This is a genomic window from Micromonospora sp. NPDC047074 (assembly GCF_040643815.1).
In the GTDB taxonomy this organism is placed as follows: Bacteria; Actinomycetota; Actinomycetes; order Mycobacteriales; family Micromonosporaceae; genus Micromonospora.
Genome location: NZ_JBEYVB010000030.1, coordinates 1 through 57671, shown reverse-complemented (window position 1 = coordinate 57671; position 57671 = coordinate 1). Strand labels below are relative to the sequence as shown.

Sequence of the window (57671 nt, the reverse complement as noted above, 5' to 3'; positions counted from 1 at the left end):
GCGGGGCACAGGGCCTGCGGCTGGAGCCGATCCGCCACACCGGGCTGCGGGAGCTGCAGTTCGAGTCCGGCGGGCTGCCGGCCGGGGTGGTCCGGGCCGTCGGCGCGTGCGACCTGCCGGCCCTGCAACGGCTGGATTTGTGGCTCGGCCGGCAGGACTACGGCGGCGACGCGGGCATCGACGACCTGGCCGGGGTGCTCGCCGGTGCCGGCCTGCCGGCGCTGCGGCACCTCGCGGTCTGCAACGCCGAGATCGCCGACGCGGTGGCGGCGGCCGTCGCCACCGCCCCGGTCGTGCCCCGGCTGAAGGCGCTCGACCTGTCGAAGGGCGTGCTGACCGACGAGGGCGCGAAGGCCCTGCTGGCCGGCCAACCGCTGACCCACCTGGCCCGGCTCGACCTGCACCACCACTTCCTCTCCGAGGAGACGGCCGCCTCGGTGGTGGCCGCGCTGCCCGGGGTCGAGGTCGACCTGACCGACCGGCAGGTTCCCGACGAGTACAACGGTCGTGTCTACCGCTTCACCGCGGTCGGGGAGTGAGCGGCCATGGCCTTCGGTTCCCACGCGCGCGAATTCGCCGGCCGTCCGGTGGTGGAGGTCCCCGTCGACGGGCCGCTGCCCACGGTGGACGGCCCGGTCTCGTGGCGGATCGACCACTGGCACTTCGACGGCGACACCAACCAGAACGAGCTCTCGGAGGAGTTCCGGGACACGTTCGACCGGTTCGTCGCGCAGGCCGGGCCGTCCGTGGAGTCCCTGGTCGTCGGCTCCTGGGGCTACGCGGCGTTCCACAGCGCCCCGATCGCGCAACTCTGCGCGGCGGCGTCGCGCCTGCCCGCCCTACGCGCCCTGTTCCTCGGTGACATCCTCTCCGAGGAGTGCGAGGTCTCCTGGATGAAGGTGGGCGACGTGAGCCCCCTGCTGACGGCGTACCCGGCGCTGGAGGTGCTGCGGGTGCGCGGCGGCGAGGACCTCGCCTTCTCCCCGGTGCGGCACGCGCGGCTGCGGGAGCTGGCGGTGGAGAGCGGCGGGTTGTCCCGGGCGTTCGTCGGCGCGGTGCTCGACTCCGACCTGCCCGCGCTGACCGACCTGGAACTGTGGCTCGGCACCCCCGACTACGGCGGCGACGCGCAGGTCACCGACCTGGCCCCGCTGCTGGCCGGGGAACGGTTCCCGCAGCTGCGCCGGCTCGGCCTGTGCAACTCGGAGATCGCCGACGACCTCGCCCGGGCGCTGGCCTCGGCGCCGGTGGTGCCCCGGCTGCGACGGTTGGACCTGTCGATGGGCACGCTGGGCGACGAGGGCGCGGCGGCCCTCCTGGCCGGTCAGCCGCTGACCCACCTCGCCGAGCTGGACCTGTCCCACCACTACCTGGCGGAGGAGACGGCCGCGTCGCTGGTCGCCGCGCTGCCGGGCGTCCGGGTGGACGTCTCCGACCCGCAGGAGCCCGAGGAGTACGACGGCGAGAGCTACCGCTACACGGCGGTGTCGGAGTGACATGCGCCTGACCGTCGTCGGCAACCCCGCCAACCGCCGGGTCGACCTGTTCACCCGGGCCGTCCTCGACGCCGGCCTGCCCCGGCCGGCGGTGCTGTCCTGGGCCGATGTGCTGGCCGGAGCGGTCCCGCCGGCCGCCGGGGCGGTGGTGCGGATCGACTCGCCGGGCGAGGACGCCGAGGTGGACCGGCTGCTGCGCCGGGCCGCCGCACCGGCCCGGCACGGCGAGCTGGTCGGGCTGGCCGACACGTACGCCGGGCTGCTCGCGGGGATCGACCGGGTCGCCGCCGGCGGTGCGGAACTGCTCAACGACCCGGCGGACGTGGCGGCGCTGTGCGACAAGCGGCGCTGCCACGCGCGGCTGACCGCCGCCGGGGTGCCGGTGCCGGCCGCGCTGCCCCCGGTGCACGGGTGGGAGCAGTTGCGGTCGGCGATGGCGGTGGCCGGCTGGAGCCGGGTGTTCGTCAAGCCCGCGCACGGCTCGTCCGCCGCCGGGGTCATCGCGCTGGCGGTGGCCGGGCGGCGGGTGCAGGCGGTCACCACGATCGAGGCGACCCCGGACGGGCTGTACAACTCGCTGCGCCCGCGCCGGCACACCGACGAGGCCGAGGTCGCCGCGCTCGTCGACCGGATCGCCGGAGAGGGCCTGCACGTGGAGCGGTGGCTGCCCAAGGCGGGCCTCGGCGACCGGGTGGTCGACGTCCGGGTGGTGGCCGTCGCGGGGCGCCCCACCCACGCCGTGGTGCGGGCCGCCCGGGGGCCGCTGACCAACCTGCACCTGGGCAACGCGCGTGGCGACCTCGCCGAGCTGCGCGCCACGGCCGGGCCGGCGGCGTGGGCGGCGGCGATGGCGACCTGCGAACGGGTGGCCGCGTGCTTCCCCCGCACCCTCCAGGTCGGCATCGACCTGATGTTCCTCGTCGGCTGGCGCCGCCACGCGGTGGCCGAGGTCAACGCCTTCGGCGACCTGCTGCCGGGGGTCCTCGCCGACGGCCGGGACACCTACGCCGAGCAGGTGCGCGCCCTGACCGACGGCCGGTGGGAGCGCTGGCGGGCGGCAGCCGACCGGATGCCGTCGGTCGACGGCGCGGCGCGGCCCGACGCGGCCGGGCGGGAGGTGTCCGCGTGCGAAGCCTGATCGGCGACCACGACCTGCTCCTGCTCACCCTCGACACGCTGCGCTACGACGTCGCCGCCGAGCTGGCCGAGCAGGGGCGCACGCCGCACCTGGCCCGGGTGCTGCCCGGCGGCCGGTGGGAGCGCCGGCACTCCCCCGCCAGCTTCACCTACGCCGCACACCACGCGTTCTTCGCCGGTTTCCTGCCGACCCCGGTCACGCCCGGCCGGCACGAGCGGCTGTACGCGGCGGCGTTCCCCGGCAGCGAGACCGCGGGCAGCGACACGTGGGTGTTCGACGCCCCCGACCTGCCGACCGCCCTCGCCGGCGTCGGCTACCACACGCTCTGCCTGGGCGGGGTCGGGTTCTTCAACCGGCGCAGCCCGCTCGGGGCGGTGCTGCCGGGCCTGTTCGCCGAGGCGCACTGGGAGCCGGAGTTCGGGGTCACCTCCCCCACCTGCCTGGACGCCCAGCTCGACCGGCTGGCCGAGGTGCTGCCGACGGTGCCGGCACGGCAGCCGCTGTTCACGTTCCTCAACGTCGCGGCCCTGCACCAGCCCAACCGGCACCACCTGCCCGGCGCGCAGGTCGACGACCTGGCCAGCCACGCCGCCGCCCTGGAATACGTCGACGGCCGGCTCGACCGGCTGTTCGCCCTGCTGACCGGGCGGGGCCGCCCGGTGTTCGCGATCGTCTGCGCCGACCACGGCACGGCCTACGGGGAGGACGGCCACACCGGCCACCGGATCGGCCACGACGTGGTGTGGACCGTCCCGTACGCCCACTTCGTCCTGCGACCGGGGGAATGGTGACCGGCACCGACACGGGCCTCGACGGCTCGCCGTACCAGCAGTACCTGTACGCGTACCCGCACAAGACCTCGTACCGGCCGCTGCGGCCCCGGCCGCTGCTCGCCGACGTGTGGCGGGCCGAGGCACGCGAGGCGCTCTTCCTCTACGTGCACGTGCCGTTCTGCGAGATGCGCTGCGGCTTCTGCAACCTGTTCACCCGCGCCAACGCGCCCGCCGAGCAGGTGACCGACTACCTGCGGCAGCTACGCCGGCAGGCCGGGCGGGTCGCCGACGCGCTGGGCCACGGCACCGGGTACGCCCGCGCGGCGTTCGGCGGTGGCACCCCCACCTACCTGACGGCCGACGAGCTGACCGAGCTGTTCGACATCGCCACCACGACGACGGGGGCCCGGCTGCCCGGCGTACCGCTGTCGGTGGAGACCTCGCCGGCGACCGCGACGCCGGACCGGCTCGCGGTGCTCGCCGCGCACGGCACCACCCGGGTGAGCATCGGCGTGCAGAGCTTCCTCGACGCGGAGGCCCGCGCCGCCGGCCGGCCGCAGCGCCGCACCGAGGTGGAGGCGGCCCTGGCCGCGATCCGCGACGCCCGGATCCCCGTGCTCAACATCGACCTGATCTACGGCATCGACGGGCAGACCGCCGACACCTGGCGGGAGAGCCTCGACGCCGCCCTGGCGTGGCGGCCGGAGGAGCTGTATCTCTACCCGCTGTACGTGCGGCCACTGACCGGCCTCGGCCGGCGGGCCCACGGCCGGGCGGACTGGGACGCCCAGCGGCTCGCCCTCTACGAGCAGGCGGTGGCGACGCTCGGCGCGGCCGGCTACCGCCAGGAGTCGATGCGGCAGTTCCGCCGCGCCGACGTGCCCGCCCCCGACGGGCCGGACTACTGCTGCCAGGACGACGGCATGGTGGGCCTGGGCTGCGGCGCGCGCTCCTACACCACGTCCCTGCACTACTCGTTCGACTACGCGGTCGGGGTGTCGCAGGTGCGGGCGGTGCTCGACGACTACCTGGCCCGCCCCGCCGACGACTTCCGGTACGCCGAGTTCGGGTTCCCCCTCGACGGCACGGAGCAGCGCCGCCGGTGGCTGCTCAAGTCGTTGCTGCGCGTCGAGGGGGTCGACGCCGCGGCCTACCGGGCCCGCTTCGGCGCGCTTGCGGGCGACGACTTCCCCGAGCTGGGCACGCTGGCCGACCGGGGGTGGGCCGAGGAGGATGGGCTGCGGCTGACCCCGGCCGGGCTGGCCCGCTCCGACGCGATCGGCCCGTGGCTGACCTCCGCCCGGGTACGCGACGCGATGACCGGGTACGTGCCGAGATGAACCTGGCGATCCTCTACCGAGGGCCCCTGGCGAGCTGCAACTACGACTGCCCGTACTGCCCGTTCGCCAAGCGGCACGACCCGCCGGAGCTGCTGCGCGCCGACCGGGCGGCGCTGGACCGCTTCGCCGGCTGGGTCGCGGCCACCACCGACGTGCGGCTGTCGGTGCTGTTCACCCCGTGGGGCGAGGGGTTGACCCGCCGCTGGTACCGGGACGCCATGGTGTCGCTGTCCCACCTGCCGCACGTCGACCGGGTCGTCATCCAGACCAACCTCGCCGCCCGGGTGGACTGGCTGGCCGACGCCGACCCGCGCGCCGCCGCCCTGTGGACCACCTACCACCCCGGTCAGGTGGACCGGGACCGCTTCCTGCGCCGCTGCGCGCGGCTGTCCGAGCTGGGCGTCCGGTACTCGGTCGGGGTGGTCGGCCTGCCCGAGCACCTCGCCGAGGCGCGGGCGTTGCGCGCCGCCCTGCCCGCCGAGGTCTACCTGTGGGTGAACGCCGCCGAGGGCCGGCGTTACGACGCAACCGAGGAGGCGACCTGGACGGAGCTGGATCCGCTGTTCGGCTGGAGCGTCCGCCCGCACGTGTCGCTCGACCGCCCCTGCCACGCGGGCGAGACGGCCATCTCGGTGCGCGGCGACGGCACCGTTCGCCGCTGCCACTTCATCGACGAGCCGATCGGCAACCTCTACGACGGTTCGTGGCGCTCGGCGCTGCGGCCGCGCCCGTGCGGCAACGCGGTCTGCGACTGCCACATCGGCTACGTCCACCTCAAGCCGCTCGGCCTGCGGGACGTCTTCGCCGGCGGGGTGCTGGAACGCATCCCGGCGGCCTGGCCACCGCCCCACCGACCGGTGCCGATCCCGGCCAAACCTTCCCCGCCGGTCACGCCAGCGGTGCGCCGGCCGGTGCCGGTCGCGGCCCCGGCGCGCCGGCCGGTGCCGGTCGCGGCCCCGGTGCGCCGGCCGGTGGCGCTCCCGACGACAGGGCCACGACCCGCCTGACAGGCATAGAAGGCACGCGCCGTTCCTCCAAGATCGTGCTCGATCCTGGATCGAGTGGGTATGCCGCGACTGGATGCCACTCAATCCAGGATCGAGCACGATCTTGCATGTCGGGCTGGCCGCGCATCGGCAAGGAATCGCGGACGCACGGTCCGGCCGCCCGCCCGGCCCACCCGCCCGTGCGCCCGGCCCACCCGCCCGTGCGCCCGGCCCACGCGTGCGTGCGCCGGGAGTTCCGACGCGCAGAGGGCGGCCCGGCAGGATCGCCGGACCGCCCTCGACAGGTGTGGGCTCAGTGCGCGCCGGGCAGCGTGGCGGCCGCCTCCTCGCGGGCGAGCCGCTCGGTGCCGCTGAGGGTGTGCAGCGGCTTCTCCCGGATGAACAGCACCACGACCACGGCCAGCAGCGCGATCGGCGCGCCGATGAGGAACAGCTCCGCGGTGGCCGTGCCGTACACCTCCTGCACGATCCGGAGCACCGGCTCGGGCAGGGCGGACATGTCGGGCACCTCCCCGTGGCCCCCGCCGGGGGCGCCGCCGCCAGCCAGCGGGCCCAGCTTCTCGGCGCTCAGCGTCGCCACCCGGTTGGCCAGGACGGCGCCGAGGGCGCTGACCCCGATCGTGCCGCCCATGCTGCGGAAGAAGGTCAGCGTGGAGGTGGCGGCCCCCAGGTCCTGCGCGGGCACGTCGTTCTGCGCGGCGAGCACCAGGTTCTGCATCAGCATGCCGACGCCGATGCCCAGCACCGCCATGTAGACCCCGAGCAGCAGCATGCTGGTGTGGGCGTCGATGGTGGCCAGCAGCGCCATGCCGACCGTCATGATCACCGCGCCGGCGACCAGGTACGCCTTCCACCGGCCGTGCTTCGTGATCAACTGACCGGCGACGGTGGACGAGACCAGCAGGCCGAGGATCATCGGCAGGCTCATCAGCCCCGCCATCGTCGGCGACTTGCCGAGCGAGATCTGGAAGTACTGGGACAGGAACACGGTCCCGCCGAACATCGCCACGCCGACCAGCACGCTGGCGATGGTGGTCAACGAGACCGTCCGGTTGCGGAAGATGTGCAGCGGCACGATCGGCTCCTCCGCCCGCGACTCCACCCAGACGGCCAACCCCAGCAGGGCGAGCCCGCCGCCGACCATCAGTGCCGTCCAGCCCGAGGCCCAGGCGAACTTGTTGCCGGCCAGGGACGACCAGATCAACAGGGTCGAAACCCCGGAGGTGATGAACAGCGCGCCGAGCCAGTCGATCTTCACCTTCCGGCGGGTCACCGGCAGGTGCAGGGTGCGCTGGAGCAGGAAGATGGAGAGCAGGGAGAACGGGACGCCGATCAGGAAGCACCACCGCCAGCCCAGCCAGGAGGTGTCCACCAGCACGCCGCCGATCAGCGGGCCGGCGATGGTGCCGACGCCGAAGACGGCGCCGAAGATGCCGGCGTAGCGGCCCAGCTCGCGGGGCGGGATCATGGCCGCCATCACGATGGTGGCCAGCGCGGTCATGCCGCCGGCGCCGATGCCCTGCACGACCCGGCTGACCAGCAGCACCTCGACGTTCTGGCTCAGCCCGGCGATCAGCGAACCGATCACGAAGAGACCGAGGGAGAGCTGGATCAGCAGCTTCTTGCTGTAGAGGTCGGCCATCTTGCCCCACAGCGGCACGGTCGCCGTCATGGCCAGCAGCTCGGTGGTGACGATCCACGTGTAGACCGTCTGGGTGCCGTTCAGGTCGGCGATGATGCGCGGCAGCGCGTTCGCCACGACCGTGGAGGCGAGGATCGACACGAACATGCCGACCATCAGGCCGGAGAGTGCCTGGAGCACCTCGCGACGGGACATGCTGCCGGAGCCGACCTTCGCGGTCTCGGCGGGCACGGTGGCGGTCATTGACCTTCCTTACCGGGTACGGGGTTCACGGACCTTCCGGACAGCTCGCCGGAAGAGGGCTTGCGGATCAGGACCGGTCGGGCTGCGGCAGCCCCGCGGCGAGCGCGGCGAACGCCTCGTCGACGAGGTCGGCCAGGTCCGGACCGTCGGAGTGGGCGGCCCACCGGGCCATCGCGGTACGCAGCGCCGCCCCGGACACGGCGGTGACCAGCGCCGGGTAGCCGTGGTCGGGATCGACGCCGACCCGCGCCGCGACGACCTCGACGATGGCGCGCTCCGTCTCGGCGTTGCCGGCCAGCAGGCGGGGCAGCAGCGCGGGGTTGCGCGCCACCACGTCCATCCGCAGGCACCACAGCTCGCGCTCGGCGTGGATCTCCTCGATCACCTCGTCGAGCGCGGCGCGCAGCGCGGTCAGCACCGCCGCGCCGGGGGGCGCGGCGGCCAGGCGCGCCACCAGCCGCTCCACGTCGCCCGCGTGGTCGCCGACCAGCGCGTCGTCCTTGCAGGCGAAGTAGTTGAAGAAGGTGCGTGGGGAGACGTCGGCCGCCTCGCTGATCTCCTCCACCGTCACCTGGGCCAGGCCGCGCTCGGCCACCAGGCGCAGCGCCGCCTCGGCCAGCGCGGCCCGGGTCCGGCGCTTCTTGCGGTCGCGCAGCCCGGGGGCGGGTTCGGTTCCGGCCGTCGTCACGCCGGAGAAGCTACAAGCAATCTTGCAGGTTGTGCAAACTTATATTTGGTGAAGTGATGTGGGTTACCCGGCGACGCGCGGGCCCGGCCGGGGCACCCCCGGCCGGGCCCGTCTTCGGCACGGGATCACGGATAGTTCGTCAGGTACACCACCTGGTTTGCGGTGTTGGCGGTGCCGCCGACGCCGTTGACCACCCGGTTGATGGTGCCCACGCCACCGAGGGAGACGGTGACCATGTTGGTGAACCGGACGTTCGGATTGGTCGGCGCCTCGATGGCGCGGTCGGCGACCACCGACGGGTTGACGTTGAAGTAGCAGTAGCTGCCCATCCCCCACGCCTGGTGGCTGGTCACCCCGTCGGCCACCTTGTACGCCGCGTAGCCGCGGGTGGCCCCGTTCATCCAGCCCGCCTGGTTCGGCGGGTCGTACGGCATCTCGTTCTGGTAGAAGTACGTCCGCCCGCCGTTGCCGTTCCAGACGGTCTGGTACCGCTGGTAGTGCTCGACGAAGAGGCCGTACATCGTCACGTCGTCGCCGTTGACGGTCAGGCCGGTGTCGGCGGTGTTGACCGTCCAGCCGACGCCGTCGCCGTGGTCGGCCCGCCACAGCCACATGTGGTCGCCGATCACGTGGTCGCTGTTGATGGTCAACGTGTTGGTCGCCCGGCCGACGCCCGGCCCGCCGATGCGGAAGAAGACGTCGTGCAGCGAGACCGGGTTGGCCGCGTGGTTGGCCGCCGACCCGGGCGGCCCGACCTCCATCAGCACCGGCGAGTTCACCTGGCCGGCCTCGAACATGATGCCCGCCACCTTCACGCCGTCCACGTCGGCGACCCGCATCGCGACGGTGCCGTTGTCGGCCTGGATGGTCGCCAGGCCGAGGCCGAGGATCACCGTGTCGGCGCGGTCCACCCGGATCGGCTCGGTGACGTGGTGCACGCCGGGGGTGAACAGCAGGTGCCGGCCCTGGGCGAGCGCCGCGTTGATGGTGGCCGCGCTGGTGCCCGGCCGGACGACGAAGAACTGGCTCAGCGACAGCGACGAGCCGGCCGGGGTCTTGCCGTACCAGCTGGTGCCGGTGGAGTTGGTGCGCAGCGCCGGCACGAAGACCCGGTACTCGCCGGTGCCGTCGACGTAGAGGAACGGCTTCTCGCGCACCTGGGGGGTCTGCGGGATGACGGTGTGCGAGGGGTTCGGGAAGTGCGGCGCCGGGGCGCCGGTGACGCCCTGGAAGACCATGTTCCACACCGACCCGGTCCAGCCGTTGCCGAACTCGCTGTTGCGCGAGTACCACTGCTGCTGCGAGCCGGAGACGACCAGGCCGTCGATCCTGGTGTCGGCCATCAGGCCGCCGCTGGACCAGCCGTCGCCGCCGTTCCAGAGCTGGATCTGGTTCTGCGCGCCGCGCAGGTGCATCCGCCGGTACGGCGCGGCCTGCGAGACCGCCCACCGTTCCACGGTCACCCCCGCCGGCAGGGTCACCGACAGGTTCTCGGCGGCCCGCCAGAAGTTCTGCGTGGCGTTGCCGCCCATCCAGAACGCCTCGACCCGGACGTGCCCGTTGAGGTTCACGTCGTCGGGGCTCATGCCGAGGCCGGCGACCTGGGTGAAGAAGCCGAGGTTGACGTCGGCCGTGTAGCTGCCGGGCTTGAACAGCACCGCGTAGCGCTCGGGACCGAACTGGTTGGTCTCCTGCTGGGTGAAGAGCGTGTTCAGCCGGTTCTGGATGGTGGCGGTCGGGGTGGACGGGTCGAAGACGAAGGTGTTCGGCCCGAAGTTCGGGTTGCGCGGGTCGGTCGGCTCCACCGGCGGGGCGTCGCCGCCCGTGGTGTGCACCGCCAGTTCCCAGAGCGAGTAGCCGTAGCCGGTGGCGCGCGTCGTGCCGTACACCCGCAGGTAGCGACCGCTGCCGGCGACGGTGAGCGACTGGCTGCCGCCGGCGCCGGCGGTGGTGCTGTACACGGTGGTCCAGGCGTTGCCGTCGGCCGAGGTCTGGAGCTGGAACGCCCGCGCGTAGGCGGCCTCCCAGGTCAGCACCACGCGGCAGATCGACCGGACGGTGCCGAGGTCCACCCGCAGCCACTGGGGGTCGGCGGCGGCGCTGGCCCAGCGGGTGCCGGGGTTGCCGTCGACCGCGGCCGAGGCCGGCGTTCCGGCGTTCTCCACGGACGACGCGGTGGCCGGCTGGCCCTGGGCGACGTTGGCGCTGCCGCAGGCGGGCGGGTTGCCGCCGGTCTCGCCGTAGACCTGGAACTCCCAGAGCGAGTAGCCGTAGCCGGTGCCGCGCGCGGTGCCGTACATCCGGACGTACCGGCCGGTGCCCGTGACGTTCACCGTCTGGGTGCCGCCGGTGCCGGCGGTGGTGCGGTGGACGGTGGCCCAGGTCGCGCCGTCGTCGGAGGTCTGGATCTCGAAGGCCCGGCCGTAGGCGCCCTCCCAGACCAGGGTCACCTGGCTGAGGGTGGCCCGGGTGCCGAGGTCGACCTGGAGCCACTGGGGGTCGCTGAAGGCGCTGGCCCAGCGGGTGCCGGCGTCGCCGTCGACCGCGGCGGCCGCCGGGGTGCCGGCGTTCTCCGTCGACGAGGCGGTCGCGGGCCGCCCTTGGGACAGCAGGCTCGGTGCGGCCTGCGCCGGGGGCGTCCCGGTGGCGGGGGTGAGCGCCGCGACGAGGAGCAGCGCGAGCCCGACGAGCAGCCGCCGGGCGGGTCGCCCCCGCGGCGACAGCGGGCGTACGGATGTAGCGCGAGATGTCATGACTTCGCCTGTCGGTAGAGGGTCGCTGACCTCGGGCGTGACGGGGTGCGGGAGCGGCCCACGGCGCCGGGGTGGTGCCGCCGGGATCGGCGCCGTGGTGGGTGAGAGCGCTCTCGTCCGAGTGTTGCGGCGCCGTTGCGCAGCCGTCAAGACATCGATAAATAACGCTGTTATTTATCCGTGAAGTTCGATTTGTTCGGTGATCCGCCGGTTCGCGGGCCGAATTCCGCCCGCCGCGAGCAGCCGCTCGATCGGCAGCGTCGCCGCGCCGAGCGCCACCGCATCGACACCCAGCACGCCCAGCTCGATCGACGCCTGCTCGTACGGCTGGCGCAGCGCCTGGCGGCCGGCGGCCTCCCGGACCGCCGGCAGCAGCCCGCCCAGCGCCATCGCGGCCCAGCCTCCGAGCACGACCCGCTCCGGGTTGAACAGGTTGATCAGGTTGGCCACCCCGGCGCCGAGGTAGGCGGCCGTCTCGTCCAGCACCCGCCGGGCGGTGGCCGAGGTCCCGGCCGCGTCGACGAGCGCGGAGAGCTGGGACTCCTCGTCCTCGCCCGGGACCGGCTCGCCCCGCGCCTCCCGGTAGCGGTCGATGACCGCCTCCGCCCCGACGTACGCCTCCAGGCAGCCACGGACCCCGCACCGGCAGGGCCGCCCGCCGTAGACCAGGGTGGTGTGCCCCCACTCCCCCGCACTGCTGGAGGCGCCCCGGTAGGTCGCCCCGTTGGTCACCACGGCGGCGCCGATCCCCGAGCCGACAAGCGCGAAGACGGCGTGCCGGGCGCCCCGGCCGGCGCCGAACCACATCTCCGCCTGGCCGAGCGTCTTGGCGCCGTTGTCGATGTGCAGCGGCAGGTCCGTGCCCGCGGCGATCAACCGCTCCAGCGGCACCCGGTCCCAGCCGAGCGACTGGGCGTGCACCACCGCCTCCCGGCCCTGCTCGACGACCCCGGACACGCCGATGCCGACGCCGAGCACCTGGGTGGGGGCCACCCCGGCCCGGGCCGTGACCACGTCGATCCCGCTCAGTACGTGCCCGGCGACCACGGCCGGCTCCGTGCGCCGCGGATCGAGCGGGTACGCGACGGTGGCCAGCTGGGTCATCGCGAAGTCGAACAGCTCCACCCGGACCCGGGTCTCCCCGACGTCCACCCCGACGACGAAGGCGAACCGGGGCGCGACCCGCAGCATCATGCTGGGCCGCCCGCCGTCGGACTCCGCCGCGCCGGCCTCCACGACCAGCCCCTCGTCGATCAGGTCACCGACGACGTTGCTCACCGCCGGCTGGCTCAACCCCGTGCTGCGGACCAGGTCCTGCCGGGTGAGCGGCCCGTCGAGGAAGAGTTTCGACAGCAGGGCGGACCGGTTGCGCAGCCGGACGCCCCGGTTGGTCGCGCGCGCCAGCTCCACTCGCCACCTCGATCCCCTCGGCCGTCCGGAGCGACTGTACGACCCCGTGCTTGACGGCCCATCGGCCAACCACTTTAATGACCACATTCATTAAGCCGTAATGGAACTCTGGGAGCGCCGGCCCCGCCGAGGCGTCCCCGCCCACCGTCCGCCGGCACCCCGTCACCCCCGTCCCACGACGGCGTCGGCGACCCCCACCACTGCAACGGAAGGGCATACCGTGTCGAGACGACACCTCGGGATACTCGCGGTGGCCGCGCTGGCCGCCGCCACGCTGACCGCCTGCGGCGGCTCCGGCAGCGAGGACGGCACCGCCGCGAAGACCCTCACCTACTGGGCCAGCAACCAGGGCGCCAGCCTGGAGGCGGACAAGGCGATCCTCCAGCCGGAGCTGGACAAGTTCACGCAGCAGACCGGGATCAAGGTCAACGTCGAGGTCGTGCCCTGGTCGGACCTGCTCAACCGGCTGCTCACCGCCGCCACCTCCGGCCAGGGTCCGGACGTGGTCAACATCGGCAACACCTGGTCGGCGTCGCTCCAGGCCACCGGCGCGCTCGTCGAGTTCGACGACGCCACCCTCGCCAAGGTCGGCGGGAAGGACCGGTTCGTGCCCGCGGCGCTGGCCGCCGCCGGGGCGCCCGGCAAGCCCCCCGCTGCGGTGCCGCTCTACAGCCTGGCCTACGCCCTGTACTACAACAAGAAGGCGTTCGCCGACGCCGGCGTGACGAGCCCGCCCAGCACCTGGGAGCAGGTGGCCGAGGTCGGCCGGAAGCTGACCGGCGGCGACCGGTGGGGCCTGGCCGTCGAGGGGGCCAACCCGTCGGAGAACGCCCACCACGCGTTCACCTTCAGCCAGCAGTACGGCGGCGAGTGGTTCGACTCCGCCGGCAAGCCCACCTTCGACACCCCGCAGAACGTCACGGCCGTCAAGCGGTACGTCGACCTGATGGCCGTCGACAGGATCGTCAACCCGAGCAACGCCGAGTACGCGCAGAACCAGTCGGTCTCCGACTTCGCCAACGGCAAGGCGGCCATGCTGCTCTGGCAGGCCGCCGGGTCGAACCTGAAGTCGCAGAACATGGCCCCCGACGCGTACGGGATCGCGCCGGTGCCGTTCCCGGCCGCCCCGCCGGCCGGCGGCAAGAAGGTCAACAGCATGGTCGCCGGGATCAACATGGCGGTGTTCAAGCACACGAAGAACCGCGACGCCGCGCTGGAGTTCGTCAAGTTCATGACCAGCGACGCCGAGCAGGTGGCGCTGAACAAGACGTACGGCTCGCTGCCCGCCGTCGCCACCGTCGCCGGCGACCCGGCGTTCGCCGCGCCGGAGCAGAAGGTGCTCCAGCAGACCCTCGCCACCACGGCCGCGCCGCTGCCGCAGGTGCCCGACGAGAGCACCTTCGAGACCCTCGTCGGCACCGCCATCAAGGAACTCTTCGCCGACGCCGCCAGCGGCAGACCGGTCACCGAGGAGAGCGTCCGGCAGAAGCTGACCCGGGCCCAGCAGCAGATGCGCTGACCCGCCGGACCGGTGGCCGTGGGAGGGACGCCGACCCTCCCACGGCCACCCTTCGAGAGGACCCCGATGGCCACCACCACGACCTCCCGGGACGCCGCCGCGCCGGGCCGACCCCGCCGCGCGGTCCCCACGGACCGGTCACCCGGCCGCCGCCGGACCCTGCTGCCGTACCTCCTGCTCGCTCCCGCCATCGTGCTGGAGCTGGCGATCCACGTGGTCCCGATGTTGGTCGGGGCGTGGATGAGCCTGCGGGAGCTGACCCAGTTCCAGATCCGGGACTGGTCCACCGCGCCCTTCGTCGGCGCGGAGAACTACCGGGTCGTGCTCGACGTCGACTCGGCCGTCGGGGCCGAACTGCTCCGCTCGTTCGGGGTGACCGTCGCCTACACGGTGGCCTCGGTCGGGCTCTCCTGGGTGCTCGGCACCACCGCCGCCGTGCTGCTGCAACGCCCCTTCCGCGGCCGGGCCGTGCTGCGCGCGCTCTTCCTCACCCCGTACGCGCTGCCCGTCTACACCGCCGTGATCACCTGGAGCTTCCTGTTGCAGCGGGACACCGGCCTGGTCAACCACGTACTGGTCGACCAACTGCACCTGCTCGACGAGCGGCCGTTCTGGCTGATCGGGGAGAACAGCTTCGTCGCGCTGCTGGTCGTCTCGATCTGGCGGTCCTGGCCGTTCGCCTTCCTCTGCGTCATGGCCGGCCTGCAGAACATCCCCGGCGAGCTGTACGAGGCCGCCGCGATGGACGGGGCCGGGTTCTGGCGGCGGCTGCGCGCGGTGACGCTGCCGATGCTGCGCCCGGTCAACCTGGTCCTGCTGCTGGTGCTGTTCCTCTGGACCTTCAACGACTTCAACACCCCGTACGTGCTCTTCGGCGGCTCCGCACCCGAGCAGGCGAACCTGATCTCCCTGCACATCTACCGCAGCTCCTTCAAGACCTGGGACTTCGGCGCCGGGTCGGCGATGTCGGTGCTGCTGCTGCTCTTCCTGCTGCTGGTCACCGCCGGGTATCTGCTGCTCACCAACCGCCGGAGGAACGATGCGTGAGACCGCCGCCGAGCGCTGGGCCCGCCGGATCGTGCTGACCCTGCTCGCGCTCTTCGTGCTCGTCCCGCTCTACGTCATGCTCAGCTCGGCGCTCAAGCCGTTGCAGGACGTGCAGAGCGCCTTCACCTGGTGGCCCCGCCGCCCGACCACGCAGGCGTTCGTCGACATGTGGTCGACCGTGCCGCTCGGCCGCTACCTGGTCAACAGCCTGGTCGTGTCGACCGTGGCGGCGGTCTTCTCCGTCACCGTGGCGATCTTCGCGGCGTACGCGGTCAGCCGGTACCGGTTCCGGGGCCGGGGGCTGTTCTCCGTGACCGTGCTCTCCACCCAGATGTTCCCCGGCATCCTCTTCCTGCTGCCGCTCTTCCTCATCTACGTCAACCTCGGCAACGCCACCGGCATCCAGCTCTACGCCAGCCGCACCGGGCTGATCATCACGTACCTGACGTTCTCCCTGCCGTTCTCGATCTGGATGCTGGTCGGCTACTTCGACTCGATCCCCCGCGGCCTCGACGAGGCGGCGCAGGTCGACGGCGCCGGCCCGCTGCGGACGCTGTTCCGGGTGATCCTGCCGGCGGCGGTGCCGGGCGTCGTCGCGGTCGCCGTGTACGCCTTCATGACCGCCTGGGGCGAGGTGCTCTTCGCCTCGGTGATGACCGACGAGGGCAGCCGCACCCTCGCCGTCGGGCTCCAGGGCTACTCCACCCAGTTCAACGTGTACTGGAACCAGGTGATGGCCGCGTCGCTGGTGGTCAGCGTCCCGGTGGTGGCCGGCTTCCTGGCGTTGCAGCGCTACTTCGTCGCCGGCCTCACCGCCGGCGCGGTCAAGTAAGGCCATGTCGGCCGCACACCCGTGAGGAGAGCCCGCCCGTGCCGGACCTGTCCACCCTGCCGCCCGACTTCCTGTGGGGGGTCGCCACAGCCGCGTACCAGATCGAGGGGGCGGTCCACGCCGACGGCCGCACGCCGTCCATCTGGGACACCTTCTGCGAGGTGCCGGGCGCCATCGACAACGGCGACAACGGGGCGGTGGCCTGCGACCACTACCACCGGTGGCCGCAGGACGTGACGCTCATGCGGCAGCTCGGGGTCGACGCGTACCGGTTCTCGGTGGCCTGGCCCCGGGTGCTGCCCGACGGCACCGGCCGGGTCAACCCGAAGGGCCTCGACTTCTACGACCGGCTGGTCGACGCGCTGCTGGCGGCCGGCATCCGGCCGTTCGTGACGCTCTACCACTGGGACCTGCCGCAGGCCCTGCAGGACCGGGGCGGCTGGCCGGAACGGGCCACCGCCGAGGCGTTCGCCGACTACGCCGCCGTCGTGGCCGGCCGCCTCGGCGACCGGGTCGCCGACTGGACCACCGTCAACGAGCCGCTCTGCGTCGCCTGGATCGGGCACCTGGAGGGCCGGATGGCCCCCGGCGAGCGGGACCTGACCAGGGCGGTAAGCGCCTCGCACCACGTCCTGCTCGGGCACGGCCTGGCCACCCGGGCGATCCGGGCCGCCGCCGCCAGGCCCGCCGCCGTCGGGGCGGTGTGCAACCTCAGCCCGTGCGAGCCGGCGAGCGACCGGCCGGCGGACGTGGCCGCCGCGCGGCGGATGGACGGTCACGTCAACCGCTGGTGGCTCGACCCGCTGCACGGGCGCGGCTACCCGGCCGACATGGTCGCCACGTACGGCGTCGAGCCGCCGGTGCGGGGCGACGACCTGACGGTGATCGCCACCCCCACCGACTACCTCGGCGTGAACTACTACTTCCGCCAGGTGGTGGCCGACGACCCGGCGGGGCCGCCGCCGTACGCCCGGCAGGTGCCGGTGCCGGGCGCGGTGCACACCGCGATGGACTGGGAGGCGTACCCGGCCGGGCTGGAGCAGTTGCTGGTCGCGGTGACCGAGGAGTACGCGCCGGCACGGCTGGTCGTCACCGAGAGTGGATCGGCGTGGCCGGACGAGGTCACCGCCGACGGGACCGTCGAGGACCGGGAGCGCACCGACCACCTGGAGCGGCACCTGGCGGCGTGCGCGGCGGCGGTCGGCCGGGGCGTGCCGCTGGCCGGCTACTTCGTCTGGTCGCTGCTGGACAACTTCGAGTGGTCCTACGGCTACGACAAGCGCTTCGGGCTGGTGCACGTCGACTACCCCACCCAACGGCGGACGGTCAAGGCGAGCGGCCTGCGCTACGCCGAGCTGATCCGCGCCCACCAGCGGCTCGCCGGCTCGGGCGACGCCGTCGGGGTGAGCCGATGACGGGCTGACGGGGCCCGGGAGACCCCGGGCGCCGCCGCCGGGCGGCGCCCGGGGACCCGCCCTCAGCGCGACGTCAGCAGAACCAGCCGTCCTGGACCCAGCCGCGCCGGTTGACGTGCCCGTAGGCGAAGCCGTAGACGTAGCCGGCGCTGCGCGGCCCCTCGACGAGGAACGTCTGGCCACGGTAGAGGGTGCCCATCCACGCGCCGACCGGGGCGGTGCGGACGAACAGGTCCTGGGCGCACACCTCCTCGCGCTGCCCGATCGTCCCGTTCGCCGCCTGGCCGGGCGCCGGGGTCAGCGCCAGCGCGACGCCTACCGCCACCAGCGACGCGCCGAGCCGTCGCACGACACTCCCGCTCACCATGAGCCGTATCCTCCGACGCACTCGATCCGCACGTAGCCCCAGTCGTTGGGCCCGAAGTCGAAGGTGGCGGCCCAGCCGTTGTAGACCGGGTGCGCGCCGGGCGTGTGGCCGATCTTGTTGCCGTGTTCCAGGGTGCGCTTAAAGCCGCGCGGGCCGCTCGCCGAGTCGTAGTTGGCGTAGAAGCTGGCGCTCTGGCAGACGACCACGGCGTGCCGCGGCACGACCGGGTCGGCCTGCGCGGCGGTGCCGCCCAGCGCGAGCAGGGCCGCGCCCGCCGTCAGGACGCCGACCGCCCGACCAACCTGTGCTCGCATCCGCACCTCCGCAGGTAGGACCTCACTGTCCCGCACCCTACCGGCCACGTCGACAATCTTCTATGTTGGTGTGCCGCCGCGCCTGTCGTCGAGCCGGAGCGCCCGATGCCGATAGGGTCGGGGCCCATGCGGACGAAGCAGGAACTTGGCGCGGCCATCCGTGGGGACCGCCGGGCCGTCCTCGTCGTCAACGCCCGCTCCCGCCGGGGCCGGCACCTGCACGAGCACGCCCGGGCGGGGCTGCTCGCCGCCGGCTTCCACCTGCTCGCCGACCACCCCGTCGACCGGCCCGGCCAACTCGAACACGCCCTCGCCGCGGCCGTCGCCCTCGGGCCGGACCTGCTGGTGGCCGGCGGCGGCGACGGCACCCTCAGCGCCGCCGCGCGGCTGCTCGCCCACCGCGACATGGCGCTCGGCCTGCTGCCGCTGGGCACCACCAACAACTTCGCGCGCACCGTCGGCGTTCCGCTCGACCTCGACCGGGCCGTGAAGGTGCTGACCGACGGCACGGTGATCGACGTCGACCTCGGGCTCGCCGGCGACATGCGGTTCACCAACCACGTCGGCATCGGCCTCTCCGCCGACATCATGCTCCGCACGCCGCCGCGCCTGAAGCGGGTCGTCGGCCGGCTGGCGTACCCGCTCACCGCCCTGGCCCTGCTGGCCCGGCACCGCCCGCTGCGGGTCACCGTCCGCGCCGGGGAGGCCCGGCACGAGTTCGCCACCCACCAGGTGTACGTGGCCAACGGCGGCTTCCACGCCGGCCGCCCGATCACCGCCGACGCCGACGCCGACGACCGGCTGCTGGTCGCATACCCGGTCGGCGGGGCGAGCCGCCGGACGCTGGTACGGGAGACCGCCCGCAACGCGGCTACCGGGCACCGCCGGTCCCTGACCGACGAGCCGTTCCTCGCCGTCGGGGAGCTGTGGCTGGAGACCGACCGGCCGGCGCGCGTCGAGGTCGACGGCGAGCTGTGCGGCCGTACGCCGATCCGGATCGGCCTGGACCCCAACGCGCTGCGCGTGATGGCGCCGGCCGGCACCCCGGACCGCTGAGCGGCCGAGCCGGCCGGGCGGCCGCTACGCCGGGCGGTCCGCCGCGTCGAGGGCAGCCAGGAAGTCGCCGACCAGGTCCGCGGTGTCCTCGATGCCGGTGGACACCCGGACGAGGCCCTCGCCGATGCCGGTGGCGGCCAACTGCTCGGCGTCCACGATCCCGGCCCACATCGAGCGCGGGTGCACCACCAGGGTGCTGACGCTGCCCAGGCTGGCCGCCCGCTTGGCCAGCCGGAGGTTGGCCAGCAACCCGGCCGCGGCCCGCCCGTCGCGCAGCTCCACGCCGAGCACCCCGCCGAACCCCGTCATCTGCCGGGCGGCCAGCGCGTGCTGGGGATGCGTCGCCAGCCCCGGGTAGCGCACCCGGCGCACGGCCGGATGGCCCTCGACCGCACGGGCCAGCGCCAGCGCGTTGGCGTTGTGCCGGTCCACCCGCAACGACAGGGTCCGGATGCCCCGCAGCAGCAGCCAGGCGTCGATCGGGCCGAGCGTGCTGCCGGTGACGATCGCGGTCCGCCAGACCCGGTCGACCAGCTCGGCGGAGCCGACGACCACGCCGGCCGAGACGTCGGAGTGCCCGCCGAGGTACTTCGTCCCGCTGTGCCACACCAGGTCGGCGCCGAAGTCCGCCGGCCGCTGGTTGACCGGCGTGGCGAAGGTGTTGTCGACCGCGACCAGCGCGCCGTTGGCGTGCGCCAGCCCGACGACGGCGGCCAGGTCGGTCAGCTCCAGCAGGGGGTTGCTCGGCGTCTCCACCAGCACCAGCCGGGTCCGCGGACGCAGCGCCCGGACGAAGGCGTCGGTGTCGGTCTGGTCCACCTGGGTGAAGTCCACCCCGAACCGGGCCAGCAGGCCGGTGACCAGGGACGTGGTGCCGCCGTACGTGCTGCGCTGCACGATGACGTGGTCCCCGGCGGCGAGCAGGGCCAGGGCGATCGTGCTGATCGCGCCCATCCCCGAGGCGGTGACCATGCCCGCCTCTACGCCCTCCAGCTCGGCGACCACGGCGGCCACCTGCGCGTGGTTGGGGTTGCCGTAGCGGGTGTAGAAGGCGTTTCCACGGGTCTCGGTGGCGACGGCGGCGAACTGCTCGTCCGACTCGGCGCTGAAGGTGGCGCTCTGCACGATCGGCGGCGACACCGACCCGCGCGGGCTCAGCCCGTCGTCGCCGTGGACAGCGATCGTGCCGGTGCCGGTCACGGTTCTCTCCTCACTGTGATGCCCGTCGGGAGCCTACCCGGCGCCGTGACCTGCGAACTCCCGGCCGCCGTAGGCACCGCGGCACCCCGCGACCGGACGGACGCGAAAACCGACGTCCATCTTTGGTTGTCACGCAACAGGGAATTGGTCGCGCTGCGATTTCCGGGAAGCATTTCCAAGAACGCGCCCTCGGTGCCCGGAAAGACTCGCGGACATCCGTTCACCGGAGTGAGGAGAGAGCCTGTGAACGTCCCGGTACCACAGTTGATGCCGGACGCGAGGCGCCGGGTCAGGACCGTCCTGGAGCGGGCCGCCCAGGACATCGAATTCCGCGAGCTGCTGCTCAGCGACCCGCAGGCGGCACTGCGCGACACCGACCTCACCAATGAGGAGAAGGTCGCGGTCGGCGTCATGAAGCGCGTCGCCCTGGAGGAGTGGGGTATCGACGTCCGCCGGCACCGCGCCTTCCTGATGGACAACGGCTGGAAGGTGTACTGAGGCTCCTGCCGACGGGCTCGGGCCCGGTGCCCGGCTGAGCGGTCGATGACGTCCGGGAGGGCGGGACAGGCCCGTCCCTTCCGCGGGAAGAACGGTGACGAGACTATGGGCGCGGGGCGTCTGTACCTGTTGGGCTCCGGTATCCGGGGCTCGTTGCACATGACCGTCGAGACCATCCAGGCGCTGGGGGTCTGCAAACGGATCTTCGCTCTGCACGCCGACCGCGAGGTGCTCGACTGGGTGGCGTCCCAGGGGTGCGAGGTGGTGGACCTCGCCTCCCGGTACGAGGGGCAGCAGTGGCGCGCGGAGGTCTACCAGGCCATCGCCACCGAGCTGGTGGAGGCGGCGGAACAGGGTGACCCGATCGCCTTCCTGGTCCACGGGCACCCGCTGTTCCTGGTCAGCGCGACCGAGCACATCCTCGAGCTGGCGCACCAGCGTGGGGTGCGCACCACGGTGCTCTCGTCGGTCAGCAGCTTCGACACCGTACTGACCGATCTCGGGCTCGACCACGGCTACGCCGTGCAGCTCTTCGACACGACCACCCTGCTCCTGAAGGGGTGGCAGCCCAACCCCGAGATCCCGCTGCTGCTGTTCCAGGTCGCCACCACCCTGAATCCGAGCGTGGTCTCCGGTGAGCCGGACCGCGACGGCATCCGGCGGCTGACCGAGCTGCTGGTGCCCCACTACGGCGCGGACCACGTCGTGTCGGTGGTGCACTCGGCGGCGACGCCGTACGAGGCCTCGACCATCCAGCGGCTCCCCCTCGGCGAGCTGAGCACGGGCGTGGACGAGCTGTGGATGAGGCCGACGCTCTACGTCCCCCCGGTCCACTGAGGCCTGACCGACCTGGTCCGCCGCCCCGAGCGGGCCGTGCTCCGGCAGGTCCGGGCGGACCACTCCGTCGAACCCGCACGGGCCGGACGCGTCAGCCGCCCCGGCTGATCCGCAGGGTCAACACGTCGGTGCGGACCGTGATGTGGCCGTGGAAGTAGGCCACGTCCTGGGCACCGTAACCGATCTGGGTGGCACTGATCAGCGGGTGCCCGGGCGCCACCCCGAGCCGGGCCGTCGCCACCTCGTCGGCGAGCACGGCGGCGAACTCGATCTCCGCCCGGCGCACCGGCATGCCGGTCGCGCTGGCCAGGAACTCGAACATGTCCAGGTCGATGCTGACCAGGCCGGACGGGTCCAGGTCGTGCCCGGCGACGCGCATCGGCAGGTGGTCGCAGATCCACACCGCCGGGACCTCGTCGACGGCGAAGAGCCGGTCGACCCGCCACACCGGATCGCCCGGGGCCAGGCCGAGCACCTCGGCGCAGTCGGCCGGGCAGGTGGCCCGGGCGACGTTGGCGTCGGTGAGGGCAGGGCGGTGACCGGAGGCGGTGATCCGGTCACGCAGGGCGGTGACGTCGCCGAGCGACACCGGCACCCGGCTGGCCGGTTCGTGCACGAACGTGCCGATGCCCCAGGTGCGCTTCACCACGCCCTCGGCGGCGAGCTGGCCGAGGACCTCCCGGACGGTGGCCCGGCTGACCTCCAGCAGGTCGGCCAGCTCACGTTCGTTGGGCAGCTTGTCCCCGGGCCGGAACTCGCTGCCGATCAGCTCCATCAGCCGGCTCTGTGCGGTCTGGAGCGCGGTCTCACGCCGGGCCATCCACCTTCACCTCTTCGCTCCGCGCCGCCCGCTGCGGCGGTACGGAGTGTAGTAGTTGTCGGCGCGCGCCGGCGGGCCCGGCGACGCGCGCCGCCGACCGGTCACCAGACCTGCTCGAGCACCCGGAGCGTGTTGCCGCCGACGACCTTGGTGATCTCGTCGTCGGAGTAGTCGTGCTTGACCAGCCAACCGACGATGTTGCCGAACGCCTCGCCCGGGTTCTCCAGGCCCGCCACGTACTCGACGCGGGGGTGCTCCGGCCGGTTGCCGGCGTCGTGCGCGTAGTTGCCGGCGTACGTGTTGTGCACCCCGACGTGGTCACCGAACATGGTGTCCGGGCCGAACGTGACGTGGTCGATGCCGACCAGGTCGACGCAGTACCGGAAGTGGTCCATCACCGACTCGATCGAGTGGTGCTTGTGCGCCTCGGAGAGGGTGGTGTGCGGAGCGGCCTCGATGCCGATCACGCCACCGCGCTCGGCGCAGGCCCGGATGACCTCGTCCGGCTTCATCCGGGAGGTGTCCCAGACCGCGCGGGCGCCCGCGTGGGTGATGAGGACCGGCACCCGGCTGGCCTCGATCACGTCGAGGCAGGTCTGGTCGCCGGAGTGCGAGATGTCGATGGCGATGCCGAGCTTGTTCATCCGGTCGACGGCACGCCGCCCGAAGTGGGTCAGCCCGCCGTCGTGCTTCTCGGAGAGGCCACCGCCGAGCATGTTCGCCTGGCTGTACGCGATACCGAGCTGCCGGACGCCGAAGCCGTACAGGATGTCGATCCGGTCCAGCTCGTTCTCGATCGGGCTGCTGCACTCCAGCCCGGCGACCAGGGCCAGTCGGCCGTCCCGCTTGGCCGCGTGGATGTCGGCCAGCGAGGTCGCCAGGAACACGTGGTCCTGCTTGTAGAGGTCGCTCAGCCGCATGCCGAGGGCGTAGACCAGGTCGTTCCACTTCCAGCCGTTCTCGCTGGTGACGCAGGACGCCCCGGCCATGAAGTTGTCGAAGACGGCGGTCAGCCCGGAGCGGGCCAGCCCCTCGTAGCCCGTACGCTGCCGGGCGGTGCGGTTGTAGGCGCGCAGCTCACGGACGTCCTCGGGCAGGATGACCGGGTGCTCGTGCAGCGAGATGGCGATCTGCTCGGTCAGCAACCGGGTGACCCGCTGCCGCTGCGCGTCGGTCAGGCCGAGGTCGTGCTCCGGCACGCGACCGGTCTCCTGGGCCAGAGCGAACACCCGGTAGTCCGAGTGCGGCTCCAGGTACGAGTACGACGTGTGTCCCTGGTACCGCGGTGCGGGGTTCTGCAGCAAGGCTCACTCACTCCTTAGTGGAACGGGGTCGGGCGCGTCACGCGGCCAACGGGTAGTGGCAGGCGACCGGGTGCTCGGGGCCGGTCAGTGGTGGTTCGGTGGTGGCGCAGGTGTCCGTGGCCTGCCAGCAGCGGGTCCGGAACCGGCAGCCGGACGGCGGGTCGACCGGGCTCGGCGGGTCGCCGGCGAGCAGGATCCGCTGCCGCTCGACGCGCCGGGCCGGCTCCGGCACCGGCACCGCCGACAGCAGCGCCTTGGTGTACGGGTGGCGGGGCTGGTCGTACAGCGGCGCGCCGGGGCCGGTCTCGACCAGCTTGCCGAGGTACATGACGGCGACCCGGTCGGAGATGTGCCGCACCACCGACAGGTCGTGGGCGATGAAGACGTACGCCACGCCCAGTTCCTCCTGGAGCCGCTCCAGCAGGTTGACGACCTGGGCCTGGACGGAGACGTCGAGCGCGGAGACCGGCTCGTCGCAGACGATCACGTCGGGTTGCAGGGCGAGCGCCCGGGCGATGCCGATCCGCTGGCGCTGACCGCCGGAGAACTGGTGCGGGTAGCGGTCCAGGTGCAGGCTGGCGTCCAGGCCGACCAGGTCGAGCAGCTCCCGGATCCGGTCCAGCCGCCGGGCCTTGGGCAGCACGTCGGGGTGGATCTCGTACGGCTGGAGCAGGATCTCCCGGACGGTGCGGCGCGGGTTGAGCGACGTGTACGGATCCTGGAGCACGATCTGGATCCGGCGGCGCAGCGCCCGCAGCTCCCGGCCCCGGGCCCGGTGCACCACCGCGTCGCCGAAGCGCACCTCGCCGGCGGTGGGCCGCTCCAGCCCGACCAGCATCCGGGCCAGCGTGCTCTTGCCGCAGCCGGACTCGCCGACCACGCCGAGGGTCTCCCCCCGGCGCAGGTCGAAGGAGACCCCGTCGACGGCCTTGACCACGCCGCCGCTGCGCAGCGGCACCCGGCCCTTGACCGGGAAGTGCTTGACCAGGTTGTCGACCCGGAGCACGACGTCATCGCTGGGTGGCATGCAGCACCTCCGCGTGGTGGTGGCAGGCGCTGGCGCGGCCGGCGGGCAGCAGTTCCAGCGCGGGCCGCGCCGTCCGGCACTCGTCGGTGACCCGGTGGCAGCGCAGGTGGAAGGGGCAGCCGGCGGGCAGCCGGGCGGGGTTGGGCGGGGCGCCCGGGATGGCGTAGAGCTGCTCGTCGCGGCGGTCCACCCGGGGCATCGAGGCGAGCAGTCCCTCGGTGTACGGATGGGCCGGGCCGTCGAAGATCTGCTCGACGGTGCCCCGCTCGACGATCCGCCCCGCGTACATCACGGCCACGTCGTCGGCCACCTCGGCCACCACGCCCAGGTCGTGGGTGATCAGCAGCAGGCCCATCCCGCTGTCCCGCTGGATCTCCGCGATCAGCTCCATGACCTGCGCCTGGACGGTCACGTCCAGGGCGGTGGTGGGCTCGTCGGCGATCAGCAGGTTCGGTTCCAGCGAGATGGCCAACGCGATCATGATGCGCTGGCGCATACCGCCGGAGAACTGGTGCGGGTAGTCGCGGATCCGGTCCTTGGCGGCCGGGATGCGGACCCGGTCGACCAGTTCGACGGCCCGGCGGCGGGCGTCGGCCCTGGACATGCCCCGGCGGACCCGGAGCACCTCCTCGATCTGGTGGCCGACGGTGAAGACCGGGTTGAGCGCCGCCATCGCGTCCTGGAAGACCATGCCGATCTCCTCGCCGCTGATCCGCTCACGCTGCTTGCGGGGCAGGGTGAGCAGCTCCCGGCCGCGTAGCTGGACCGAGCCCGTGATCGTGGCTGGCGGCGTGTCGAGGATGCCCATCACCGCCTGCGCGGTGACGCTCTTGCCGGAGCCGGACTCGCCGAGGATGGCCAGCGTCTGTCCGGAGTCGACCTGGAGCGACACCCCGTTGACCGCGTTGACCGGCCCGCTCGGGCCGGGGAACGCGACCCGCAGGTCGGCGATCTCCAACAGGGTCATCGCAACACTCCGGCTCTGCCGAGGAACTCCCGCACCACCCGCTGGAACTTCTCCGGCTCCTCCAACTGCGGCGAGTGGCCGGACTCCTCGAAGACGACCAGCTCGCTGTCCGGGATCAGGTCCGCGATGACCTGCGATGCCTGCACGGGGGTACGCCAGTCGTGCCGGCCCACGGTGATCAGGGTCGGGCAGGTGATCGAGGGCAGCTTCGGCTTGAGGTCGTACCTGGGCATGTTCTGCCCGAAGGCCGCGTTGTGGGTCCGGTAGTGGAACCGGGTGGCGGCCAGCTTCGCCTCGTCCTTGGCCGGGTCGTGCTGGTGGTCGTAGAGGGGCAGGATCGCCCGCCAGTACTCGCGCAACTGCTCGTTGCTCTCGAACCGGCCGGTGCCGATCCGGTCGATGACCCACTCCGGGATCACCGAACGGTCGGTGTTGCGGGCCCGCTCGACTGCCAGGTAGTCGTACGCGGTGTCCGCCGCGGTGTCCCGCAGCACCAGCGCGGAGACCCGGTCCGGGTGGGCGACGGCGTACTCCAGGGAGATGAACCCGCCGTACGAGCCGCCGGCCATCACGATCTTCTCGTAGCCGAAGTGCTCCCGGATCGCGTCCACGTCGGCCACCCACTGCTCGTGGGTGAACGGCTCGTCGTCGCTGGACTCGCCGGATCCCCGGGCGTCGAAGACGATGACCCGCATCCGGTCGGAGAACGGGCCGAACGAGCGCTTCGGCTCGTTGCGCGAGCCCAGGCCGGGCGCGCCGTGATGCACGATCATCGCCGGCGCGTCGGTCGGGCCGAACGCCTCGACGACCAGTTCCGCTCCGTTGATTCTCATCGGACCCCCTCGATCACGTTGGATGCCAGGTCGCGCGGGTAGCCGGTGAGCCGGCGCGGGCCGGCCTCCTGCACCAGGACCGTGTCGGAAATGCGGTAGCCGGCGTGGCCGGGAACGTAGACACCGGGCTCGCTGGAGAGCAGCATCCCGGGGGCGAGCACGGTGTCGTCGCCGTCCTCGACCCAGGGCGCCTCGTGGTTCTGCAAGCCGATGCCGTGCCCCTGCCGGTGCCGGATGTGGTCGCCCAGCCCGTGCTCGCGCAGCACGTCCAGGCAGATCTTGTTGACCTCGGCGCAGGTCCGCCCGGCGATCATCGCCTGGGTGCCCACCTCCTGCGCCTCCCGGTCGGCCTCGTAGTAGCGCACCTGCTCGGCGGTGGGCTCACCGATGATGAAGGTGCGTTCGCTCTCCACGAACCGGCTGGCCACCGCCGCGCCGAGGGAGAGGATCAGGGTGTCGCCCGGCTGGATCCGCCGGCGGGTCGGCAGGCCGTGCGGCAGGGCCGAGTTCGGGCCGGCGTAGACCAGGCCACCGGCCAGCTTCGTGGTGTAGACGACCAGGTCGTACTCGGCGTACATCCGGTCGGTGCCGTACCCGATCACGTGCCGGGCGATCTCGTCCTCGCGGGGCAGCGGTCCCCCGCTGGCCAGCGCCTCCTCGATCAGCGCCCGGCCGGCGCCGAGCATCTCGTCGCAGATCCGCGCGGCGGCCTCGTGGAACGGGATCTCCTCGGGGAACTTGCGCAGCCGCAGCTTCGCCACCGCGTCGGTGGTCTCCAGGGTCGCCCCGGCGATGGCCCGGGACAGCGCCCGGAACGCGCCGACCGACACCCCGGCGCCCACCCCGATCCGGCGGACCGCGCCGCCGGGGCGCGACAGTGCCGCGGCGAGCGTCTGCTCGGCGGTGACCACGCCCGGGAACTCGAAGTAGCTGACCAGCGGGACGGTCACGCCCTGCTGGGCGGCGTACTCCTCGTCGAGACGCGGGATGACCAGCAGCGGTTCCCCCTCGCGCGGCATCCAGAGGTAGACCGGACGCTCGGTGGCGATGTAGAAGAAGCCGCTCAGGAAGGCGACGTCCGCCGGGGACGTGGCCAGGAAGCCGTCCAGGCCGCGCTCGTCGAGCGTCTCGTTGAGCCGGCTCCGGACGCTGGTGTAGAAGCTCTCGGGCAGTCGCATGGGTCAGCCTCCGTTGCGGCGGGGGTCACGGGTGTCGTTGAACCGCGTTCCGGCGAGCGTCGCCGCGAGCACCAGCAGCAGGATCGCCAGCGACGGGAAGAGCGTCTGCCACCAGGCGATCGCGATCGTGCCGCTGCGCTGGGCGTTGAGCAGGATGCGGCCCCAGGACCAGGCGTCCGGGTCGCCGAGGCCGAGGAAGCTCAGGCCGGCCTCGGAGATCACCGCGCGGGAGGCGGTGAGCAGCACGCTGACGATCATCAGCGAGACGACCGCGGGCAGGATCTCCCGCGTGACGATCCGCCAACCGGTGGCACCGAGCACCCGGGCCCCGTCGATGTAGGGCATCGCGCTGATCACCAGGCCCTGGGACCGGATCAACCGGGCCACCTCGGGCCAGGCGAAGAATCCGATGATCAGCGTCAGGGTCCCGACGCTGGGGTTGACCACCGCGGCCAGCATGATCATCAGCGGCAGGGTGGGCAGCGCCAGCATCACGTCGGTGATCACCGTGGCGACCGCGTCGATCGGCCGGAAGTAGGCCGCGGCCAGGCCGATCGCGGTACCCAGCACGATCGCGATCAACGACGCCGCCAGGCCGATCACCAGACTGGTCCGGGTGCCCCAGACCACCTGGGCGAAGATGTCCTGCCCTAGGTCGTCGGTGCCGAACCAGTGCGCGCCGGACGGAGACTGCAGCACGTCCGGGCCGGCGCCGCTGGGCTCGTCGGCGATCAGCGGCGCGAACAGCGCCATCAGCACCATCACGACCAGCACCAGCACCGACAGCGCCGCGGTGGGCTGCCGCAGGTAGGCGTACCAGGAGGACCGCGTGGTCGCGGCCGGGGCGACCGGCGGAATCGCCTGCTCGGTCAGCACGGGGGCGCTCACGGCACCCTCCCTTCGTTGGTGGCGGCGAACGGGTCCGGGCGACGCGCCCCGGCCGGGGCGTTGATGGTCGTCACAGCCGGATCCTGGGGTTGAGGACCGCGTAGAGCATGTCGGTCAGCGCGTTGGCGAAGACCACGGTGACGGCGAGCATGATGAACGCCCCCTGGATCACCGGGTAGTCCTGCTGGCCGACCGCCTCGTAGATCAGTCGCCCGACCCCGGGGTAGGCGAAGACCGTCTCGGTGAGCACCGCGCCGCCGACCAGGGTGCCCAACTGCAGACCCATCAGGGTCAGCGCGGGCAGGATCGCGTTGCGCAGACCGTGCTTCCAGACCCGGCGCCGCGCCGACAGGCCACGGGCCTGGGCGGCCCGGATGTAGTCCTCACCGAGGACCTCGATCATGTTGGTACGCAGGGTCAACGCGTACGGGCCGAGCTGCACCAGAACCAGTGACAGCACCGGCAGCACCAGGTGGTGGGCCAGGCTCAGGTAGGCCGCCGCGCCCCGGGTGTCCGGGTCGATCGCCCCACCGATCGGGAACCAGCCGAGGTTGGCCCCGAAGAAGACCAGCAGCAGGATGGCGACACTCGGCACGAAGAGCGCGTTCGCGCTGATGCCGAACCCCTGGAGCATGCGGTCCATCAGCTTGCCGCGGTGGACCGCGGCGGTCACGCCGACCGGGATACCGACGGCGATGGTCAGCACGAACGCCGCGCCGGCGAGCAGCAGCGTCCAGGGCAGCCGGTCGACGATGATGTCGGTGACCGGCTGGATCTGCCGGAAGGAGATGCCCAGGTTGCCCTGGAGCAACTCCCGCAGGTACGACACGTACTGCTCCCACAGCGGCCGGTCCAGGCCGTACGTCTTGAGCAGTGCCGCCTGCATCTCCGGCGTCATGTCCCCTTCGACCATGAGGGTCGTGGGGTCCCCCGGCAGAAGCCGGAGCAGGAAGAAGGTCGAAGTGATCGCAATCCACACGGTCAGGACGGCCTTCAGTGCTCGGCTGAGCATGAAACGCAACACGGGGGACCCCTCCTTTCCCTCAGGTTCGGGTTACTTGACCGGGGTGACCTGGGCCAGCGAGTACGCGGTGACCATGCCGAGCAGGTCCGACGGCGACGGAACGAAGCCGGTGAACTTGCTGGCGTTGTAGGCGAACTGGAAGTTCTCCACGTACAGCGGGGTCAGGTACGCCTGCTCGTGCACGACCTTGTCGATGTTCTTGATCTTGGTCTTGAACGCCTCCGCGTCGGTGGTGCCGGCCGCGTCGTTGATCAACGCGTCGATCTCGTCCGACTCGAGCAGGTTGTAGTTGATGCCACCCGGGTTGCTGGACAGGTAGGTGCTGCGCAGCTGGTCCATCGGGTTGTCGAAGACACCCCACTGCGAGGCGTCGATGTCGTACTCGCCGCTCTTGGTGCGGGTCAGGAAGGTGTTCCGCTCCACGCACTCGTTCTCCAGCTTGATGCCGGCCTTGGCCGCGCTCTCGCGGAAGAGCTGCACCACGCGGGTGATGTTCGCGTTGGACTGGTCGCACGCCACGCCGAAGTTCAGCTCGTCGAAGAAGCCGTCGTTGTTGGCGTCCTTGTAGCCCGCCGCGCTCAGCTTGGCCTTCGCCCCCGCGGGGTCGAACGCGTACGGCTGGATCTCGGTGTTGTCGTACTCCGAGAAGATCGGCGAGATCGGACCGGCCATCTGCTGGCCGTCACCCTGGAGCACGGCCGAGATGATCGACTTGGTGTCGACCGCCATCGACAGCGCCTGCCGGACCTCCTGGTCGGCCAGGTACTTGTTCTTCATGTTGTAGGTCAGGTGCGCGAAGCCCAGCGCGCCGACCTTCTCCATCTTGATCTTCTCGTCGTTCTCGAAGGTCTTCGCCGCCGAGACCGGCACCGGGGTGCCCATCATGTCGATGTCGCCGTTGCGCAGCGCCAGCATCATGGTGTTCACGTCCGGGTAGACGCGGTACTCGACCTGGCTGACCGCCGCCTTGCCCTCGGGCGCGAGCGGGTAGTTCTCGTTGCGCTTCATGACGTAGCGCTGGCCCTTGGTGATGCTCTCCAGCACGAACGGGCCGGCCCCGACCCAGTTCGAGTCGTTGGCGAACTTCGACAGGTCGCCGGCCGTCTCGAAGATGTGCTTGGGCACGATCGACATCCAGAAGCCGACGCCCTCGGCGAACGGCGCGTACGGCTGGGACAGCTTGAACTTCACCGTGGTCGCGTCCGGCGCCTCGATCGACTCGACCCAGGTCAGCTTGGCCGCGACGTTGCCCAGCTTGTACTTCATGATCATTTCAGCGCTGAACTTGACGTCCTCGGCGACCACCGGCTTGCCGTCGGTCCACTTGAAGTCGTCCCGCAGCGTGAACACGGCGGTCTTCCCGCCGTCCTCGTACGCGTACTTCTCGGCCAGCTCCGGCGCCTTCTTGGCGTTCTCGTCGATCCGCAGCAGGTGCGGGTACATCGCGTTGAGGATCCAGGAGTCGGTCTTGCTGAGCGACTGGAGCGGGTTGAAGTTGGAGACGTCGGTGGTGGTGCCGATGCGCAGCACCGACGTGTCACCGGACTTGTTGTCGGAGGACGAACCGCCCTCGTTGAGGCCGCAGCCGGCCAGGCTGATCGCGGCCACCGCGCCGATCGCGGCGGCGATCCGCCAGCGGCCGGGGCGGCGGTTGTGGAACGTGCTCACCAAACCTCCTGAAGAACCCGAATGATGTTGCCGCCGATGACCTTGGCGATCTCGTCGTCGGAGTAGTCGTGCTTGACCAGCCAGCCGACGATGTTGCTGAAGCACTCCGCTGGGTTCTCCATGCCGGAGACGTAGGGCACGCGGGGGTGGTCCACCGCGCCGTGCGCCTGCCCGATCGCCAGGTGCTGGGTGAAACTGTCGTGCAGCCCGACGTGGTCACCGAAGTTGGTGTCCGGGCCGAAAGCGACGTGGTCGATGCCGACCAGGTCGACGCAGTAGGTGAAGTGGTCCATCACCGACTCGATCGAGTGGTGCGGGTGGTCGGCCGACAGGGTGGTGTGCGGGGCGGCCTCGATGCCGATCACGCCACCGCGCTCGGCGCAGGCGCGGATCACCTCGTCCGACTTCATCCGCGGCGTGTTCCACACCGCCCGTGCCCCCGCGTGGGTGATGAAGACCGGCACCCGGCTCGCCTCGACGACCTCCAGCGAGGTCCGGTCACCGGAGTGCGACACGTCGATGGCGATGCCGAGTTTGTTCATCCGGTCCACCGCCCGCCGGCCGAAGTGGGTCAACCCACCGTCGACCCGCTCGGAGAGGCCGCTGCCGAGCATGTTCGCCTGGCTGTAGGCGATGCCCATCTGCCGGACGCCGAAGCCGTACAGGATGTCGATCCGGTCCAGCTCGTTCTCGATCATCGTGGCCGCTTCCAGGCCGGCGACGAGCGCGAGCCGCCCTTCCCGCTTGGCCGCGAAGATCTGCTCCAGGGTGGTCGCCACCACCACGTAGTCCTGCTTCGCGACGTCGGCGAAGCGCAGGCCGATGTCGTAGATGACGTCGTCCCACTTCCAGGCGTGCTCGCTGGTGACGCAGCCCGTGCCGTTCATGAAGTTGTCGAACACGGCGGTCATCCCGGAGCGGGCGAGCCCCTCGAAGCCGAAGGAGTTGCGGCCGGTCCGGTTGTAGTCGCGCAGCTGCGAGACGTCCGCCGGGAGGATCTTCGGGTGCTCATGCAGCGAGATGGCCGCATGCTCGCTCAGCAGCCGGGCGACCCGGCCGCGCTGGTCGTCGGTCAGGCCGAGGTCGTGTTCGGGTACGCGGCCGAGCTGCGGTGCCAGCTCGAAGACCTTGTAGTCGACCCGGGGCTCCAGATAGTCGAACGACCGGTACCCGTCGTAGCGGGGGGCAACTTCCTGCACGTGCCAGCTCACCTCGCCCAGTTCAAAGGTAGGAGGAAGGAGGTCTGACCTCCTGCCTCGCACAGTAAGCCGCGGTGAACCCCGCCGGAATCCCTCGTGACCCGACCGTTACCCGCACTCCCCCGTTCGGCCGACGCGGACAGGTGACGGCCGGGCGGGTCGGCCGGCGCCCGACAGCCGGGCGCACACCCTCGAACCGGACACCCGCAAACGCACTGCGACACCCCGCCCGAAACCCCCCACCCACCCACTGACACCCCAGCGCAGGCTCCCCCTCGGGCGGGCGCCCGGTGATCAGGACTGCATGGACGTCAAACCAGTCGCGTAACGCCCATGGCGACCCGATCACCCGAGCGCCCGCGCGAGGCAGCGCGCCGCGTCCGCCGGCCGCGCCCGGGGCGGCCGCGACCGAGAGGTGGAGATCTTTCAAGGAAAGCGCTTACCATGACCTGCGGAATAGACGCGGATGGATCAGCAGTGGGCCCGATGAGGCAGCCCGACCACGCCGTCCATCCGCCGGACAGCTCTCCTCGAAGGAGCCCGATGACACCCACCACCACCAGACCCCTCCACCGCCGGCGGCTCTCGCTGGTGACCACGGCCGTCCTGGCGCTCGTCGGCGCCGCCGTGGCCGTCGCTCCAGCACCCGCCGCGGCGGCCACGGTCGACCCCAACAGCAGCTACGTCCTCGTCAACAGACACAGCGGCAAGGCGATGGACCTGTGGGGCTGGTCCACCGCCGACGGCGCGCCGATCAACCAGTTCACCCGCAACGACCTGGCCGTCCAGCAGTGGCGGTTCGTCGACGTGGGCAGCGGCTACCACCAGATCCGCTCGGTGCACAGCGGCAAGGTGCTGGAGCTGCCGAACGCCGAGGACGGCGTACAGCTCGTCCAGAACACCGCCGTCAGCGGCAACACCCGGCAGCACTTCCGCCTCGCCGACTCCGACGGTGGTCACGTCCGGCTCGTCAACCGGCACTCCAACAAGGCGCTGGACGTGTGGGAGTGGTCGACCGCCGACGGCGCGATGATCTCCCAGTACCAGGACCTCGGCGGCACCAACCAGCAGTGGCAACTGGTCGCCGTCGGCTCCGGCGGCGCCGGCTGCGGCAGCGGCACGTTCCACGCCGAGGCGGTCCTCAGCGGCGGCACCTGGACCGCCCGCAACGGCGCCAGCACGGTCTACACCGGCAGCGACATGCGCGCCGCCGTCCAGGCCGCCGTGAACAGCCTCAGCGCCGGGCGGACCAGCAAGCAGCGCGTCGTCGTACGCGGCTCCGGGTCGATCAGCGCCGGCTCACGGATCTCCCTGCCCAGCCACACCGCGATCGACGTGTGCGGCACCATCAACGTCACCGGCTCGGGCAGCGGCGACCAGGCACCGATCTACTCCCGCGGCACCACCAACATCGAGGTCGGGCACCTCACCGTCACCGGCACCCCGCTCTACGGGATCTTCCTGCGCAACGTCACGGACGTCGTCCTCGGCCGGATCGACATGCGGCTCGGCGGCGGCCTGGGGGTCCGGATCGACAACCGCGGGGACACCAGCCAGTGGACCCGCAACGTCCGCATCGACACCGTCTACGTCTCCGGCGCCAGCTCGCACGCGGTCGAGACGTACGGCGTGGACGGGCTGACCATCGGCACCGTCACCGCCCGCGACGTGGGCGAGTCCGGTCTGCTGCTCAACCAGACCATCAACGCCACGGTGACCACCGTCGACGCCGAGAACGCCGGCGCCGGCACGGGGTACGCCGCGTTCCGGATGGCCAACCGCAACGGGCGCGTCGGCTCCGGCTACCCGACAAACGTCCGGGTGGGCACCGTCCGGGCCCGCGGCGGCGGCCGGGGCATCTTCTGCGTCTCGGAGTCCGGCGGCGCGGCCATCGACCGGGTGGACGTCGCCAACACCGGCAACAACGCCATCCTGATCGAGAACTGCCAGAACGTGAACATCGCCGCCGGCGGCGGCACGATCAGCGGCGGCGGCGAGATCCGGCTGGCCGAGCGCACCGAGTTCCCCGGCAACCGGGACATCACCCTGCGCAACTTCACGCTCGTGAACAGCCGGATCGTGGAGAACCCCTGCGCGGACAACCTGACCATCAGCAACATCAGCCTGAGCAACTCCACGATCAGCCGCTGCTGACCGTGCCGCCCCGGCACCGGTCGGGGGGGGGGGGGGGCGGCCCCCCCCCCCCCCCCCCCCCCCCCCCCCGCCGGCCCCCCCCCCCCCCCCCGCGGGGGGCGGCCCCCCCCGGGGGGGGCGGGGGGCGCCGGCCCCCCCGCCGCCCCGCCGACCGACCGGTCGCCACGACGCAGACGCCGCATGGAAGGCCCGCGCCGCCCGTTTCGGCGGTTGGCCTCAGCGCTGGTAGGAGTGCGGGCCGGCGAGCCAACGACTCAGGTACCTGGACCGGATCTCGCCTGTCAACAGGCCGACCAGGGCTGCCGAGAAGCTGACCCCGTACTGCTCCCAGTACGGCCCTTCCTCCTTGAACACCACCGGCCAGTCGTCGGCTGCCACACCGGGCTTGACGTGCCAGAAGAGGAAGTCGCCGTTACCGGTGAATCCCCACGAGACGAGGTTGTCACCCGGCTCGAACCAGGGCGGGACGTCCGCACGGCCCGGTTCCCACTGCGACGCGTCGCCCAGGTGCCAGCCGTCGAGATCGTTGTCCAGTCCCGCGAAGTCCAGCCGCACGCACTCCTGCGCCCAGACGTTGTGCCGCACCAGGTCCGTCCTGTCGTGCGGCCCGCCGGGGACGCAGACGGTGATGTGGTTGTCGATGCGGCCGGCGCCATGTGCGCCGACGAAACGTCTGTAGTCGTTGGGGAGCGTGACACCCAGCGCGGCCTCGACAGCCGGCCAGTCGGCTCCGCCCCTGGTCACGTCGAGCGCGGGCAGCCCCAGGGTCCGCGCCAGCACCTCCGCCATGTCGCTACGGTGCCGCAGCCCCTCACCAGGCTGGCCGTCAGGTTCCACTCGCCGTTCTCCACAGGTCGGGCCGGTGTCCGTCGTCACCGAGGCCGGCGACGGTCCAGCAGCATGATCGTGCTCAAGACAGGAAGTAGTGGCCTTGTGCCATCGGCGATGCCACTACTTCCTGGATCGAGCGTGATCATGCCACCCGACAGGTCGCGGGCAGACAGGACCGGCGCGGTCGGCGGGCAGGGCCGGCAGGGCCGGGACCCGCGGGGTCACCGGGCCCCGACGATCATCCCCGCGCCGACCGTCCGGTCGTCCATGCCCGACGTGACCGGCGACGTCGCCCCCTTCGCATGACGACGGCATCACTCGGGGAGGTGGATGACGGAAGGTCGTCGTGCCCGTAGCGGTCCTCGCGGGTGAGGATCGAGGCGTCGTGTTCGAGGCTGGCCATGAGGGTGGTGGCGAGGTCGGCACGGCCGGTGTAGGTACGCCAGTACCTCAGCTCGTGCCAGGTGACGCCGCCAGTCGGCAGCACGACGCAGGCGCCCAGGGCCAGCAGCCGGAGCGGGGCGGCGCGATCCCTGGGTCGGTGATGACGGCGAGGGTCTCGGCAGCGGTGACGGCGGTGACGCCGAACCGGTTGCGGTCCTCGATGACCTCGTGCAGCGGCTCGCCGACGTGCACGGAGCCGGCGACGTAAGCCAGCAGCGCTGATCGATCCAGCAGCAGCCGGACGACGGACCCCGAAGCCGGCACCGGCCCCGCCGCCCGCCGACCCGGGCACGTGGGCCGAGATGCGGGTGACGGTCACGTACGAGTGGACCGTCGCGTGGGCCGGGCGCGAGGGGACACGAAGCCGCCCGGGCGGTCCCGCCCCGCGTGGGGTGACGGGGCCGCCCGGACGGCCGAGGCGCTGCGGTCAGCCCGCGACGGCGCGGAAGACCGGGAGGTAGCCGCCGCTCTGGCCGGCCGCCGTCGGGTGGTAGGAGACGCCGATGCTGGCGATGTTGAGGGCGTGCAGCCACTTCTCGCCGTAGCTGCACAGCTGGTGCCCGATGAACTGCGACCGCACGTCGGCGAACTTGAAGCCGGCGGCGACGGCCTGGGTGCGGATGATGTCGTCCACCAGGTTGATGCCCTCGTTGATCTTCGTACGCGAGGTGGCGCTCAGCCCGACGCAGACGGTGCCGAGCTGGTAGAAGACCGGGTAGCCGACGACCACGACGCGGGCGTTCGGCGAGCGGCTCTTGATTCCGTTGTAGACGTTGCGCAGCGCGCCGGGGAGCACGGTGCGGGCCTTCGTCTGGGCGGCGTCCACGGCGGCGACGCACTGGGTGGTGCCCTGGAGCACGCAGGTGCTCAGGATGTTGGAGAAGCCGACGTCGTTGCCGCCGACCGTGACGCTGACCAGGGTGGTGGTGGAGGTCAGCGCCGAGAGCTGTGTGTTGATCACGCTGGAGGTGGTGGCGCCGGAGCAGGCGACCGAGCGGTACGACGCGGGCTTGACGGCGGCCGCGTACAACGCCGAGTAGGCGTTGGTGCTGCGCTGACAGGAGCCGCTCTCGCTGGTGTAGCTGCCGGCACCCACGCCCGAGGCGTACGAGTCGCCGAGCGCCACGTAGCGGTCGGTGGGCGCGGCCTGGGCGGGCGGTGCCAGGGTGAGGCTGACGCCGAGAGCCGTGGCCAGGCTCAGGGCGAGGGAAACGAGACGGGTCTTCCGCACGTCGAGACTCCGGGGGTTGGGGGATCGATGTGCGAGATTGATATCACCGAATATTGGTGAACGAAAGATCTTGACGAGAAACATAGGGGTGCCGGCAACGACCTACGGGTGCCCGTACCCGCTGCGCAGGCCGGCACGGACGACGCGCGCCCCGGCCCGGGCCGTCCGCCGTGCGCCGGCCGAGATGGGCCGGCGCGGCGGACGCGGCCCTGGTCCGGGGCGCACGGCGCGGTCGGTTCGTCAGCGGGCCGGGCCGGTCCCGCCGGAAGCCGTCGCCACGAACATGGTCTGCACCTGCTCGCCGCGGCCCGGCACGGCGTGCGTCTGCACGTCGACGAAGCCGGCCCGGCCCAGCGCGGCCCGCCAGCCGGCCACGTCCAGCAGCGGGGACGACTCGATGCGCGGCTCGTCGTCCGTGTGCCGCCACCAGCCCTCGGCCAGCCCGAAGGTCAACGTGTTGTAGTCGAGGCGGCTGGTCATCTCGTTGACCACCAGGATGCCGCCCGACTTGAGCAACGAGTGGCAGTGCCGCAACGCGGTGGAGATCCGCAGCGTGGCGTGCAGGACGTTGCTGGCCAGGACGACCTGCATCGAGCCGGGTTCGAAGCCCTGCTCCTCGGGCGCGCTCTCCACGTTGTACCGGGCGAAGTCCACATAGGGTCGAGTCGCCCCAAAGCTCCGCCGCCCCAGCCGCAGGAACGCCGGGCCCACGTCGGTGTAGAAGTAGCGCAGCCGCTCCGCCCGGTCCGCCAGGGCGTCCAGCACCGGGCCGGTGGTGCCACCGGTCCCCGCCCCCACCTCCAGGACCTGCGCGTAGGAGCGGGGGTAGCGCCGGAGGAACTGCGCCACGTGCTCGTGCACCTGCGCCGCGCAGAGCCGGTTGTAGAAGTCCAACTGGACGTTGTCCCGGTAGATCGCGGAGACCAGGTCCGGCGAGCCGCCCGGAAAGAGCACCTCGTTCGCCGGCCGCTCGCCCCGCACCACCTCGACCAACTGCGTCTGGCAGGCGACCAGCAGCGGCACGTACCCGGCTGCCTCCGGGTGCTCCCGCCGCAGCGCCGTCGCGGCCGCGTCGATCGCGTCGTCCTCGGCGAGCCCGGCCACCTCGGCGACCCGATCCGTCACGGTGAGCCGGTCGCCGTGCCGGCGCAGCAGATCGGTGCGCTCCAGAATGTCGAGCAGGGCCTCGCCGAGCTGCTCGTATCCGGGAGCGGCCCCGAGCCGGGCCAGGACCTCCTCCCGGCGGGCTGTCGCCCCGCGAACCGGCAGGACGTCCGCGGCGGCCAGTCGGGCCGCCAACAGCCAGTGGCCGAAGCCTGTCACCGCGTCGAAGTCGATCCGGAACCGCGCGTAGCGTTCCCGGTCGAGGTCCACGAGCGGCGACGGCGTCGCCTCGACGTCCAGTTCGGTCACGATGTGCCCTCCATGGTGCTCTACTACGGTGGTGCCGGTCAGGTCGGGCTCGCGGCCACCGGGGCCGCTACCCGTGGTGCGGTCAGCCGGGCGTCGAGCTGCGCGGTCAGGTCCGCGAGCAGGGCCGCCTGGGCCGGCACCAGGTAGAAGTGGTCACCGGGGAAGGCCCGCAGCCGGAAGCCGCCGGTGGTCAGCTCCGCCCAGGCGGAGACCGACTCCGGATCGCAGGCCGGATCCCCGGTGCCGAGGTACGCCGTGATCGGCGCGGACACCTTGCGCGGCTCGCACGGCAGGTAGTCGCGGATCAGCCGCAGATCCGCGCGGAGCATCGGCAGGACCAGTCCCCGCAGCTTCGGCGAACGGAAGGCCGCCGCGTCCACCTCGCCGAGCGCGGCGACCCGGGAGAGGAACTCCTCGTCGTCGAAGTCGTCGGGATCCTGGTCGAGCCGGGTGACGTGCGGTGCGCCGTGCCCCGAGAGGAACAGGACCGTCGGCACGATCCCGAACCGTTCCTCGATCCGGATGGCCACCTCGTAGGCGACCGACGCGCCCATGCTGTGGCCGAACAACGCGAGCGGCCGGTCAAGGTACGGGATGAGCGACTCGGTGATCCGGTCGGCGAGCGGGTCCATCCGGTCGACGCAGGGTTCGGCGAGCCGGTCCTGCCGGCCGGGGTAGCGGACGGCGAGCAGGTCGACGGAGTCCGGGAGCCGGGCCGCCCACGACTGGAAGAACCCGGCCGTCCCGCCGGCGTGCGGTACGCACACCAACCGCGCCTCGGCGTGCGCACCGCCCCGGAACACCCGCAGCCACGGATCGCCGCCCACCGGGCGGTGCTGGGGCATCAGGGCCACCTCCCTCGGACGTGGCCCTCAGTCCGACATCGCCACCAGTACGCGGCGGTCACCCGTGTACGGGCGCCGGCCGTGCGCGGTGAGCACGTTGTCGATCAGCAGCAGGTCGCCGACGCGCCAGTCGACGTCGATGGCCGCCTCCAGGCCACGGTCGCGGATCTGGGTGACGTACTCGTCGGGAATCGGGGAGCCGTCGGCGAAGGTCACCGACTGGGGCAGCTCGTCCGGGCCCATCACCTGGGTCATCACCTTGGCGATGTCGTCGTCCAGGCCGGCCGGGTGCCACTGGTCGGCCTGGTTGAACCACACCTCGGCCCCGGTGACCGGGTGCCGCAGGGTGGACGCCCGCAACTGGACCACGCGCAGTCCGTCGGCGGTCCACTCCCAGGTGGCCCCGGCGCCGGCGAGGAACTCCTCGACCTCGTCACGGCTGTCGGTCTCGAAGGTCTCCCGCCAGCTCTTGCCCAGCCCCATGCCGTCATGCAGGTTCTGCTGGTAGCGCAGCCCACCGGCGAAGTCGGCGCGCAACTGCGGGTCCAGCGAGTTGAGCCACAGTTCGGCGTCGACGACCGGGGTGGCACCGCCGGTCTCGGCGGCGATCTGGCAGAAGAAGAGCAGCCGGGCCGGCCACTGGGCCGCGTACGACAGCTCGTTGTGCATCGAGATGGTGTACCGGGACGGGTACTCGGTGGAGGTGTAGACGTTGCGGCCCACCTTGGTGCGGGGCGAGTTGCCGTGCACGTACGCCAGGCGCCTGGGCAGCAGCAGGTCCATCACCGGGTCCAGGGTCTCCGGCCGGACCCCGAAGCCACGGAAGACGAGCGCCTTCTCGGCGGTGAGCACCTCCGTCAGGTCCAGCTCGCTGAGGTGGCCGACCAGACCCTCGGCGGTCGGCGCGCAGCCGGCACTCTCCGGGGTGATCTCCAACGGCTTCCAGCTCGCGTGCTCGGTCATTCCAGGGCTCCTCACCGTCCCGGGCTGTCTGATCCGCCCCAGGGTCTGCTGCTTGGCTATATTTCGGCCATATCGCTGGCCGCCGGCCGTCCGGCTCATCCGGACCGCGCCACGCGCGCCGCCGGCTCCGCCTCGACCCGATCGGCGTCGGCGCGTTCGGTCTCGGCGCGCTCGGCCTCGGCGCGTTCGGCCTCGGCGCGTTCGGTCTCGGCCCGCTCGGTCTCGGCGCGTTCGGCGTCGGCGCGTTCGGCCTCGGCGCGTTCGGCCTCGGCGCGTTCGGCGTCGGCGCGTTCGGCCTCGGCGCGTTCGGCCTCGGCGCGGGCGCGACCGCCGAAGCCGAGCACCGCGAGCACCGCGATCACTCCCATCGCCCCGCCCACGATCAGCATGGCCTTGGTGATGCTCGTCGAGTCGAGCAGGAAGCCCGCGAACAGCGCCCCCAGCGAGTTGGCTCCCGAGCTGAGCAGCATGACGATCGAGCCGGCCCGCCCGCGCAGGTGGTCAGGTGCGCTCTGGAGCACGTACAACATCCCGGCCACGTTGCTGATGCCGGCGCCGTAGTGGATCAACGCGAAGATCGCGCCGACGACGACGAGTCCCGGCGCCAGCGCGAGTCCCGGCGCCAGCGCGAGCAGCGGCATCAGCACCGCCCAGGCGATGTTGACCCCCATGATGATCCGGCGGATCCCCCACCGGCTCAGGTAGAAGTTGCTCGTCATCGCGCCGGCCATGCCGAAGACGCTGTTCACCACCACCAGCATCCCGAGCATGGGTGGCGAGCCGCCCTTGTTCTTGACGATCACCACGAGGCCCAGGCCCAGCACCTGGAACAGGATGTTGCTCGCCGCGAAGAGGCCGAGGGCGCGGCGCAGGTAGAGCTGGCCCCAGACGAAGACGAAGCCCTCCCGCACCCGGGCCAGCAGGCCACCAGGCTCGTCCGCGCGCGCCTTCGGCGCCTGCAGCTCCCGCCGCACGAACAGCAGGGTGACCAGCGAGATCACGTGCATCAGCACGGCGAAGCCGAACGGCGCCCAGCGGGTCAGCGCGTACAGCAGGGTGCCGGCCGGCTGGCCGAGGATGCTGGCCGCGTTGGCCCGCGACTCGTTCGCCGCCGTCGCGGCGCCGTACCTGTCGGCCGGGACCACGTTGAACACCGCGGCGCGTTCGGCCAGGGCGTAGCAGATGCCCAGGCTGGCCTCCACGAATGCGACCGCCATCAGGTGCGGCAGCCACACCGAGTCCCGGGCCACCGCGACCGCGACGCTGCCGATCGCGACGATCCGCCCGATGTTGCAGAGCACCATGGTCCGCCGGCGGTCCCAGCGGTCCACCAGCGCCCCCGCCGGCAACTGGGTGATCAGGTTGGGCAGCAGCGCGGCGAAGGTCACCAGGCTGGCCGCCGTGGCCGAGCCCGTGGACCAGTAGACCAGCAGGGTGTAGCTGATCGAGGTGGCCCGGGAACCCAGCGCGGAGACCCCGGAGCCGACCCAGAGCAGCAGGAAGTCACGGTTGCCGGTCAGGCGCCCCGGCTGCCGGGGCGTGGCCGCGGGGTGCCCGACCGCGCTCACGCCGGATGCCCGAGGGGCGAGGACTGGCACCAGTCGAGCACGGCCATCGCGCTGTAGAGCTTGTTCTCCGCCTGCTGGAAGGCGATGCTGGCCGGCCCGTCGAGCACCTCGGCGGTGACCTCCTCCCCCCGGTGTGCCGGGAGGTCGTGCATGAAGACCGCGTGCGGGCTGCGCCGCCACAGCTCTCGGTCCACCTGGAACGGGGCGAAGCGCAGCCGCCAGTCCGGGTCGGGCTTGCTGGTGCCGGTGGTCTGCCACCGGGTGGTGTAGATGGCGTCCAGGTCACCCGGCACGTCGTCCATGTCGTGCCGCTCGACGATGCGGGCGCCGCAGCGCTGCGCCTGTGCCCGCGCGACCTCCGCGATCCCGGCCGGCAGCCCGTACCCCGCCGGGGTGCGCAGTTCGAGTTCCACACCGGGGAACCGGGTCAGCGCCAGGGCCAGCGCCGTCGCGGTGTTGTTCGCCTCGCCCACGTAGAGCAGCCGCAGGCGCTCGATGCGTCCGAAGCGCCGCAACAGGGTGGTCAGGTCGGCCAGCGCCTGCGTCGGATGCTCCTCGGCGCTCATCGCGTTGATCACGGCCATCCGGCCCTGCTCCGCCCAGTCGCGCATCTCCCCCGGGTCCGCGGCGGTACGCGCCACCAGCACGTCGAGCATGCCCGACAGCACCCGGCCGGTGTCCGCGCTGGACTCCCCGGTGTTGACCTGGAGATCGTTCGGCCCGTACTGGATGGTCCGCGCGCCGAGCCGCAGCGCGGCGACGGTGAACGCGGTCCGGGTCCGGGTCGACGTCTTCACGAAGTAGGTGCCGACCACCCGGTCCGCCAGCGAACTGGCGGACTCGCCGGCGGCGAACCTCGCCCCCCGGGCCACGATCGAATAGAGATCGTCGTCGGTCAGGTCGCGGATCGACACCAGGTGCCGCACCTGCCGGGCCGGTGGGTCGATCACCGCCGCGGGGATGCTCGGTACGGTCGTCATCACATTTCCTCCGTCAGTCCCATGTCGGACGCCAGCAGCGACATGACCTCGTAGCCCGCGTCGCCGTTGGTCAACAGCACCAGCCCGGCCCCGTCGGGGACCCGACCGGCGGTGAGCGCCCGGTAGCCGGCGGTGCGGCCCCGGTGGGTGAACTCCACCTGCGCGCCGGTGGGCCCGTCGATGCGGTCCACCATGCAGCCGAGCCCGAAGATCCCGCCCGGGCCGGTGGTCAGTCGCGCCACCGCCAGCTCCTGGCTCAGCAGGGCCGGGCCGCCCCGGTGGGCGGTGTGCAGTTCCCTGGTCAGCCGGGCGAGGTCGGTCGCGGTCGTCCAGAGTCCGGCCGCCGCCTCGTCCGTGCGCACCTGCCAGCCGCCGGGGACCGGCTCGCCCCGCTCGTCGTGCCCGACCGCCACCGGCCGGCCGGATGTCTCGGGGAAGCCCTGGTCGAAGCTGCTGGCTGTCATTCCCAGCGGCGCGAAGACCAGCTCGGCCATCAGATCGGCGAACGGCGTCGCGGTGGCGTCCTCCATGAGCTGCTGCACCACCACGAAGTGGCTGTTGCGCTCCACCGCGACCGGGTCGGGCGCGTCGAGCGCCCGGATCGGGTCGCTTGGCACGCCCCGCCCGTGCAGCAGGTCCGACAGGGTCGGCACGGGACCGCCGCGCGGGTGGCCCGTGCTGCCCGTCGGGGTCAGCCCCGCGACGTGGCTGAGCAACTGCCGCAGGCTCACCGGCCGTTCGGTGGGCAGCTGCCACGACTTCAGGTACGCGTTGACGTCCGCGTCGAGCTGGAGCTGCCCCCGCCCGACCAGGGCCAGCGCGCCCACCGCGGCGACCAGCTTGCTGACCGAGCCGACCTGGAAGATCGTCTCCGGGGTCACCTCGGCGCCGCCGCCGGCCACGCAGTGCCCGACGGCGCGGACCTCCACCACCTCACCGTCGGCGAGCACGGCCAGCGACGCGCCGGGCACCCGGTGGGCGGCGAGCAGCGGCTCGATCGGCGGCAGCACCACCGCGGCACGCGCCGGGCCGGACCGCAGCGCCGCGTCGCCGGAGCCCGCCGAATTGGCCGGGGCGAGCGAGGCCGCCAGGTCGGCCAGCGTCCGGTCGAGCATCGCCGCCCGCAACGTCAGCGGGACACCGGCCTGCCGGGCCGCCGTCACCACCGGCACGACCAGCAGCGAATGCCCGCCCAGGGCGAAGAACCGGTCGTGCCGGCCCACCCGGTCGATCTCCAGGACCCCGGCCCAGATGTCGGCGATCAGCCGCTCCAGCCCGGGGCGGGGCGGGGCGTGGTTGGCCGCCCCGGCCAGGCCCACCGGGGGCAGCGCCCGGCGGTCGACCTTGCCGTTGGCGTTGAGCGGAATGGCCGGCACCGGCACGAAGACGCTCGGCACCAACTGGCTGGGCAGCCACCGGGCACAGTGCTCGGCCAGGTCCGGCGCGTCGCCGACGTGGTAGGCCACCAGGCGGGGGCCGCCCGGGCCCGCCGGGTCGACGGTGACCACCGCGTCGTGGACGGCCGGATGCGCGACCAGCACCGCCCTGACCTCGCCGGGTTCGACCCGGTGACCCCGGATCTTCACCTGGTCGTCGGCGCGGCCGAGCAGGTCCAGTTCGCCGTCGGGAAGCCAGCGGCCCAGGTCGCCGGTCCGGTACAGCCGCCCGCCGCCCGCGCCGAACGGGTCGGGCACGAACCGGTCGGCGGTCAGGCCCGGCCTGCCCGCGTAGCCCCGGGCGAGGCCGGGGCCGCCGAGGTGGACGTGCCCGACCACACCGACCGGCACCGGCCGCAGGTCGGCGTCGAGGACGTACGTCCGCATCCCGGCCATCGGCCGGCCGATCGGCGCCACGTCGGTCGGCAGCGGCCCGGTGACGGGATACCGGCTGACCGCCACGGTCGCCTCGGTGGGCCCGTACTCGTTGAGCAGCACGCTGTCCGGCGCGAGCGCGTGCCAGCGGTCGCAGACCTGCCGGGTCAGCGCCTCGCCGCCCAGCACGAGCAGCGGGGTCAGCGCGGCGGCCCGCTCCGCGTCGAGCTGGCGGGTCAGCAGGTCGAGGTGGCCGGGGGTCAGCTTGACGAAGCTGAACGGGCCGGCGGCGGCCAACCGGGGGCCGAGCTCGTCCAGGTCGGCGTCGGGCGGCAGCAGCCAGAGCCGCTGCCCGGTGACCAGCGGCGCCCAGATGCTGGTCACCACCATGTCGAACGCGACCGACGAGAAGAGCGCGGCGCCCCCGGTCGAGTCTCCGACGAGTTCCTCCGCCGCCCAGCCGAGGTAGTTGGCGAGGCTGCGGTGGGTGATCTGCACGCCGTTGGGCCGGCCGGTCGAGCCGGAGGTGAAGATGACGTAGGCGAGGTGGTCCGGGTCGGGTCGACCGGCCGGCGCGTCGGCGGGGTGCGCGGCGATCCGGTCGGCATCGCGGTCGAGCAGCACCAGCTCCAGGCCGGGGAACCGGTCGGCGTAGGCAGCCGAGGTCACCACCACCGTCGCTCCGGCGTCGGCGAGCATCGCGGCGACCCGCTCGGCCGGGTGGCCGGGGTCGATCGGCAGGTACGCGCCGCCGGCCCGCCAGACCCCGAGCAGGGCGGCGACGAGGTCGGCGCCCCGGTCGAGCAGCACGCCCACGACCCGCTCCGGGCCGACCCCCGCCGCGCGCAGGTGGTGGCCGATCCGGTTGGCCGCCGCGTCCAGCTCGGCGTAGGTCGTACCGTCGACGGCCTCCGCGTCGGGGGTCGCCGCGGCCCGCGCCGCCACCCGGGCCGGCACCAGGTCCACGCACCTCGGCGCGGCCGACGAGTTCCAGCCCACCAGCACGTCGTGCCGTTCCCCGGCGGGCAGGTACGTCTCCCGGGGGTCGCCGTCGGGGTCGGCCACCATGGCCTCCAGCACCAACCGGTACATGCCGGCCAGCCGCGCGGCGTGGGCCCGGCCCATGGCGTGGCTGTCGGTGCTCAGTTCGAGCCGGCCGGCGCCCGCGGCGACGGCGAGTGCGAACTCGGAGGTGCTCGCGCCGATCCGCTCCACGGGTGCGGTGCGCCCGCCGTCGACCTCGGTGAAGTCGAGGTAACTGAAGTAGACGTCGGTGAGGCCCGCGCCCCGGCCGGGGGTGCGGATGGCCGGCGCCGGGTAGCGCCGGTGCGGCCACAGGTCGGCCTCCCGGGCGTGCACCCGCTGCACCAGCTCCCGCCAGCTGCCCGCCGTCCGGTCGTGCGGGAACGGCAGGGTGTTCAGCGACATGGCGTAGACCCGCTCGCTGCCCACCACGTCCGGCCGGGTGTTGCAGACCAGCCCGCTGTAGAAGGCCGGCTCGTCGGTGAGCTGGCTGAGCACCTTCAGGTGCGCGGCGTGCAGCACCGCCTTGAGCGAGACGCGGGCCGCCGAGGCCAGGGCCCGCAGCCGCGGCTCCAGGTCCGCGTAGGACACCACCTCGGTGTACGGCTCCCGGGCGGCCGGCGCGGGCGGCGCCCACGCGGCCGGGAGCAGGAACCTCGGGTGCCGCTCCACCACGTCCTGCCAGTAGCGCTGGTCGGCCGCCGAGTCCAGGGCGCGCAGCTCGCCGGCGACGAAGTCGGCGAACCGCACCCCGGGCAGGGCGGCGACGTCGGGCTCCCCGCCCGCCCGCCGGGTGTGGTACCGGTCGAGGATCTCCATCACCAGGGCGTGCAGGCTCCAGCCCTCGATGATCACGTGGCAGATGGTGAGCACCAGCCGCCAGCTCCGGTCGGTCTCCAGGCACACGGTGAACCGCAGCAGCGGCGCCCGCTCGACGTCGAACAGCTCGCCGTACTCCTCGCCGACGAGCCGGCGCACCAGGGCCGTCCGGTCCGCCTCGGCCAGCCCGCGCAGGTCGCGGGTGTGCACCGGGACGTCCACCGCGCGGTGCACGAGCTGCATCGGCACCGAGTAGCCGCTCGTGTCCACCGAGGTACGCAGCACGTCGTGCCGCACCACCACCTCGTCGACGGCGGCCCGCAGCGTCGCCAGGTCGAACGGCTCGTCGTCGGGGATCAGGAACGAGACGACGTTGTGGTAGTGGTTCTGGCCGTTGTCCGCCAGCATCTCCAGCAGCATCCCGAGCTGCACCCGGGACAGCGGGTACGCGTCGTCCAGCCCGTCGGGCAGCAGCGCCCGGTCGGCGGGGGCGACCAGCTCGAATGGCTCGACCGGGCGGTCGGTCGGCTCCGGCGCGTCCCGGCTCGCCAGCACCTCGCAGAGCGCCCGGACGGTGGGGTGCCGGAAGATGTCCGCCACCGTCACGTCCAGCCCGGCCGAACGCATCGTGCCGGCCAGCACCAGCGCCGTGATCGAGTGCCCGCCGAGGTCGAAGAAGCCGTCCTGCACGCTGACCGCCGGCAGGCCCAGCACGTCGGCCCAGACGCCGGCGACCCGCTCCTCCAGCGGTCCCGCCGGGGCGACGAAGTCCCGGCCCGAGACCGGGGTGCCGCCCGACGGCGCGGGCAGCGCCCGCCGGTCCAGCTTGCCGCTGTTGTTGCGGGGCAACTGGTCCAGCGCCACGAACGCCGCCGGGATCATGTACTCCGGCAGGGCGCGCGCCAGCCGCGCGCGCAGCGGCCCGACCTCGGGCAGTTGCCCGTCGCCGGTCACCAGGTAGGCGGTCAGCCGGGGATCGGCCGGGTCGTCCGCGCGGAGCACGACGACCGCCTCCCGGACGCCGGGCACGGCGGTCAGCGCCGCCTCGATCTCGCCCGGCTCGATCCGGTAGCCGCGGATCTTCACCTGGTCGTCGAGCCGGCCGAGGAACTCCACGCTGCCGTCGGGCAGCCGGGTCGCCAGGTCGCCGGTGCGGTACATCCGGCTGCCCGCCGGGCCGTACGGGTCGGGCAGGAACCGCCGCGCGGTCAGGTCGGGCTGGTTGAGATAGCCGCGGGCCACCCCGTGCCCGGCCAGGTACACCTCGCCGGGAACGCCGATCGGCGCCGGGTGGCCGTACTGGTCGAGCACGTACATCCGGACCCCGGACAGCGGCCGGCCGATCCGGCTGCCCACGCCCGGCGCCAGGTCGGCCCGGGTGATCCGGTGGTAGGTGGAGTAGACGGTGGTCTCGGTGATCCCGTACATGTTGACAAGCGCCGTGCGGGCCAGCCCGAGGCGGGACGCCCACGGGGCGAGGTCGGCGAAGTCGAGCTTCTCCCCCGCGATCACCACCGCGCGCAGCGACAGCTCCCGGATCCCGGGGGCGTCCTCGGCGGCGAGCCGGACCAGCCCGCGCAACGCCGTCGGGGTCTGCGCCAGCATGGTGACCCGCTGCGTCACCAGCAGGTCCAGCAGGTCCTGCGGCACCCGGGCCACCTCGCGGGGCACGAGCACCAGCCGGCTGCCGTGCAGCAGCGCGCCCCACAGCTCCCAGACCGAGACGTCGAAGGCGTACGAGTGGAACAGCGCCCACACGTCGGTCTCGTCCACCGCGTAGTGCTCCTGTGCGGCGTCGAGCAGGCGCAGCACGTTGGCGTCGCTGACGCACACGCCCTTGGGCCGGCCGGTCGAGCCGGAGGTGTAGATGACGTAGACCAGGTCGTCCGGGTCGCGGGCGATGCCCGGGTCGGTCTCCGGCTGCCCCACCAGGTCGTCGCCGTCGAGCAGCACCCGCCGCCCGGCGAAGCCCGACAGCGCCTCCTGCTGGGCGGAGGTGGTCACGACGGTCCGCACCCCGGCGTCGGCCAGCATGTAGCCGAGCCGCTCGGCGGGCTGGGCCGGATCCAGCGGCAGGTACGCCGCGCCGGCCTTGAGCACGCCGAGCAGCGCGGGCACCAGGTCGGCGTCCCGGTCGAGGCAGACCCCGACCACGGTCTCCCGGCCGACGCCGGCCGCGCGCAGGTGGTGCGCCAGCCGGTTGGCCGCCGCGTCGACCTGGGCGTAGGTCAGCTCGACCGCGCCGGCCACCACCGCCACCGCCTGCGGGTCGCGGGCGAGCTGGGTGTGGAACAGTTCGACCATGGTGCCCGTGACCGGCTCGTCCGCGCCCTGGTCGGTGACGCCGAGCAGCCGGTCCCGCTCGCCCCCGGGCACGCAGACCGCCTGGCAGTCGCCGTCGGGGTCGGCGACCATCGCCTCCAGCACCGCCCGGTACATGCCGGCGATCCGGTCCAGGTTGGCCTGGCTGACCAGCCCCGCGCGGGCGGAGAGCGCGTAGCGGCCGCGCTGGGCGAAGCAGGAGAGGTCGAACTCGGTCGCGCCCTCGCCGGCCGCGCCGGTGATCACCGGGCCGGACTCGTCGCCCTGCGCGGCGCGGCTGAAGTCCTGGTAGTTGAACAAAATGTGCAGCAGCCGGTGGCCGGCCTCGCGCTGCATCTCGGCCAGCGGGAACCGCCGGTGCGGCCACAGCGCGACCTCGCGGTCGAACACCGCGGCGACGAGGTCCCGCCAGCTGCGGGCGGACCGGTCGTAGGGGAACGGCACCGTGTTGAGGTACATGCCGTGCACCCGGTCGGCGCCGAGCACCTCGGGCCGGGCGTCGCAGACGAGGCCGGCGTGGAAGACCGGCTCGCCGGTGAGCTGGCTGAGCACCTTCAGGTGCGCGGCGTGCAGCACCGCCTTCACCGACACGTCGGCGTCGCTGGCCAGGGCGCGCAGCGCGTCGTCCAGGTCGGCGAAGTCGACAGTGGCGTCGACGGTGGCGTCTGGCTCGCCCGGCTCGCCCCAACCGGTGGGCAGGGTGAACGGGGCACGGCCGTCCCACACCGACCGCCAGTGTTCCCGGTCGGCGGTCGACTCCAGCGCGGCGACCTCGGCGGCGATGAAGTCGGCGTAGCGCACGGCCGGCAGCTCGACCGGCGCCGGGGTGCGGCCGTCGATCCGCTCGGCGTAGCCGTCGAGCACCTCGGCGACCAGCCGCGCGCTGCTCCAGCCCTCGGTGACCGTGTGGCTGATGGTGAAGGTGAACCACCAGCTCTCGTCGCTGTCCACGTGCGCCGTGACCCGCAGCAGCGGCGCGACCGACACGTCGAACGGGCGGGCCCGCTCGGCGGCGACGAACTCGGCGAAGAGCGCGGCGTGCCGATCGGCCGGGATGCCCCGGCCGTCCTCGACGCGCACGTCGGGTGCCGCGTCGGCGTGCACGAGCTGCATCGGCACCGAGTAGCCGACCAGGTCGAACGACGTACGCAGGATCTCGTGCCGGGCGACCACGGCGTGGACCGCGCCGCGCAGCGCCCCGGCGTCGAACGGCCGGCCGTCGCGGACCTGGTGGGCGAGGACGCTGTGGTAGACCGCGCGATCGCCGCTGACGGCCGACTCCACCAGCATGCCGAGCTGGGTGCGCGACGCCGGGTAGGCGTCGACCAGGCCGGCGGGGAGCCTGTCCCGGTCGGTGGCGCCGATCAGCGCGTACGGGGCGACCGGGGAGAAGTCCTCGGAGTCGGTGTCGGTCAGCGCGGCGACCAGCCGGCGGACGGTGCGGTGCGCGAAGACGTCCCGCACGCTGGCCGGGTGGCCGGCGGCCCGCAGGGTCCCGACCAGGGTGACCGCGAGCATCGAGTCGCCGCCCAGGTCGAAGAAGCTGTCGGTGACGCTGACCTGCGCGACGCCGAGCACCCGCGCCCAGATCCCGGCGATCTCCGCCTCGACGTCCCCCGTCGGGGCCTGGTACTCCCCGGTGGCGTACGAGCCGGCGTCGGGGGCCGGCAGCTGCCGGCGGTCCACCTTGCCGTTCGGGTCCTTGGGGATGGCGTCGACGGTGACGTACGCGGCCGGGACCATCGCCTCGGGCAGCGCGGCGAGCAGCCGTTCGCGCAGCCGGGCCGGTGCCGGGGCGTCGCCGGTGGCCGGCAGCACGTACCCGACGAGGGTGCGGCGGCCGTCCTGCTCGCGGACGGCGGCGACCGCGTCGGCCACGCCGGGGCAGGCCCGCAGGGCCGTCTCGATCTCGCCCAGCTCGATGCGTACGCCGTGCAGCTTGATCTGCGAGTCGAGCCGGCCCAGGAAGTCGACAGTCCCGTCCGGCCGCCACGCTGCGGCGTCCCCGGTGCGGTACAGCCGCGCCCCGGGCTCGCCGTACGGGTCCGGCACGAACCTCCCGGCGGTCAGGCCGGGCCGCCCGAGGTAGCCCCGGGCCAGCCCCGTCCCGCCGATGCACAGTTCACCGGGCACGCCGACCGGCACGAGGTCGAGCCGGTCGTCGAGGACGTACAGGCGCAGGTTCGGGTGGGGCGTGCCGAGCGGCACCCGGGACAGCCCGGTCAGGGCGTCGGTGGTGCACTGCCAACTGCTCACGTCGACGGTGGCCTCGGCCGGGCCGTACGTGTTGTGCAGCTCGCAGCCGGGCAGCGCGGCCAGGAACGCCCGCGCCACGTCGACGCCGATCTCCTCGCCGCCGACCGCCACCGACCGCAGCGACCGGCACCCGGCCAGCCCTTCGGCCAGCAGCGCCGGCAGCATCGACGGTACGAAGTGGACGGTGGTGACGCCCTCGGCGGCCATCAGCCCGGCCAGGTACGCGGGGTCGCGGTGCCCGCCGGGGCGGGCCACCACGATCCGGGCGCCCGCCGACAGGGCCGCGTAGACCTCGCCCGGGGAGACGTCGAAGCCGATCTCGGTCTTCTGCAGCACGACGGCGTCGCCGTCCAACCGGTAGACCTGGGCGCCGACGTGGTCGGTCCGGTTGACCAGGGCCCGGTGGGACATCAGCGAGCCCTTGGGGCGGCCGGTGGAGCCGGAGGTGTAGATGACCACGCTGCCGTTGTCCGGGTCGGTCAACGGTTCCGGGTCGGTCGGCGGCTGGCCGGCCCAGGCGTCCGGCTCGTCCAGCAGGACGACCGTCGCCGCCACCGGCGGCAACTGCGCCCGCAGCTCGGCGGTGGTCAGCAGCACCGGGGCCGCCGCGTCGGCCAGCATGAACGCCAACCGCTCCGCCGGGTACGACGGGTCCAGCGGGAGGTACACCCCGCCCGCCTTGTGCACCGCCAGCATCGCCACGACCTGCTCGACCGACCGGTGCGCACACACCCCGACCAGGACCTCCGGCCCCACCCCCAGCTCCCGCAGGTGATGCGCCAGTTGGTTCGCCCGACCGTTGAGCTGCCCGTACGAGAACGACACGCCCTCGGACGTGATCGCCACCGCGTCCGGCCGCCGCGCCGCCTGCGCCTCGAACGCCGCCGGCAGGTACCCGCCGACCTCGGCGGTGCGGCCCGGGGTGAACCGGGCGACCTCGGCCCGCTCGTCGGCCGGCAGGCAGGGCGCCGCCGCGTCGCCGCCCGGCGTGGTCACCATCGCGGTCAGCACGTGGCGGAACATCGCCCCGATCCGCACCAGGGCGGCCGGGTCGGCGATCCGGCTGTCGCTGACCAGCCGGACGGTGCCGCCGCCGGCCCCGACCGACAGGCCGAACTCGGTGGCCCCGGGGCCGCCGACCTCGACGGCGTCGGAGCCGGACGCCTCGACGGCTGCGCCGCCGTCCTGCCGGGTCTCGACGTAGCCGAAGACGACGTCGATCGGGCGGGAGCCCGCACCCGCCATCCGCTGCACCGCCGGCAACGGATACCGCCGGTGCGGCCACAACTCCACCTCACGGTCGAACACCGACCGCACCAACTCCCGCCACGAACCCGCACCACGCGCATACGCGAACGGCAACACGTTGATGTACATCCCGTGCACCCGCTCCGCACCCCGCACCTCAGGACGCGCGTCACACACCAGACCCGTGAAGAACGCCGACTCACCCGTCAGCTGACTCATCACCTTCAGGTGCGCCGCGTGCAGCACCGCCTTGACCGAGGTGTTGGTGTCGCTGGCGAGCCGCCGGAGGGCCGCGTCCAGGTCGTGCACGTCCACCGTGTACCGGCAGACCGAGGCGGGGCCGGAGCGGTCGCCGAAGGCGTCCGGGAGGGTCAGCTTCGGCCGGCCGGTCACCGCCGCCCGCCAGTAGTCGGCCGTCTCCGGCGAGCGGAGGGCCGCCAGCTCACCGGCGACGTGGTCGGCGTACCGGACGGCGGGGGGCTCGTCCTGCTTCGGCGTCTCGCCGCGGCTGCGCCGCCCGTACTCGCCGAGCAGCTCGGCGAGCAGGGCGTTGAGGTCCCAGCCGCCGGTGATCAGGTGGCTCACCGCGAGGGTCAGCCACCAGGCCCCGGCGCCGTCGGCGTGCGCGGCGACCCGCAGCAGCGGCGCCGGGGCGTCCAGGTCGAACGGGGTACGCCGCTCGGTGGCCAGGTGCTCGTCGTGGCCGCCGGCCGGGTGCACGGCGACCGGCACGGCCACCGTGGCGCGGACCAGCTGCATCGGCACCGAGTAGCCGGTCAGGTCGACCGAGGTGCGCAGCGTCTCGTGCCGGGCGACCAGCGCGTCGACCGTCGCCTGGAGCGCGGCGGCGTCGCACGGGCGGCCGTCGTCGACCCGGATCGCCTGCACGATGTGGTACAGCGACTTGCCGGGGTCCTTCTGGATCTCCACGGCCATGCCGACCTGGGCCTGCGTCGCCGGGTACGCGTCGACCAGCCCGGCCGGCAGCGCGGCCCGGTCGGCGGCGTCGATCAGCGCGTACGGCTCGACGGGGCGAAAGGCCTCCTCCTTGGGGGTCTCGGCCTCGGCGAGGGCGGCGACCAGGCGGCGGATCGTGCGGTGCGCGAAGATGTCCCGCACGGTCACGTCGTGGCCGGCCGCGCGGAGCGACCCGACCAGGGTCACCGCGGTCATCGAGTCGCCGCCGAGGTCGAAGAAGCTCTCGGTGACGCTGACCCGGTCGAGGTCGAGCACCCACGACCAGACGCCGGCCATCGCCGACTCCACCGGGCCGTTGGGCCGCTCATAGCGGCCCCGGGCGTAGGACCGCGCGTCGGGCGCCGGCAGTTGCCGCCGGTCCACCTTGCCGTGCGGATCGACCGGGATGGCGTCGATGGTGACGTAGGCGGCCGGCACCATCGCTTCCGGCAGCTCGGCCAGCAGCCGTTCCCGCAGCTCGCCCGGGGTGGGCGCGGAGCCGCCGTCGGCGACGAGGTAGCCGACGAGGGTGCGCCGGCCGTCCTGCTCGCGGACGGCGGCGACCGCGTCGGTCACCCCGGGGCAGGCCCGCAGGGCCGTCTCGATCTCGCCCAGTTCGATGCGTACGCCGTGCAGCTTGATCTGCGAGTCGATGCGGCCCAGGAAGTCGACAGTCCCGTCGGCCCGCCACGCCGCCGCGTCCCCGGTGCGGTAGAGCCGCGCCCCGGGGGCGCCGTACGGGTCGGGGACGAACCGCTGCGCGGTCAGCCCCGGCGCCCCGAGGTAGCCCCGGGCCAGCCCCACCCCGCCGATGCACAGCTCGCCGCGCACCCCGACCGGGACCGGTTGCAGGTGCTCGTCGAGGACCCGGACGGTGAGGTTGGTGAACGGCGTGCCGAGCGGCACGCGGGACAGCCCGGCCAGGGCGTCGGTGGCACAGAGCCAACTGGTCACGTCGATGGTGGTCTCGGCCGGGCCGTACGTGTTGTGCAGCTCGCAGCCGGGCAGCGCGGCCAGGAAGGCCCGCGCCACGTCGACCGCGATCTCCTCGCCGCCGACCGCCACCGACCGCAGCGACCGGCAGCCGCCGATCCCCTCGGTGAGCAGCGCCGACAGCATGCTCGGCACCAGCTCCACGGCGGTGACGCCCTCGCGGACGATCAGGTCACGCAGGTACGCGGGGTCGCGGTGCCCGCCGGGGCGGGCCACCACGATCCGGGCGCCCGCCGACAGGGCCGCGTAGACCTCGCCCGGGGAGACGTCGAAGCCGATCTCGGTCTTCTGGAGCAGCACCGCCCGCTCGTCGAGGCGGTTGATGTTCCGGCCGGCGTGCGCCGAGCGGTTGACCAGGGCGCGGTGCGGCACGACGACGCCCTTGGGCTGCCCGGTCGAGCCGGAGGTGTAGATGACGTAGCAGCCGCTGTCGCCGTGGGTGAGCGGCTCGGGGTCGGTGGTCGGCCGGCCGGCCCAGGCGTCCGGCTCGTCGAGCAGCACGGTGGTCGCCTCGGGCGCCTGGAGCTGCGCCCGCAGCTCGGCGGTGGTCAGCAGCACCGGCGCCGCCGCGTCGGCCAGCATGAACGCCAACCGCTCCGCCGGATACGACGGGTCCAGGGGCAGGTACACCCCGCCCGCCTTGTGCACCGCCAACATCGCCACGACCTGCTCGACCGACCGGTGCGCACACACCCCGACCAGGACCTCCGGCCCCACCCCCAGCTCCCGCAGGTGATGCGCCAGTTGGTTCGCCCGACCGTTCAGCTCGCCGTAGCCGATCCGCCGGTCGCCGCAGGTGAGGGCGACCGCGTCGGGCCGCCGCGCCGCCTGCGCCTCGAACGCCGCCGGCACGTAGCCGCCGACCTCGGCGGTGGCGCCGGCCGACCAGCGGTCGATCTCGTCGCGCTCGGCCGCCGGCAGCCGGACGGCGAGCGCGTCGCCGTCGGGGTCGGCCACCATGGCGGCCAGCACCTGGCGGAACATCGCGCCCATCCGGGCCAGCGCGGAGGAGTCGAAGACGTGGCTGTCGGCGACCAGGTCGAGGAAGCCGCCGGCGGCGGTCACCTGGAGGGCGAACTCGGTGCCGCCCTCACCGGCGATGGCCTCGAAGTCGACGGACTCGTCGGCCACGGCTCCGGCGCGGCGGAACTCGGTGTAGTCGAAGACGACGTCGATCGGGCGGGAACCCGCACCCGCCATCCGCTGCACCGCCGGCAACGGATACCGCCGGTGCGGCCACAACTCCACCTCACGGTCGAACACCGACCGCACCAACTCCCGCCACGAACCCGCACCACGGGCGTACGCGAACGGCAACACGTTGATGTACATCCCGTGCACCCGCTCCGCACCCCGCACCTCAGGACGCGCGTCACACACCAGACCCGTGAAGAACGCCGACTCACCCGTCAGCTGACTCATCACCTTCAGGTGCGCCGCGTGCAGCACCGCCTTGGGCGACACGTCGAGGGTCGACGCGAGCGCGCGCAGCTTCGGCTCCAGGTCCTGGTAGCTGACCCGGGTCCGCAGGCTCTCCCGGGGGCCGTCGGGTCGGCCACAGCCGTCCGGGGTGGTGAAGCCGGCGTAGGTGTCGACGACGCCCCGCCAGTACGCCTCGTCCTCGCCGGCCTCCAGCGCGGCCAGCTCGGCGGCGACGAAGTCGGCGTAGCGGACGGCGACCGGCTCCGGCGTCTCGGGCACCATGCCGGCGCTGCGCCGCTCGTAGCAGCCGATCAGCTCGACCAGCAGGGCGTTCAGGTCCCAGCCGCCGGTGACCAGGTGGCTCACGGAGACGGTGAGCCACCAGCCCTGGTCGTCGGTGCGGTGGGCGGCGACCCGCAGCAGCGGCGCCGGGGCGTCCGGGTCGAAGGGCCGGGCCCGCTCGGCGTCGACGTACGCCCGCAGCCGGGCCTCGACGTCCTCGCCGGTCAGCTCCGTCACCCGCACGTCGACAGGCGCCTCGGCGTGCACGAGCTGCATCGGCACCGAATAGCTGGTGAGGTCGAACGAGGTACGCAGCGTCTCGTGCCGGCCGACCACGTCCCGCACCGCGGCCCGCAGCGCGTCGGCCGAGAACGGCCGTCCACTCCGTACCCGGAAGCAGCGGACGATGTGGTAGAGCGACTTGTCCGGGTCCTTCTGCATCTCCACGGCCATGCCGACCTGGGCCTGCACGGCCGGGTAGGCGTCCACGAGGCCCTCGGGCAGGGCGGCCCGGTCGGCGGCGGTCAGCAGCGAGAAGGGCGCGACGCTCTTGAAGGCCGGTGCCGCCGGTGCGGCGTCCTTGCCGGAGAGGTGCCCGGCCAGGGCGGCGACGGTGCGGTGCAGGAAGACGTCCCGGACGGCCACGCCGAGGCCGGCCGCCCGCAGCGCGCCGACGAGGGCGACCGCGCGCAGCGAGTCACCGCCGAGGTCGAAGAAGCTCTCCTGGGTGCTGACCTGTTCCAGGTTGAGCACCTGGCCCCAGATCCCGGCCAGCTGGGCCTCCAGCTCGGTCGACGGGGCGACGTACGCCCGCTCGGCCGGCACCGCCGCCTCCCAGAGGGCGGCGCGGTCGACCTTGCCGTTGGCGTTGAGCGGGATCGCCTCGACCGCCACGAACTCCGCCGGGATCATGTATTCCGGAAGCTGCTTCGCGCACCGGGCCCGGATCCGGTCCAGCAGGTCGGGGGCCGCCGCGCCGGCCGGCCGGTAGAACGCCACCAGCCGGGCGTCGCCGTCGGCGGCCGAGCCCGAGACGAGGGCGACCGCGTCGCCGACGCCGTCGACACCCTCCAGCACCGTCTCGATCTCGCCCAGCTCGATCCGGTAACCCCGGATCTTCACCTGGTGGTCGACGCGACCGACGAACTCGACCGCACCGTCGGGCAGCCGGCGCACCAGGTCCCCGGTCCGGTACATCCGCGACCCGGCCCCGGCGAACGGATCCGGCACGAACCGCTCCGCCGTCAACCCCGGCTGACCCGCATAACCACGTGCCACACCCACGCCGCCGACATACAGCTCACCGACCACACCCACCGGCGACAACTGCTGGTCCGGGTTGAGGACGTACATCGTCATCCCCGGCAGGGCACGACCGATCGGCACCACCGGACCCGCCTGCTCCACCTGGACGGGGAAGATGCACGTACCCACACTCGCCTCGGTCGGCCCGTACTCATTCACCAACCCACCCGCACCAAGCAGGCCCAACCAGCGATTCGCCAACGCCGCCGGCAACGCCTCACCAGCAACCACCACCACCGGCGCCAACGACGACAACGCCTCATCCGACAACTGCCGACCCAGAATCTCCAAATGACCCGGCGTCAACTTCAAGAAACTGAA

Annotated in this window: 39 protein-coding genes and 1 pseudogene (1 of these 40 running past the window's edge); 14 read left to right on the top strand and 26 right to left on the bottom strand. The window is 72.8% G+C overall.

Annotated elements, in window-relative coordinates; all coding sequences use genetic code 11:
• The 6 genes in view from ABZ809_RS26000 to ABZ809_RS25975 are tightly spaced (at most 6 nt apart) and all read left to right on the top strand, a layout consistent with a single transcriptional unit that may run on beyond the window.
• A protein-coding gene (locus ABZ809_RS26000) for an STM4015 family protein (RefSeq protein WP_357565220.1) crosses the window boundary here: on the top strand, positions 1-539 show its 3' portion. The gene continues 334 nt to the left of window position 1, outside the view; the window shows 539 of its 873 coding nt (coding positions 335-873); its start codon lies off the left edge, out of view; it ends in the stop codon at positions 537-539.
• Positions 540-545: 6 nt separating this feature from the next.
• Positions 546-1496 (top strand): STM4015 family protein, encoded by a 951-nt coding sequence (locus tag ABZ809_RS25995; RefSeq protein WP_357565219.1) that lies wholly within the window; start codon positions 546-548, stop codon positions 1494-1496.
• 1 nt (position 1497) lies between these two features.
• Entirely contained in the window at positions 1498-2634 is a 1137-nt protein-coding gene (locus ABZ809_RS25990) for an STM4014 family protein (RefSeq protein ID WP_357565218.1), read from the top strand.
• The gene (locus tag ABZ809_RS25985) at positions 2622-3425 is read left to right on the top strand and encodes an STM4013/SEN3800 family hydrolase (RefSeq protein ID WP_357565217.1); all 804 of its coding nucleotides are present in this window, start codon (positions 2622-2624) and stop codon (positions 3423-3425) included. The genes ABZ809_RS25990 and ABZ809_RS25985 overlap by 13 nt, the downstream gene beginning before the upstream one ends.
• On the top strand, positions 3422-4747 hold the full coding sequence (locus ABZ809_RS25980; RefSeq protein WP_357565216.1) for an STM4012 family radical SAM protein: 1326 nt from the start codon (positions 3422-3424) through the stop codon (positions 4745-4747). Before ABZ809_RS25985 ends, ABZ809_RS25980 begins: the two co-directional genes overlap by 4 nt.
• Positions 4744-5754 carry an STM4011 family radical SAM protein gene (locus ABZ809_RS25975; protein ID WP_357565215.1) on the top strand — a complete coding sequence of 337 codons (1011 nt, stop codon included), beginning with the start codon at positions 4744-4746 and terminating at the stop codon, positions 5752-5754. The genes ABZ809_RS25980 and ABZ809_RS25975 overlap by 4 nt, the downstream gene beginning before the upstream one ends.
• 292 nt (positions 5755-6046) lie before the next feature.
• Here the strand turns inward: ABZ809_RS25975 and ABZ809_RS25970 are convergent, their stop codons facing one another.
• From ABZ809_RS25970 to ABZ809_RS25955, 4 genes are all read right to left on the bottom strand, one after another.
• Positions 6047-7639 (bottom strand): MDR family MFS transporter, encoded by a 1593-nt coding sequence (locus ABZ809_RS25970; protein ID WP_357565214.1) that lies wholly within the window; start codon positions 7637-7639, stop codon positions 6047-6049.
• A 67-nt stretch (positions 7640-7706) separates the two neighbouring features.
• Positions 7707-8327 carry a TetR family transcriptional regulator gene (locus ABZ809_RS25965; RefSeq protein WP_357565213.1) on the bottom strand — a complete coding sequence of 207 codons (621 nt, stop codon included), beginning with the start codon at positions 8325-8327 and terminating at the stop codon, positions 7707-7709.
• A 125-nt stretch (positions 8328-8452) separates the two neighbouring features.
• Entirely contained in the window at positions 8453-11080 is a 2628-nt protein-coding gene (locus tag ABZ809_RS25960) for a discoidin domain-containing protein (protein ID WP_357565212.1), read from the bottom strand.
• A gap of 174 nt (positions 11081-11254) precedes the next feature.
• On the bottom strand, positions 11255-12490 hold the full coding sequence (locus ABZ809_RS25955; RefSeq protein WP_357565211.1) for an ROK family transcriptional regulator: 1236 nt from the start codon (positions 12488-12490) through the stop codon (positions 11255-11257).
• A gap of 220 nt (positions 12491-12710) precedes the next feature.
• Here ABZ809_RS25955 and ABZ809_RS25950 point away from each other — a divergent pair, with 220 nt between their 5' ends.
• The 4 genes from ABZ809_RS25950 (at position 12711) to ABZ809_RS25935 (ending at position 17303) form a co-directional block, all read left to right on the top strand.
• Complete coding sequence (locus ABZ809_RS25950; RefSeq protein ID WP_357565210.1) at positions 12711-14009, top strand: sugar ABC transporter substrate-binding protein; 1299 nt, start codon at positions 12711-12713, stop codon at positions 14007-14009.
• Positions 14010-14075: 66 nt separating this feature from the next.
• On the top strand, positions 14076-15056 hold the full coding sequence (locus ABZ809_RS25945) for a sugar ABC transporter permease (RefSeq protein WP_357565209.1): 981 nt from the start codon (positions 14076-14078) through the stop codon (positions 15054-15056).
• Positions 15049-15888 carry a carbohydrate ABC transporter permease gene (locus tag ABZ809_RS25940; RefSeq protein ID WP_357565208.1) on the top strand — a complete coding sequence of 280 codons (840 nt, stop codon included), beginning with the start codon at positions 15049-15051 and terminating at the stop codon, positions 15886-15888. The genes ABZ809_RS25945 and ABZ809_RS25940 overlap by 8 nt, the downstream gene beginning before the upstream one ends.
• 38 nt (positions 15889-15926) lie before the next feature.
• The gene (locus tag ABZ809_RS25935; protein ID WP_357565207.1) at positions 15927-17303 is read left to right on the top strand and encodes a GH1 family beta-glucosidase; all 1377 of its coding nucleotides are present in this window, start codon (positions 15927-15929) and stop codon (positions 17301-17303) included.
• Positions 17304-17376: 73 nt separating this feature from the next.
• Here ABZ809_RS25935 and ABZ809_RS25930 read toward each other — a convergent pair whose 3' ends face one another.
• Together ABZ809_RS25930 and ABZ809_RS25925 are read right to left on the bottom strand one after the other, a co-directional pair.
• Positions 17377-17670 (bottom strand): hypothetical protein, encoded by a 294-nt coding sequence (locus ABZ809_RS25930; protein ID WP_357565206.1) that lies wholly within the window; start codon positions 17668-17670, stop codon positions 17377-17379.
• Positions 17664-17984 carry a hypothetical protein gene (locus ABZ809_RS25925; RefSeq protein ID WP_357565205.1) on the bottom strand — a complete coding sequence of 107 codons (321 nt, stop codon included), beginning with the start codon at positions 17982-17984 and terminating at the stop codon, positions 17664-17666. Before ABZ809_RS25925 ends, ABZ809_RS25930 begins: the two co-directional genes overlap by 7 nt.
• 126 nt (positions 17985-18110) lie before the next feature.
• Between ABZ809_RS25925 and ABZ809_RS25920 the strand changes: the two genes are divergently transcribed.
• Positions 18111-19040, top strand: coding sequence for a diacylglycerol kinase family protein (locus ABZ809_RS25920; protein WP_357565204.1), 930 nt, complete (start codon positions 18111-18113; stop codon positions 19038-19040).
• 24 nt (positions 19041-19064) lie between these two features.
• Here the strand turns inward: ABZ809_RS25920 and ABZ809_RS25915 are convergent, their stop codons facing one another.
• A complete protein-coding gene (locus tag ABZ809_RS25915; protein WP_357565203.1) occupies positions 19065-20240 on the bottom strand; it encodes a PLP-dependent aspartate aminotransferase family protein in 1176 nt (391 codons plus the stop codon).
• A 243-nt stretch (positions 20241-20483) separates the two neighbouring features.
• Between ABZ809_RS25915 and ABZ809_RS25910 the strand changes: the two genes are divergently transcribed.
• Positions 20484-20738 (top strand): Os1348 family NHLP clan protein, encoded by a 255-nt coding sequence (locus ABZ809_RS25910; RefSeq protein ID WP_357565202.1) that lies wholly within the window; start codon positions 20484-20486, stop codon positions 20736-20738.
• A gap of 105 nt (positions 20739-20843) precedes the next feature.
• The gene (locus ABZ809_RS25905) at positions 20844-21575 is read left to right on the top strand and encodes an SAM-dependent methyltransferase (RefSeq protein WP_357565201.1); all 732 of its coding nucleotides are present in this window, start codon (positions 20844-20846) and stop codon (positions 21573-21575) included.
• 91 nt (positions 21576-21666) lie between these two features.
• Here the strand turns inward: ABZ809_RS25905 and ABZ809_RS25900 are convergent, their stop codons facing one another.
• The 10 genes from ABZ809_RS25900 to ABZ809_RS25855 form a co-directional block, all read right to left on the bottom strand.
• A complete protein-coding gene (locus tag ABZ809_RS25900; RefSeq protein ID WP_357565200.1) occupies positions 21667-22395 on the bottom strand; it encodes a GntR family transcriptional regulator in 729 nt (242 codons plus the stop codon).
• A 101-nt stretch (positions 22396-22496) separates the two neighbouring features.
• Positions 22497-23699, bottom strand: coding sequence for a membrane dipeptidase (locus ABZ809_RS25895; protein WP_357565199.1), 1203 nt, complete (start codon positions 23697-23699; stop codon positions 22497-22499).
• 37 nt (positions 23700-23736) lie between these two features.
• Complete coding sequence (locus ABZ809_RS25890; protein WP_357565198.1) at positions 23737-24726, bottom strand: dipeptide ABC transporter ATP-binding protein; 990 nt, start codon at positions 24724-24726, stop codon at positions 23737-23739.
• A complete protein-coding gene (locus ABZ809_RS25885; RefSeq protein WP_357565197.1) occupies positions 24710-25693 on the bottom strand; it encodes an ABC transporter ATP-binding protein in 984 nt (327 codons plus the stop codon). The genes ABZ809_RS25890 and ABZ809_RS25885 overlap by 17 nt, the downstream gene beginning before the upstream one ends.
• Positions 25690-26526: an alpha/beta hydrolase gene (locus tag ABZ809_RS25880; RefSeq protein WP_357565196.1), complete on the bottom strand. Its 837-nt coding sequence runs from the start codon at positions 26524-26526 to the stop codon at positions 25690-25692. The genes ABZ809_RS25885 and ABZ809_RS25880 overlap by 4 nt, the downstream gene beginning before the upstream one ends.
• Entirely contained in the window at positions 26523-27704 is a 1182-nt protein-coding gene (locus tag ABZ809_RS25875; RefSeq protein ID WP_357565195.1) for a Xaa-Pro peptidase family protein, read from the bottom strand. Before ABZ809_RS25875 ends, ABZ809_RS25880 begins: the two co-directional genes overlap by 4 nt.
• 3 nt (positions 27705-27707) lie before the next feature.
• Positions 27708-28592: an ABC transporter permease gene (locus ABZ809_RS25870; protein ID WP_357565194.1), complete on the bottom strand. Its 885-nt coding sequence runs from the start codon at positions 28590-28592 to the stop codon at positions 27708-27710.
• A gap of 70 nt (positions 28593-28662) precedes the next feature.
• Positions 28663-29616, bottom strand: a complete 954-nt coding sequence (locus ABZ809_RS25865; protein WP_357565193.1) for an ABC transporter permease — start codon at positions 29614-29616, stop codon at positions 28663-28665.
• A 30-nt stretch (positions 29617-29646) separates the two neighbouring features.
• Entirely contained in the window at positions 29647-31284 is a 1638-nt protein-coding gene (locus ABZ809_RS25860; RefSeq protein WP_357565192.1) for an ABC transporter substrate-binding protein, read from the bottom strand.
• Positions 31281-32495 (bottom strand): membrane dipeptidase, encoded by a 1215-nt coding sequence (locus tag ABZ809_RS25855; RefSeq protein WP_357565191.1) that lies wholly within the window; start codon positions 32493-32495, stop codon positions 31281-31283. Before ABZ809_RS25855 ends, ABZ809_RS25860 begins: the two co-directional genes overlap by 4 nt.
• A 531-nt stretch (positions 32496-33026) precedes the next feature.
• Here ABZ809_RS25855 and ABZ809_RS25850 point away from each other — a divergent pair.
• Positions 33027-34637: an RICIN domain-containing protein gene (locus ABZ809_RS25850; RefSeq protein ID WP_357565190.1), complete on the top strand. Its 1611-nt coding sequence runs from the start codon at positions 33027-33029 to the stop codon at positions 34635-34637.
• A 216-nt stretch (positions 34638-34853) separates the two neighbouring features.
• Here ABZ809_RS25850 and ABZ809_RS25845 read toward each other — a convergent pair whose 3' ends face one another.
• From ABZ809_RS25845 to ABZ809_RS25805, 9 genes and pseudogenes are all read right to left on the bottom strand, one after another.
• Positions 34854-35426, bottom strand: a complete 573-nt coding sequence (locus ABZ809_RS25845; protein WP_357565189.1) for an SMI1/KNR4 family protein — start codon at positions 35424-35426, stop codon at positions 34854-34856.
• Positions 35427-35802: 376 nt separating this feature from the next.
• Positions 35803-36176, bottom strand: a pseudogene (locus ABZ809_RS25840) (hypothetical protein); the annotation flags it as partial.
• 163 nt (positions 36177-36339) lie between these two features.
• Entirely contained in the window at positions 36340-37143 is an 804-nt protein-coding gene (locus ABZ809_RS25835) for an SGNH/GDSL hydrolase family protein (protein WP_357565188.1), read from the bottom strand.
• Positions 37144-37383: 240 nt separating this feature from the next.
• Positions 37384-38556, bottom strand: a complete 1173-nt coding sequence (locus tag ABZ809_RS25830; protein ID WP_357565187.1) for a class I SAM-dependent methyltransferase — start codon at positions 38554-38556, stop codon at positions 37384-37386.
• 38 nt (positions 38557-38594) lie between these two features.
• Positions 38595-39401, bottom strand: a complete 807-nt coding sequence (locus tag ABZ809_RS25825) for an alpha/beta fold hydrolase (RefSeq protein WP_357565186.1) — start codon at positions 39399-39401, stop codon at positions 38595-38597.
• 27 nt (positions 39402-39428) lie between these two features.
• Complete coding sequence (locus ABZ809_RS25820) at positions 39429-40364, bottom strand: TauD/TfdA family dioxygenase (protein ID WP_357565185.1); 936 nt, start codon at positions 40362-40364, stop codon at positions 39429-39431.
• Positions 40365-40459: 95 nt separating this feature from the next.
• Positions 40460-41932, bottom strand: coding sequence for an MFS transporter (locus ABZ809_RS25815; protein WP_357565184.1), 1473 nt, complete (start codon positions 41930-41932; stop codon positions 40460-40462).
• Complete coding sequence (locus tag ABZ809_RS25810; protein ID WP_357565183.1) at positions 41929-42912, bottom strand: ornithine carbamoyltransferase; 984 nt, start codon at positions 42910-42912, stop codon at positions 41929-41931. Before ABZ809_RS25810 ends, ABZ809_RS25815 begins: the two co-directional genes overlap by 4 nt.
• Complete coding sequence (locus ABZ809_RS25805) at positions 42912-57656, bottom strand: amino acid adenylation domain-containing protein (protein ID WP_357565182.1); 14745 nt, start codon at positions 57654-57656, stop codon at positions 42912-42914. Before ABZ809_RS25805 ends, ABZ809_RS25810 begins: the two co-directional genes overlap by 1 nt.
• Positions 57657-57671 lie beyond the last annotated feature (15 nt).

Coding starts and splice junctions, on each gene's coding strand:
- ABZ809_RS25995 (WP_357565219.1), top strand. CDS start 546: ATGGCCTTCGGTTCCCACGCGCGCGAATTCGCCGGCCGTCCGGTGGTG.
- ABZ809_RS25990 (WP_357565218.1), top strand. CDS start 1,498: ATGCGCCTGACCGTCGTCGGCAACCCCGCCAACCGCCGGGTCGACCTG.
- ABZ809_RS25975 (WP_357565215.1), top strand. CDS start 4,744: ATGAACCTGGCGATCCTCTACCGAGGGCCCCTGGCGAGCTGCAACTAC.
- ABZ809_RS25970 (WP_357565214.1), bottom strand. CDS start 7,639: ATGACCGCCACCGTGCCCGCCGAGACCGCGAAGGTCGGCTCCGGCAGC.
- ABZ809_RS25960 (WP_357565212.1), bottom strand. CDS start 11,080: ATGACATCTCGCGCTACATCCGTACGCCCGCTGTCGCCGCGGGGGCGA.
- ABZ809_RS25945 (WP_357565209.1), top strand. CDS start 14,076: ATGGCCACCACCACGACCTCCCGGGACGCCGCCGCGCCGGGCCGACCC.
- ABZ809_RS25940 (WP_357565208.1), top strand. CDS start 15,049: ATGCGTGAGACCGCCGCCGAGCGCTGGGCCCGCCGGATCGTGCTGACC.
- ABZ809_RS25930 (WP_357565206.1), bottom strand. CDS start 17,670: ATGGTGAGCGGGAGTGTCGTGCGACGGCTCGGCGCGTCGCTGGTGGCG.
- ABZ809_RS25925 (WP_357565205.1), bottom strand. CDS start 17,984: ATGCGAGCACAGGTTGGTCGGGCGGTCGGCGTCCTGACGGCGGGCGCG.
- ABZ809_RS25920 (WP_357565204.1), top strand. CDS start 18,111: ATGCGGACGAAGCAGGAACTTGGCGCGGCCATCCGTGGGGACCGCCGG.
- ABZ809_RS25905 (WP_357565201.1), top strand. CDS start 20,844: ATGGGCGCGGGGCGTCTGTACCTGTTGGGCTCCGGTATCCGGGGCTCG.
- ABZ809_RS25900 (WP_357565200.1), bottom strand. CDS start 22,395: ATGGCCCGGCGTGAGACCGCGCTCCAGACCGCACAGAGCCGGCTGATG.
- ABZ809_RS25890 (WP_357565198.1), bottom strand. CDS start 24,726: ATGCCACCCAGCGATGACGTCGTGCTCCGGGTCGACAACCTGGTCAAG.
- ABZ809_RS25885 (WP_357565197.1), bottom strand. CDS start 25,693: ATGACCCTGTTGGAGATCGCCGACCTGCGGGTCGCGTTCCCCGGCCCG.
- ABZ809_RS25880 (WP_357565196.1), bottom strand. CDS start 26,526: ATGAGAATCAACGGAGCGGAACTGGTCGTCGAGGCGTTCGGCCCGACC.
- ABZ809_RS25875 (WP_357565195.1), bottom strand. CDS start 27,704: ATGCGACTGCCCGAGAGCTTCTACACCAGCGTCCGGAGCCGGCTCAAC.
- ABZ809_RS25850 (WP_357565190.1), top strand. CDS start 33,027: ATGACACCCACCACCACCAGACCCCTCCACCGCCGGCGGCTCTCGCTG.
- ABZ809_RS25845 (WP_357565189.1), bottom strand. CDS start 35,426: ATGGCGGAGGTGCTGGCGCGGACCCTGGGGCTGCCCGCGCTCGACGTG.
- ABZ809_RS25825 (WP_357565186.1), bottom strand. CDS start 39,401: ATGCCCCAGCACCGCCCGGTGGGCGGCGATCCGTGGCTGCGGGTGTTC.
- ABZ809_RS25820 (WP_357565185.1), bottom strand. CDS start 40,364: ATGACCGAGCACGCGAGCTGGAAGCCGTTGGAGATCACCCCGGAGAGT.
- ABZ809_RS25810 (WP_357565183.1), bottom strand. CDS start 42,912: ATGACGACCGTACCGAGCATCCCCGCGGCGGTGATCGACCCACCGGCC.